Source organism: Pseudomonas brassicacearum subsp. brassicacearum, assembly GCF_008801605.1.
Lineage (GTDB): Bacteria > Pseudomonadota > Gammaproteobacteria > Pseudomonadales > Pseudomonadaceae > Aquipseudomonas > Aquipseudomonas brassicacearum.
Map to the genome: position 1 here is coordinate 54,957 of NZ_VZPJ01000002.1, position 56,497 is coordinate 111,453.

Sequence of the window (56,497 nt, forward strand, 5' to 3'; positions counted from 1 at the left end):
TCTTATCCGGTGATAGGCGCTGCTAGCTGCGGTGAACGTCGATTGTAATTAAGATGGGCCCATGTTTCTTCCAGCCAAGGTGTCGACCGTGAGCGTGAACAACCCTCTTTTGCAGCCCTATGACCTGCCGCCATTCTCGGCGATCCGTGCCGAGCACGTGCAACCGGCCATCGAGCAGATCCTGGCTGACAACCGTGCCGCCATCGCCGAGCTCCTCAAGACCCAAGTCCAGCAGCCTACCTGGGCCGGCCTGGTATTGGCGATGGACGAGCTCAATGATCGCCTGGGCGCCGCCTGGAGCCCGGTCAGTCATTTGAACGCCGTGCGCAACAGCCCTGAACTGCGCGAAGCCTACGAGGCCTGCCTGCCGGCACTGAGTGCCTACTCCACCGAGCTGGGCCAGAACCGCGAGTTGTTCCAGGCCTTCGAAGCCCTGGCGAGCAGCCCTGAAGCCGCCGGTTTCGACGTGGCGCAGAAAACCATCCTGGAACACTCCCTGCGTGACTTCCGCCTGTCGGGTATCGACCTGCCACCGGAGCAGCAGAAGCGTTACGCCGAAGTGCAGAGCAAACTGTCCGAACTGGGCAGCCGCTTCTCCAATCAACTGCTGGACGCGACCCAGGCCTGGACCAAGCACGTCACCGACGAGGCCGCCCTCGCCGGCCTGACCGACTCGGCCAAGGCGCAAATGGCCGCGGCCGCCCAGGCCAAGGAGCTGGACGGCTGGCTGATCAACCTGGAATTCCCCAGCTATTACGCGGTGATGACCTACGCCGAAGACCGCGCCCTGCGTGAAGAAGTCTACGCCGCCTACTGTACCCGCGCCTCCGACCAGGGCCCGAATGCCGGCCAGAACGACAACGGCCCGGTGATGGAACAGATCCTCGACCTGCGTCAGGAACTGGCCCAATTGCTCGGTTTCGCCAACTTCGCCGAGTTGAGCCTGGCGACCAAGATGGCCGAATCCAGCGATCAGGTGCTCAGTTTCCTGCGGGACCTGGCCAAGCGCAGCAAACCGTTCGCTGCCCTGGACCTGGAACAGCTCAAAGCCTTCGCCGCCGAACAGGGCTGCCCCGACCTGCAAAGCTGGGACAGCGGTTTCTACGGTGAAAAACTGCGCCAGCAGCGTTACAGCGTGGCCCAGGAAGCCCTGCGTGCGTACTTCCCGATCGACAAGGTACTGGGCGGCCTGTTCGCCATCGTGCAACGCCTCTACGGCATCGAGATCGCCGAACTGAAAGGCTTCGACACCTGGCACCCGGACGTGCGCCTGTTCGAAATCAAGGAAAACGGCCAGCACGTCGGCCGCTTCTTCTTCGACCTCTACGCCCGCGCCAACAAGCGTGGCGGGGCCTGGATGGATGGCGCCCGCGACCGTCGTCGCACCTTCGAAGGCGTCCTGCAAAGCCCGGTCGCCAACCTGGTGTGCAACTTCACCCCGGCCGACAGCGGCAAGCCGGCGCTGCTGACCCACGATGAAGTCACCACCCTGTTCCACGAATTCGGCCATGGCCTGCACCACCTGCTGACCCGCGTCGAACATGCCGGCGTGTCCGGCATCAACGGCGTGGCCTGGGATGCCGTGGAGCTGCCGAGCCAGTTCATGGAAAACTGGTGCTGGGAGCCTGAAGGCCTGGCGCTGATTTCCGGCCACTACGAAACCGGCGAGCCACTGCCCCAGGACCTGCTGGAGAAAATGCTCGCGGCGAAAAACTTCCAGTCCGGCCTGATGATGGTCCGCCAGTTGGAGTTCTCGCTGTTCGACTTCGAGCTGCACGCCACCCACGGCGATGGCCGCAGCGTGCTGCAAGTGCTCGAAGGCGTGCGCGACGAAGTGTCGGTCATGCGTCCCCCAGCCTACAACCGCTTCCCCAACAGCTTCGCCCACATCTTCGCCGGCGGGTATGCGGCGGGCTACTACAGCTACAAATGGGCGGAAGTGTTGTCGGCCGACGCGTTCTCCAAGTTCGAAGAGGACGGCGTGCTCAACGCCGACACCGGGCGTGCTTTCCGTGAGGCGATCCTGGCCCGTGGCGGCTCGCAGGAGCCGATGGTGCTGTTCGTCGACTTCCGTGGCCGTGAGCCGTCGATTGACGCACTCTTGCGCCACAGCGGCCTGACCGAGGACGCGGCAGCATGAGCGAGGGACCTGTGATTACCAAGCGACGCTTTATCGCCGGGGCGGTCTGCCCGGCCTGCAGCGAGCCGGACAAATTGATGATGTGGAACGAAGACGGCGTACCGCACCGTGAATGTGTGGCCTGCGGTTATTCCGACACACTCAACGAGCAAGGCCTGTCGGTGCCCAAGGAATTGGGCACCCGGGTCAATACCTCGGCGCTCAAGGCGCCGGACGCCAAGGTTCAGGCGGTGCAGTTTTTCCCCAACCCCAAGTTGAAGAAAAAACCGACGGAATGATCCGATATCACCTTCCGGGCCCCACGGCCCGGAAGCGATACATATATACCGCCCGCACCCACACCTTCCTTTGCAGACTGTTCATCACGTCCAGACTGAGAGGAAGGCTGCCATGCCCGACGATGCCAATCCGCTGTTGCAGGCCCATGACCTGCCCCCTTTTTCGCTGATCCAAGCCGAACATTTTTCACCGGCCCTTGACCGGATTCTTGCCGAGAGCCGCGCTCAAGTCGCCGAAATCATCAAGACCCAGACACCCTTCCCCACCTGGGACGACCTCGTGCTGGCGATGGACGAGATCCACGCCCGTTTGAAGAGCTTCGGCTATGTGCTGGAGCGACTGAGCTGGAACAGGTTAGGTGACGCCTGGATCCAGGCTTGGTCGCACTGCAGCGAACGGCTACAGGATTTCCAGCGGTCACTCAAACACCATCCCGACCTGTTCCAGCTTTATCAACGCTTGGCAAACAGCCCGATAGCCCGACATTTCACGCCAGCGAGAAAAAGAACCCTGGCAAAGGTCCTCCGGCAGTTTCGCCAGAACGGCTTGGCGCACACCGCACAGGCCGACTTGAAAGACCTGCAACTGCGTATCCAAGGCGCCCGTGACTTGTTCCTGGAACACTTGCACGAGGCCAATAAAGCCTGGAGCCAAACGTTTGACGACGAGGCCCGGTTGAGCGGCCTGCCATCGTCCTTCAAACAACGCATGGCTGACCAGGCGCGTATGGCTGGACGCAAGGGCTGGTTGCTGATGCTCGACGAGGAGTCGTTTCGTCTGGTCACCCGTTACGCTGACGATCACGCTTTGCGCAAGCAAATCTACGTCGCCTTCAGCACGCGCGCATCGGATCAGGGGCCCCATGCCGGCGTGTTCGACAACGGCGAAGTCCTCGCGCAGTTACTCAGGGATCGCCATGAACACGCCACGTTACTGGGCTATTCGAATTACGCTCAAATGGCGCTCGAACCGGAGCAGGCCGAGTCGCCGGAACAGGTCCTGTCGTTCTTGCAGGAACGACTCGCCCAACAGCGCAGCGTATTTGCCCGGGACACCGAGCAACTGGAAAAATTTGCCGCAACGCAAGGCTTCAGCGGTCTCCAGCCTTGGGATCATCAATACCTGGCCGAAAAGCTTCGGCGGCAAACGACTGGGGTTTCGGGGCAGGCCACCAGTGCCTGGTTTGAACTGGAGTCGACTTTTGCACAGCTGTTGCTGATCGCCAGGGACCTGTTCGGCGTGAACATCGTTGAACGCCAGGACGTCGCAACCTGGCATCCGAACGTGCGTCTTTTTGAAGTCCGCGAGGGGGACGAGACCGTGGGCTACCTCTATTTCGACCCGTTTGCAGAGGCGAACCAGGACGGTTTTCCCAATACCACCACCCTGCGCAATCGCCGCATCACCGCCGAAGGCCGGCCTCGGCTCCCCATCGCGGTCTTGCATGGCTGGTTGCCGCATGGCTCAGGCGCAAACCCGGTGTTGCTGGATCATCGGCAGCTGCGCATCCTCTTTCATGAGTTCGGCCATTGCTTGCATCACGTCTTGACCCGGGCTGAATACCGCGAAATTTCGGGCATCTCGGAACTGTCCCGGGACACGGCCGAATTCGCCGGGGTGTTGTTCGAGCAATGGTGCTTCGCCAAACCCTGCCTGATGCGTATCTCGAAACATCACCAAACCGGGGCGCCCTTGCCGGACACCCTCGCCGATCAATTGCTGGTCTACCTCCATACCCAGACCAGTTGGGACAGCGCCTCGTTCTTGCGCGATGCGCTGTTCGACATGGAATTGCACCGCAGCCACGGCGATGGACGCACCGCCCAACACGTATTCGACCAAGTCAGCGCGCAGGTCGGGCATTTGCCGGTGTCTGCAACCGAACGCTGGCCCAATGGCCTGGACTACATGGTGACCGGCTATGGTGCCGGGCTCTATGCCTATGCCTGGTCGAGGGAATTGGCGAAAACCGTGTTCCAGAGATTCAAGCGCGACGGGCTGTTCAACCGGGAAACCGGGCAGGCGTTGCGCGAGACGATTTTCGGGCCGGGCGATTCGCGACCGCTGTCTGAGTCGATCACGGCGTTTCTGGGCACGTAGCGATCATCGCTCCGGAAGCACAACCTGAGGGTCGAGGTGACGCGTCGTCGTGGTTGAGTTGACCCAGCTTTCCAGGGAGCAAAGGGCAAAGACGCTGGTGCTGCAATCGCCATTCGCCAGCGCCACACGGAGTTTGTCGACATCGGCCTGCATCATGTAGCGCACCCCGTCCTTGAAGTGATGACTGTCACCGAAGCCCCCTTCGGTCATTTCGTTCAAGGCGTCCTCTTTGCTCCAACCCTGCACCACCACCCGGTACATGGCGGCGACCAGCCCGGTGCGGTCCGAGCCGTGCTTGCAGTGCATCAGCACCGGCCCCTTGGCTTCGGCCGCCTGGACGGCGCGCAAAGCCCTGAGGATGTCGCTGTCATCGACATGATTGGTGCGATAGGGCAACTGCACTTGCTCGATGCCGGGGGTGGACAGCCAACGCTTGTCCGACTCCGGCAGGAAGGTGATGACCGTGCCAATCCTGAGTTTGGTCAGCAAGGGCAGCGCTGCGCCATCCGGCAGGGAGCTGCGGTAGAGCGTCGGCGACATCTGGTAGAGGTTGTAGTCCTTTTCCACCGGCTGCGCCCATTCAGCGGGCCTCGCATCAGGGGAATCGGCCGCTTGGGCGGGGATCTCGGCCAGCCCGATGAGCAAGGCCAGGCAGAGCAGTGAACGGGAACAGAGCTTGAGCATGCACGGACGACCGAAAACGAAGGAATGCGAGATCGACAGTTTCGGCTCGCTGCGGTTAAAAGCCTGTGAGGAGAACGTCAAAGCGTTGTGAACGATGATCGGGTATTCGGGCTGCTGAATGGCGCTGGTCTTAATCGAATGCAACGAATACTGTATGCACATACAGCCTTTCGGAGTGCTCCCATGTCAGCTTCACTTCCGCCTCGCGGCCGCGGCACCGCGACCAACCCGCACAACCGCTTCGCCCCGAGTCGCTCGGTGGCCGAAGATGACGGCTGGTATCAGGAAGTCCCGCCGACCCAGGGCACTGAAGTGCGCATCGAAATGGCCAAGACCATCATTACCCGCAACACCTCGTCCGATATTCCCTTCGACCGCTCGATCAACCCGTACCGAGGCTGCGAACACGGCTGCATCTACTGCTATGCGCGGCCCAGCCATGCCTATTGGGACATGTCGCCGGGGCTGGATTTCGAAACGAAGCTGATCGCCAAGACCAATGCCGCCGATGTGCTGGAAGAGCAATTGTCCCGGCGCGGCTACCAATGTGCGCCAATCGCGCTGGGGTCCAACACCGATCCCTATCAGCCTATCGAGCGTGAACAACGGATCACCCGCCGGATTCTCGAGGTGCTGCTGCGCTATCGGCATCCAGTGACCATCGTCACCAAGGGTTCGCTGATCCTGCGCGACCTGGACCTGCTGACCGAGCTGGCGCAACAACGCCTGGTGCATGTGATGATCAGCCTCACCACCCTGGACGATGAGCTCAAGCGTATTCTCGAACCCCGCGCGGCGGCGCCCAAGGCGCGGTTGCGGGCGATCAAGGTCATGCGCGAGGCGGGCATTGCCGTGGGAGTGCTGTGTGCACCGATGATCCCGATGATCAACGACAGCGAGATCGAGAGCCTGCTGACCGAAGCCCACGCCGCCGGCGCGCAGAATGCCGCCTACGTCATGCTGCGCCTGCCGCTGGAAGTCGCGCCGCTGTTCGAGGAGTGGTTGCAAGCGCACTACCCGCAACGCGCCGCCCATGTGTTGAGCCTGGTCCGCCAGAGCCGCGGCGGCGAACTGTATGACAGCCGCTTCGGTGCGCGGATGCGCGGCGAAGGCCCGTTCGCCGACCTGCTGGCCCAACGTTTCGCCAAGGCCCTCAAGCGCTTGGGGCTTGAGCGCCGCGACGGATACAATCTTGATTGCGATGCCTTCTGTCCGCCGGGCCGACAGATGTCTTTGATTTGATTAAAGTTGACCTTGGAACGGCTACTGGACATGAGCTGCGCCAGTGTTTTGCCACCCCTGGAATCGTTGTCCTAGAGCCTTCGATTTCAGTTTGAGTTAAGTTTCGGCCGCTACCTTGTTCAGCGAGTGACTGACGGGTCGAACACCTCGACCTGGATGTTTTTTAACCAGCCACTGGCGTCAACGTCAAAGAGGATGAATCATGAGTGACAAGGATAAACAGCCGTTGGCTGCGTCGGCTTCAGCCCAACCCGAGGCGGAAACCGCCGATGCAGCGCTGCAGCATATTGTTGACGGCTTTTTGCATTTCCATCACGAGATCTTTCCGCAACAGGAAGAGCTCTTCAAGAAACTCGCCACCGCCCAGAAACCCCGGGCGATGTTCATCACCTGCGCCGATTCGCGCATCGTGCCCGAGTTGATCACCCATAGCTCCCCCGGCGACCTGTTCGTGACCCGTAACGTCGGCAACGTCGTTCCACCTTATGGGCAAATGAACGGCGGCGTCTCCACCGCCATCGAATACGCCGTGCTGGCCCTCGGCGTGCAGCACATCATCGTTTGCGGCCATTCCGATTGTGGCGCCATGCGCGCGGTGCTCAACCCCGATACCCTGGAAAAAATGCCCACGGTCAAGGCCTGGCTGCGCCACGCCGAAGTGGCCAAGACCATGGTCCACGACAACTGTCCGTGCGGCGACGAAAAACAGACCATGTCGATCCTCACCGAAGAGAACGTGATCGCGCAGTTGCAGCATTTGCGAACGCACCCCTCGGTCGCATCGCGCATGGCCAATGGTCAGTTGTTCATCCATGGCTGGGTGTACAACATCGAGACCAGCGAGATCAAAGCCTATGACGCGGACCAGGGACGTTTCCTGCCGCTCGATGGCAGCCATCCGATACCGGTGGCGACGCCCAAAGCGCGCTTCTAACCACTCCTAAACATCCTTGTGTGGTTCAGCCTTACCGCTATTTGCGCGGTAGGGCCTCGCCATGCCTGAAGAAAACTTCGGGAGAGTCGCCATGCGTGCTCAATTAAAAGCTGTTCTGCCACGGGAGCTATTGGCTTCGGTGGTGGTGTTCCTGGTGGCGCTGCCCTTGTGCATGGGCATTGCCATCGCCTCCGGCCTGCCACCGGCCAAAGGCCTGATCACCGGCATCATCGGTGGCCTGGTAGTGGGTTTCCTGGCAGGTTCCAAGCTGCAAGTCAGTGGCCCGGCCGCCGGGTTGGCGGTGTTGGTCTTCGAATTGGTGCGCCAACATGGCGTCGCCATGCTCGGGCCGATCCTGCTGCTGGCCGGTCTGCTGCAATTGTTGGCCGGGCGCTTTCGTCTCGGCTGCTGGTTCCGGGTCACCGCACCTGCGGTGGTGTACGGGATGCTCGCGGGTATCGGCGTGCTGATCGTGTTGTCCCAGGTCCATGTGATGCTCGACGCGGCGCCCAAGCCGTCAGGGCTGGATAACCTGGCGGCGTTCCCGGCGGCGGTGGCCCAGGCCTTGCCGTCCTTCGGCTGGCAGGCCGGCCTGCTTGGTTTGTCGACGATTGCGGTGATGTGGCTGTGGGAGAAGTTTCGTCCCCACAGCCTGCGCTTCATTCCCGGCGCCTTGCTCGGTGTCGGCCTGGCGACCATCGCCAGCCTGATGCTGGCCTTGCAGGTCAAACGCGTGGAAGTCCCGGAGAACCTCGCCGAAGCCATTGATTGGCTGCGCCCGGCGGACCTGCTGAACCTGGCCGACCCGACGCTGCTGATCGCCGCCTTCGCCGTGGCCTTCATCGCCAGCGCCGAAACCCTGCTGTCGGCGGCCGCCGTGGACCGCATGCACAGCGGTGATCGTGCGGACTTCGACCGCGAACTGTCGGCGCAAGGTATCGGCAACATGCTCTGCGGCCTGCTCGGCGCCCTGCCGATGACTGGGGTGATCGTGCGCAGCTCGGCCAACGTCCAGGCCGGGGCCACCACGCGGATGTCGACGATTTTCCACGGCCTGTGGTTGTTGCTCTTCGTGCTGTTGCTGTCCAGCGTACTGCAAAGCATTCCGGTGGCGAGCCTGGCGGGGGTGTTGGTGTACACCGGTTTCAAACTGGTGGACCTCAAGGCGTTTCGCAGCCTGGGTCGCTATGGCCGGATGCCGATGTTCACCTATGCCGCAACGGCGCTGGCGATCATCTTCACCGACCTGCTGACCGGTGTGCTGATCGGCTTCGGCCTGACCCTGGCGAAACTGGCCTGGAAAGCCTCGCGACTGAAAATCAGCCTGATCGACCTGCCCCAGGAAGGCGAGATGGAACTGCGACTGGTCGGGGCAGCCACCTTCCTCAAGGTGCCGGCGCTGACCCAGGTACTGGGTAGCATACCGACAGGCGCGACCGTGCATGTGCCGCTCAATAACCTGAGCTACATCGATCACTCGTGCCTGGAGCTACTGGAAGAATGGGGCCGGGCGAATGCCAGCAAGGGTTCGAAGCTGCTGATCGAATCCCGCGGGCTCAAGCGCCGGTTGGAAGGGCGGTTGCGTACCACCGTAGGGGTTGGCGCAGCCTCTGCCTGACACCTCGCTCCCAAAGGGGCTGGGTGTAAGGCACAGGATTCATGAACACCACAGACCCAATGTGGGAGCGAGCTTGCTCGCGATAGCGGAGTATCAGTCAACTGTGATGTGGCTGATGTAATGTCATCGCGAGCAAGCTCGCTCCCACAGGGATTGGGTGTAGGACACACGATTCATGAGCGGCACAGATCCAATGTGGGGCTTGCTCGCGAAAGCGGTGGATCAGTTAGCTAAATGCTGCCTGACACTGCGCCTTCGCGAGCAAGCCCGCTCCCACAAGGGCTTCATGTTTTGCTGCTGGATCAAGCCGCCGGCTGATCCAGTTCCAGCCCAACACCCAGCTGGCGCGACAGGCACGGCCAGCGCTTCCAGGCAGCGCCCGTGTCCGGGCTGCCGAGTTTCTCCCGGTAAGACTCCACCGACTCCAGCGCAAAGCTGTCTTCGTCGAGCATTTCGTCAACGGCGTGATGCACGGCTTCGTCCAGCTGGTTGGCGAACGGTTCGCCGATCAAATGGTGAGCGATCAGGTTGGCGACCGTCATGTCCAGCGGGATCAGCGGTTGGCTGAAATGCTTGATGTACAGGTCGTTGACCTCCTCCACCAGCCGGTGGGCCAGGTAGGCTTCGTCCAGCAAACTGTCCAGGCCAACGTGGCCTTCCATCACCTTCGGTGGCTGGAGGAAAAACTGTTCGGCGATAGTCAGCACCGGCTTTATCTGCGATTCGATACCGGCTTCGCGAGCCACCTCGTTGGCGGCGTCCAGCAGGTCCGGCACTTGCTCGATATAAGCGCTGACAAAACGGGTCATCACGCCCTTCGCGTCGATGTCCGGCAGTTGAATGGCGGCGTGCAGGTGCGGTAGCTGAGCCTCCAGCTGACGGGTCAACTGGCCGGTCTCGGCCTCGTGTTGTTGGGCTTTTTGGATCTGCTCGCGCAATGCGGCGGTGTTCATGACAACTCCAGGAAACAAAGGCAATGAAATAGGGAAGACATAACTTAGCTGGCGCAAAAACACTCCTAAGACCTATTTTTCATAACCGTCTCTTCCTTGCTACGTCGCAGTTATATCGATTTGCCATCACTCAGGTTCGCATCCTTCTCCATTCGCGGGCTCTAGCGCAAGCCCTGTCTGTTTCAAACGATTTACGCCATCGCGTTGCGAGGTTGCAGGTGCTGTCTATACTCGGGTTGGAATGGAGTTAGCTGATGACACCCGATTGCATGTGCAGCAAGGCGCGGCGAGTCAATTAAGCAGTCTGAATAGCCGATCCCTTGCCGCAGGCTTTACGCCTACGGGATAACAAGAACGATAAGGGGAACCCGCAATGACGCGACATCCACACGTATGGATGGGCCTCCTGTTGTGGTCGATTTTCAGCCAGGCACAAGCGGCCTGGACTGTGAATATGGCGCCTGGAGCGACACAGATCAGCAACGCAGTGTTCGACCTGCACATGACCATTTTCTGGATCTGTGTGGTCATCGGCATCATCGTCTTCGGCGCCATGTTCTGGTCGATGATCATGCACCGCCGTTCAACCGGCCAGAATGCCGCGCATTTCCACGAAAACACCCGCGTCGAAATCCTCTGGACCATCGTGCCCTTCGTGATCCTGGTGCTGATGGCGATTCCCGCCACCGCCACCCTGATCAAGATGTACGACTCCAGCGAGTCGGACATTGATATCCAGGTCACTGGCTATCAATGGAAGTGGCACTACAAGTACCTGGGCCAGGACGTCGAGTTCTTCAGCAACCTGGCGACCCCCGCCGAACAGATCCATAACCAGAGCGCCAAGGGCGAGCACTACCTGCTGGAGGTCGACAAGCCGCTGGTGCTGCCGGTCGATGCCAAGGTGCGCTTTCTGGTGACCTCCGCCGACGTGATCCACTCCTGGTGGGTGCCGGCCTTCGCGGTCAAGCGCGATGCGATCCCAGGCTTCGTCAACGAAGCGTGGACCCGTGTCGACAAGCCCGGCCTGTACCGTGGCCAGTGCGCCGAGCTGTGCGGCAAGGACCACGGTTTCATGCCGATCGTGGTGGAGGTCAAGAGCAAGCCCGACTATGAGAAATGGCTGGGCGAACGCAAGGCCGAAGCCGCGCAGCTTAAAGAGCTGACCAGCAAGGAATGGACCCTGGACGAGCTCAAGGAACGTGGCGACAAGATCTACCACACCACCTGCGTGGCCTGTCACCAGGCCGAAGGCCAGGGCTTGCCGCCGATGTTCCCGGCCCTCAAGGGCTCGAAAATCGCCACCGGACCCAAGGCTGATCACCTGAGCATTGTCTACCACGGCAAGCCCGGCACAGCCATGGCCGCGTTCGGCAAACAGTTGTCGGAAGTCGATATCGCCGCAGTCGTGACCTATGAACGCAACGCCTGGGGCAACAACAAGGGCGACATGGTTACGCCTAAAGAAGTGCTGGAACTCAAACAGGCGGAAAGCAAATGAGCCGGCCTGACGTTCGTTCCCGCAACCGGTCGGGGCTCACCGCCCCGGGCCGCCCAGCCCACTCGTTCGAAGGAGACAGGACATGAGTGCTGTGATCGATGACCACGGTCATGCCGGCGCCGACCACGCCCATGGCCCCGCCAAGGGCCTGATGCGCTGGGTACTGACCACCAACCACAAGGATATCGGCACGCTGTACCTGTGGTTCGCGTTCTCCATGTTCCTGTTGGGCGGCTCGTTCGCCATGGTGATCCGCGCCGAGCTGTTCCAGCCCGGCCTGCAGATCGTGGAGCCGGCGTTCTTCAACCAGATGACCACCATGCATGGCCTGGTGATGGTCTTCGGCGCGGTGATGCCGGCCTTCGTCGGCCTGGCCAACTGGATGATCCCGCTGATGATCGGCGCGCCGGACATGGCCCTGCCGCGCATGAACAACTTCAGCTTCTGGCTGTTGCCGGCCGCGTTCCTGCTGCTGGTGTCGACGTTGTTCACAGCCGGTGGCGGGCCTAACTTCGGTTGGACCTTCTACGCGCCGCTGTCCACCACTTATGCGCCGGAAAGCGTGACGTTCTTCATCTTCGCCATCCACCTGATGGGCATCAGCTCGATCATGGGCGCGATCAACGTGATCGCCACCATCCTCAACCTGCGCGCCCCTGGCATGACCCTGATGAAGATGCCGCTGTTCGTCTGGACCTGGCTGATCACCGCGTTCCTGCTGATCGCAGTGATGCCAGTGCTGGCCGGCTGCGTGACGATGATGCTGATGGACATCCACTTCGGCACCAGCTTCTTCAGTGCCGCCGGTGGCGGTGACCCGGTGCTGTTCCAGCACGTGTTCTGGTTCTTCGGCCACCCCGAGGTGTACATCATGATCCTGCCGGCCTTCGGTGCCGTCAGCTCGATCATCCCGGCCTTCTCGCGCAAGCCGTTGTTCGGCTACACCTCGATGGTCTATGCCACGGCCGCCATTGCGTTCCTGTCGTTCATCGTCTGGGCGCACCACATGTTCGTGGTCGGCATTCCGCTGGTGGGCGAGCTGTTCTTCATGTACGCCACCCTGCTGATCGCCGTGCCCACCGGGGTGAAGGTGTTCAACTGGGCCAGCACCATGTGGCAAGGCTCGCTGACCTTCGAAACGCCGATGCTGTTTGCCGTGGCGTTCGTGATCCTGTTTTCCATCGGTGGTTTCTCCGGGCTGATGCTGGCCATCGCCCCGGCGGACTTCCAGTACCAGGACACCTACTTCGTGGTCGCGCACTTCCACTATGTGCTGGTGCCCGGCGCGATCTTCGGGATCTTCGCCTCGGCCTACTACTGGCTGCCGAAATGGACCGGCCACATGTACGACGAAACCCTCGGCAAGTTGCACTTCTGGCTGTCGTTCGTCGGGATGAACATGGCGTTCTTCCCGATGCACTTCGTCGGCCTGGCGGGCATGCCCCGGCGGATTCCCGACTACAACCTGCAGTTCGCCGACTTCAACATGGTCTCGTCCATCGGCGCGTTCATGTTCGGCACCACGCAGATCTTCTTCCTGTTCATCGTGATCAAGACCATCCGAGGCGGCCCGCCCGCACCGGCCAAGCCTTGGGATGGTGCCGAAGGGTTGGAGTGGAGCGTGCCGTCGCCGGCGCCGTATCACACCTTCACTACGCCGCCGGAAGTGAAATAGATGACACATGGCGCCTGTGTGGGAGCGAGCTTGCTCGCGATAGCGGTGTATCTGACACACCGAGTCGTCGCTATCGCGAGCAAGCTCGCTCCCACAGGGTTCTGGGTAGGGACTGGAAATCATGGCTGATTCGATTTCGATGAAGAAACTGGTCACCCGCCTGCTGCTGGTGGTGGTGGCCATGTTCATCTTCGGGTTTGCCCTGGTGCCGATCTACGACGTGATGTGCAAGGCGTTCGGCATCAACGGCAAGACCGGCGGGCAGTACGAAGGCGAGCAGATCGTCGATGAATCGCGGCAGGTGCGGGTGCAATTCCTGTCGACCAACGCGGTGGACATGGTCTGGGATTTCTACCCCAAGGGCGACCAACTGGTGGTCAAGCCGGGGGCGGTGAACGAGATGGTGTTCGTCGCCCACAACCCCACCAACCGGCCGATGAGCGCCCAGGCGGTTCCGAGTATCTCGCCCAGCACCGCGGCGGCGTATTTCCACAAGACCGAATGTTTTTGTTTTACCCAGCAAGTGCTGCAACCCGGCGAACGCATCGAAATGCCCATGCGCTTCATCGTCGACCGGGACATGCCCAAGGAAGTGAAGCACCTGACGCTGTCCTACACGCTGTTCGATATCACCGCTCGTCATCCACCGGTGGCTCTAAACACTGACCGATAGCGTGCCCGATAAGGAGAACAATAAATGGCAACTCACGAACACTATTACGTTCCGGCCCAGAGCAAATGGCCGATCATCGCCACGGTCGGGATGTTCGTCACGGTGTATGGCCTGGCGACCTGGTTCAACGACCTGAAGGCGGCGCGCCCGGAATCCCATGGCCCGCTGATCTTTTTCGTTGGCGGCCTGCTGGTGGCCTACATGCTGTTCGGCTGGTTCGGCGCGGTGGTCAAGGAAAGCCGCGCCGGGCTGTACAGCGCACAACTCGATCGCTCGTTCCGCTGGGGCATGAGCTGGTTCATCTTTTCCGAAGTGATGTTCTTCATCGCGTTCTTCGGTGCGCTGTTCTATGTGCGCAACATCTCGGCGCCAGGCCTGGCGGGTGAAGGCACCAAGGGGCTGTCACACATGCTCTGGCCGAGCTTCGAGTTCGCCTGGCCGTTGCTGAACAACCCCGACCCGAAACTCTTCCCGGCGCCCAAGGAAGTCATCAGCCCCTGGGGCTTGCCGCTGCTCAATACCGTCCTGCTGGTCAGCTCCAGCGTCACCGTCACCATTGCCCACCACGCCTTGAAAAAAGGCCATCGCGGTGCGCTGAAGATCTGGCTGGCGATCACCGTGCTGCTGGGTTGCGCCTTCCTGGGCTTCCAGGCCGAAGAATACATGCACGCCTACAAGGAACTGGGCCTGACCCTGGGCTCCGGCGTCTACGGAGCGACGTTCTTCATGCTCACCGGTTTCCACGGCGCCCACGTCACCATCGGCACGATAATCCTGTTCGTCATGCTGATGCGCATCATGCGCGGGCACTTCGATAACGAGCACCAGTTCGGCTTCGAGGCGGCGAGCTGGTACTGGCACTTCGTCGATGTGGTGTGGATCGGTTTGTTCGTCTTCGTCTACGTGCTCTGAGGCACGACTACCAGGGCGCGTGGGATACCAACTGGCCGCTGAAAAAACCCCAGGCGATCAAGCCGACGGTGACGGCGGCCAGACTGACCCGAATCGCCAGGGCGATGACCAGGCGATTGGAGTTGCTGTCGTCCTTGACCAGAAAAAACAGGCCGCTGAACAGGCTGACAACCGTGGCAATCAGCATCAGGACGATGGCTGCTTTTAGCATTAGGGACACTCCGGGGGGACGCGATGCACGTGAGTATAGCTATCCCGTTCGACGGCTTTCGGACGGCGCCATGAAACACTTCCGGCCGGGTATCGTGCCGTCGCTGGTGGTGGCCGTGCTGGTGCCGGTGATGGTGTGCCTGGGGTTCTGGCAATTGAGCCGCGGCGAACAGAAGCGTGTGCTCATGGAAAATTACGCCGAGCGCCGCGTGGCGCCGCCGATGGACAGCACCGAGCTTGCGCACACCAGCGATCCGGCCTTTCGACTCGTAACTCTGCAGGGCCAGTTCGACGCCGAGCACAGCACCCTGCTGGATAACCGCCAGCACGACGGCAAGGTCGGCATCGAGGTGCTGCAACCGTTCCTCGACCACCGCACCGGACTGTGGCTGCTGGTCAATCGCGGCTGGTTGCCCTGGCCTGACCGGCGCACCCCGCCGGTCTTCAACACGCCGGAACAACCGGTGAGCCTCCAGGCCTGGGTCTACGTGGCACCGGGCGCGACCTTCCAGCTTCACGCCGACCCGGCGGGCGCCCCGTGGCCGCGACTTGTCACCACCATCGAACCGGACAAGCTCTGGGCCGAACTGGGTCGCAGCGGCTTCACCTATGAATTACGCCAACAAAGCGGCCCCGGCGCCTACCGGACCGATTGGCCGGTGGTCGCCATGGGCCCGGAAAAACACCTCGGCTATGCCGTGCAGTGGTTCGCCATGGCGACGGCACTGTTCGGCCTGTTCCTTTATCTCGGATGGCACAACGCAGGGAGACACCATGGGAAACACCATGAATCCAACCAACACGTCTGAGGCGCCCGTGGTGCCCAACCGTCGCAAGGGACGCCTGCAATTGCTGCTGATCGTGCTCGGGGTGATCGGCCCAATGATCCTGGCCACCGGCATGTACAAATTCCAGTTCTGGGTGCCCGACAGCCGCAGCTACCACGGTGAACTGATCGGCAACGGCCAGACCCGCGCCGAGATTGGCGTACAGGCCGATGAACAGCGCTGGCAGATCCTGGTCACCGCACCGCAGGAATGCTCGGTGGATTGCCGGCAACTGGTGTACCTCGCCCGGCAGGTACAGATCGGCCTCGGCCGCGACGCCTCCCGCGCCAGCCACGCCTTGGCTATCGCGCAACCGCTGGACGCTGAATATGACGGGCAACTGCAGCGTGAATACCCGCAGTTGCAACGCTACCCACTGGACCTACCGGCCTACCAGAAAGGCGCCCAAGGCTCCGGCGGTGCGCAACTGTGGATCATCGATCCCCACAGCAACCTGGTGCTGCGCTACGACGCCCGGGTCAAGGGCAAGGACCTGCTCAACGACCTGCGCCACCTGCTGAAACTGTCGAACATCGGATGAGGGCATCGACATGGCCAAACCTGGATTTCGCCTCGCGCTGTTTGCCACGCTGCTGGCACTGATCGTCGTCCTGCTGGGCGCCTACACCCGGCTCACCCACGCCGGCCTCGGCTGCCCGGACTGGCCCGGTTGCTACGGTTTCATCAGCGTGCCCAAGAGCGAAGCCCAACTGGCCCATGCCGAGCTGCATTTCCCCGACACCCCGGTGGAGGCCCATAAAGGCTGGAACGAGATGGTCCATCGCTACTTTGCCGGAACCCTGGGGCTGTTGATTACCCTGTTGGCCGCCCGGGCCTGGATGAACCGCCGTCACCCCGGCCTGCCATTGAAACTGCCGCTGTTCCTGCTGGCCGTGGTGTTCGCCCAGGCGGCGTTCGGCATGTGGACCGTGACCCTGAAGCTGTGGCCGCAGGTGGTGACCGGGCATTTGCTCGGCGGCTTCGCGACGTTGAGCCTGCTGTTCCTGCTCACCTTGCGCTTGTCCGGCGTATTGCCGGCGCTGACTGTGCCCAAGCGCCTGCAACATTGGGCCACGGCCGGGCTGCTGCTGGTGATCGGCCAGATCGCCCTCGGCGGTTGGGTCAGCTCCAATTACGCCGCCGTGGCCTGCATCGATTTCCCCACCTGCCACGGCCAATGGCTGCCACCGGCCGATTTTGCCAACGGCTTTCACCTGACCCAGCACATCGGCCCGAACTACCTGGGCGGGCAACTGGACAGCGACGCCCGCACGGCCATCCACCTGACCCACCGCATTGGTGCGCTGCTGGTGACGGTGGTGTTACTGGGCCTGGCCTGGCAATTGAAGACTGTCGGCATGACCCGGCTGGCCGGGCTGGTGCTGGCCGCACTGGCGGCGCAGATCACCCTGGGCATCAGCAACGTGCTGTTCCATCTGCCGTTGCCGGTGGCCGTCGCCCACAACGCCGGGGGCGCCGCACTGCTGCTGACCCTGGTGCTGGTCAACTATCACGCCCGTACCAGCCTGGTCCGGGTCAAGCATCAAGTCCCGCTGCGCTGGCGGTTCAACCCGCCTAAACACGGCGCCAGCCCCATAACAATAAAAGGAGAGATGCCATGGCAACCTTGACCGGTGAACGCCACAGCCAAGCGATCTGGCGCGATTACCTGGAGCTGACCAAGCCCAAAGTGGTGGTGCTGATGCTGATCACCTCGCTGGTCGGCATGTTCCTCGCCACCCGTGCCGGCGTGCCGTGGACGGTCCTGGTGTTCGGCAACCTGGGCATCGCCCTGTGTGCCGGCGGCGCGGCGGCGGTCAACCATGTGGTGGACCGGCGCATCGACGCGGTGATGGCCCGCACCCACAAACGGCCATTGGCCGAGGGACGAGTCTCCCCCGCCGCCGCCCTGACCTTCGCACTGGCACTGGCGGTGGCCGGCCAAGCGTTGCTGCTGGCGTTCACCAACCCACTGACGGCCTGGCTGACGCTGGCCTCCTTGCTTGGTTATGCGGTGGTCTACACCGGTTTCCTGAAACGGGCGACGCCGCAGAACATCGTCATCGGCGGCCTGGCTGGCGCGGCGCCACCGCTGCTGGGCTGGGTGGCGGCCACCGGGCATGTCAGCGCCGAACCGCTGCTGCTGGTGCTGATCATCTTCGCCTGGACCCCGCCACACTTCTGGGCCCTGGCGATTCACCGCAAGGAGGAATACGCCAAGGCCGACATCCCGATGCTGCCGGTGACCCACGGCGAGCACTACACCAAGATCCATATCCTGCTGTACACCCTGGTGCTGCTGGCGGTGAGCCTGATGCCGTTCGTGATCCACATGAGCGGGATGCTGTACCTGGTTTGCGCGCTGGTGCTGGGTGCCAGGTTTCTGCAATGGGCCGTGGTGTTGTACCGTGGCAGTCGGCCGCACGCGGCGATCAACACCTTCAAGTACTCTATCTGGTACTTGTTCCTGCTGTTTATCGCGCTGCTTGTAGATCATTACTTACTGTTGAGCCTATGACTCGAACCCAGAAAACCGTCTTCATTCTCGTGGCCGTGATCGCGCTGATCCTCGGCCTGACCATCAACAAGGTGCTGTCCGGCAAAGGCCAGGGCGACCCGACGGCGCTGATCGATGCCGGTATCATCCTGCTGCCCCAGAGCCGCAACCTGCCGGACGTGAAAATGACCGACCAGGACGGCCAGCCTGTGGCGATGGACGGGTTGAAAGACAAATGGAGCCTGCTGTTCTTCGGCTACACCTTCTGCCCGGACATCTGCCCGACCACCCTCGCCCAACTGCGCCAGATCAAAAGCGAACTGCCGCCCGAGGCTGTGGCCAAGTTGCAAATCGTGCTGGTCAGCGTCGACCCGAACCGCGACACGCCCAAGCAACTCAAGCAGTACCTGGGCTACTTCGATCCGCAGTTCATAGGGCTGACCGCCGCCTCAGTGGAAGACCTGCAGAAACTCGCCAATGCGGTGAGCATTCCGTTCATCCCGGCGGACACTAGCAAACCCAACTACACGGTTGATCACAGCGGCAACCTCGCCGTGATTGGCCCGGACGGAACCCAGCGTGGGTTTATTCGTGCGCCGTTGAATAATCAAAAGCTGGTGGCGCAGCTGCCGGAGATGCTCAAGCGTAAATAACGGCGCAACCTTTATAGCGCGGGGACTCGCCCCACCTGTAGGAGCTGTGTAGGAGCTGTCGAGTGAAACGAGGCTGCGATCTTTTGATTTTGATCTTTCACTCATGACTCAATTGTCTGGGGCAAGATCGCAGCCTCGTTTCACTCGACAGCTCCTACCAGCCCCTACCAACTCCTACCAATCCAGTTTTTTCAGGAACACCGTCATTTCCGCTCTAGATAGCTATCGCGAGCAAGCCCCCTCCCACCCCGGACGGTGGTGAACACAATATCTACAACACCCCCAATCCCCTGTGGGAGCGAGCCTGCTCGCGATGACACCCGCCCAGACAACCCCGTGGCGAGGGAGCTTGCTCCCGCTCGGCTGCGCAGCAGCCGCAAAACCGGACAATGCAGCTTGCCTGGAAACATGCAGGGGCCTGCTACTCAGACCAGCGGGAGCAAGCTCCCTCGCCACAGGGGTTAGTGTCGAGCCGAATATCCAGCCCAACGCCACCCACTGTGGGAGCAGGCTTGAACTCGCGAAAGCGGCGGGTCAGCTCGCATCAATATTGAATGTGCCACCCTCTTCGCGAGCAAGCCCGCTCCCACACCGGGTGGTGGCCGAACACAGCCTCTGCAACAGCCCGATCCCCTGTGGGAGCAAAGCTTGCTCGCGAAAGCGGCGGGTCAGCTTGCATCAATGTTGAACATGCCACCCTCTTCGCAAGCAAGCCCGCTCCCACACCGGGTGGTGGCCGAACACAGTCTCTGCAACAGCCCCGATCCCCTGTGGGAGCAAAGCTTGCTCGCGATGAAATCGACACGGTTCCAGACCAAAACAAGTCACCCAAATCGCCGGCAAACCCCACTCCTACAGAACCTGCCTACACACCTTCATCAAGCTACGCATCCTTGCGCCTTTGCCTACAACTACGCCAGAATCCGCCCGCTTGTGCGCCTTGTCCCTGGGTTCTATTGTCTTTCCTGCCACTGCCCATCAGTGGTCGGGTTTAGTAGCCCGAGGTAATCGAAGTTGTACAAGCGCTTCTCAAACAGGGCCCTACCCTGTTCTTGATGGTGGCTGTACGCAGGGCGCTCAGGCGCGCCGGCTTCTTCGGTTCCCCGGTCTACTAACCTGCGTACAGCTGCCACCCCATTGTTTAGTAGCTTCGGGGTGTCGGCATCACATCTGGAACCGAAGCATATGTACAAAATAACTCCGAATCCGCCAGTGGCAGATTCCACCTCTACATCCGCAAAATCCAAAGCCAAGCAGCAAGACGAAACCACCAAACGCGTGCTCGATCACTACTTGCTACCAAAACCGGATAAATCCCAAGACGACCCCAAACCGGGCCAGCTATACACCGTCGTGAAAGGCCTCGATAACGAATGCCTGCTCGCCAACCTCAGCGAAACCCTGGCTTCGGCTGATGCCATGGTGAGTGACCTGGCGTTTGATCTGGATGGATCGAGGCGTCATGTGGCGCAGGGTATCCAGCAGTTGATTGAGCTGAGTTCGTTGCTGGCGAATCGGGTGTTGGATAACGTGGAGCCGCGGCAGTAGTACCTTTTCTCCAGTGAAAAAACCCGACGTTATGCGTCGGGTTTTGGTTCTTCTATCCGTGGATAGCGAACGGATGAGCTGTAAATATTCTCAAATTTCTTTTCCCGCATATCCCACCACGGTCCTTCCTAGCGATGGGCTGCAAACGGCCAAAAGCGGTCACTCCGTTTCTCTACGCTCCGAGTGGACCGCTGCAAGCAGCCTTACCCCCAACATCCTACGCTGGGCCGTGCCATTTGTTTTTTGAAAGAGATTCGCTCTCTCTATTTCATACTGCGCCAATGAACTGGCGGAAACGGGGACAGACCACGATTATGAGACGGGCCGATACAGGTGAACCCAAATCGTGATCTGTCCCCAGTTCCCCCTCAGCTCCCCCCAAGAACTGTGTAAAAACGCATCCATCGCGCTTATATCTGCAACGTTAAATCTGCCATTTTGAATCAGTCACGGGGGCCATGAGTTTCTGAGTTACCCCAATCATCTTGTGGGGAAAGCAATGGAGGCTCTTCAACGTGCTCCCATTCCAGATACCACTCGTATGTTTCGTTGTCAGCCTTGAATTCATGTTTAACAGTCCAGCCCAGTTCCACGAGCTTTTGAGCCCGGAGAGAGCCGTGTGTCTTAGTCATTCTCGGAGCTTTCATAATTGTCATCGCGCGTATGATTGCTGGGGATTTTAACGCAGGAGCTGCCGATTGAGATCGTTCCCACGCTCTGCGTGGGAATGCCTCCACGGACGCTCTGCGTTCGGCTCTTTGGGGGACGCAGAGCGTCCCTAGCTTCATTCCCACGCGGAGCGTGGGAACGATCAAATGGCTAAGAGCAAGGAATCACCAGGTCTGCGTTTTACACCCAGACGTCGTTAACCACTCCAATCAATTGAATAGCCTCCTCTTCCGCAGGCTCGGCGAAGGTGATGTTCAAATTACCGTAACCGGAATGGTCCCCCACCAAGCTCAACTCGAATCGAGCCCCCGAGGCGTCGGTTTCGTAGTTCTTCAAGTAAGTCAGGTCCTTGGCTTCATTGAAAATCACGTCCAACGTGCCGTCGTAACCATTTCCCAGCCGGGTAAAGCCCAAGGCGGATAAATCGATCGTGTCTTCACCCGCGGTATAGTCAATCAGGCGATCAGTGTGGTTTTCGGTGGCGGTGCGGTAGCTGTCGCTCAGTCCGTCGAAGCGGAACACATCGTTGTTACCGCCCCCCACCAATTGGTCCCGGCCCTCTGCGCCAACCAATACATCATCCCCTAGCGCTCCATAAAGGCGATCGTCGCCCGCGCCCCCTTCGATGATTTCGCCGCGAGCGTTGCCTTGTAAACGATCGGCCCCCTCGGTGCCCGTCAACCTGGCTTGCTGAAACAGGAGGTTGGTTTCATTCAGCGCTTGGCCCAAGTTACCGTTGAAGACCACTTCGAAGCGTTCCCCATCGGCGTTGGCCTCGAAGCTTTTGAGGTAGGTCCGCGTCCCACTTTCGTTGACGCGTATCGCCAGCGTTCCGTCATGTCCATTGCCCAGCCCGAGGAAGCCCAGGGAGGCGAGGTCGAGCGTATCGGTGCTGGGGTCGAAGTCAGTGATTCGGTCGCTCTGGGCCGCGGTGGCGGTTCGATAGCTGTCTGTGACTGACTGGTAACGGAAGGTATCGGCCCCGGCACCGCCCGTCAGCAGGTCACGACCTTGCTGGCCATCGAGCAGATCGTCACCGGCCCCGCCAAGGATCGCATCGTCGAACGAGGCGGTACCGAGCAAGAAGTCAGCATCGCCGCCACCGTCCAGGTGGTAATAGCCGTCGTCGGGATTGCCAAAGCTGTGGTCCAGGCGACCGTCGGGGTTCAACTGGACCAAGGCGGCCAGATAGCCGTCCGCGCTCGTGCCTTGGCTTCCACCAATCAATAGCTTGCCGTCGGCCCGCACGATCATGTCGGCGACTGCGAAAGGCGCGCTTTCCGAGCCCCAACTGACCCGACCCTGATCGCCGAAAGCGGTGTCGAGTGAGCCGTCAGCGTTGAGTCGGATGACGCTCGCCATGCCGCCCGAGGCGCCTGCCAGCAGGATTTTGCCGTCATCCTGGATGACGAGGGCGTCTGCGTGAACATCCAGGGCCAGGCTGCCGCCGTTCGCAAAGCTGCTATCCAGCGTACCGTCCGGGTTGAGGCGGGTCAGGGTATCTTGCCCGGTGACCAATACCTTCCCGTCTCCCTGCAGCGAAACGTCGAACGTGCTACTGGGGTGAATGCCAACGGTCGCTGGTAGGTGCAGGACCCCAGCCTCTCCAAAAGACGAGACCAAGGTCCCCGTTGCGTCGAAGCGGGCGATATAGATCTCCCCGGACGGATACCCAGCGCTTGCGAAGAAGCTGCCGTCGCGTTGCACGGAGAACGACGCTTGCTGGCCTAGATCTTCATTCCAATAGAAAGGCACTGTCACGGTGCCGCCGTTCCCGAAACTCGTATCGAGGCTGCCGTCGGCCAAGTTACGACTGATGCCCGACACCCAGACGTTGTCTACGTTCACGTAGCGCGCCACCAGGTAGCCCCCTTCCGGCTGCACGGCGGCATTGCCGCCGTCCTCGATATCGAGCGCCACAGGGAGCAGGGATCTACCGTCGCCACTGAAGGTGCGGTCCAGGCTACCGTTGGCATTGAACCGGACCAGGCTGCCGGTGAAGCCTGAATCCTCTTCGCCTCCCAGCCCCAGGCGACTATAAGCGCCAAGCCAGATAGCACCGTCCGGATCGACCGCGATACCTGCGATTTTGTCCGAGCCCCATAAGGTCGTGGCGGCCATACCTGTTTTTTGCGCGGTTGAAGCGGCGGGCGAAATGCTCTGGCTCATGTCCAAGCCTCCGATAGATTTGGCGCCAAAAACTATAGACACGGCTCAGTCAGGTTGCCATTTACGAGACGAAGGGAGGTTCTTGGACGACCTTCTGCTCTGCTATCGATGCAACCCGTTCCCTTTTCTGTCCCTCAATAGCTTGCCCGCGACGTCTCAAATCTGCCTTGAGTAAGGTGACTGCCATCCCGGCAGTCAAACCGCGCATTGAGTGTTAGCTCAGTGCCAGGGGCTCAAGAGTGGGAAGAACAACTTCATATGCGAGTTACCGATAGGTCTGCGAACATGAAAAAACTAACCCGGCTCCCAACGTTAGCCCTCATTGCACTCGTGTTCTGCGCGGGGCTGTGGGCCGTTTCACAGTGGTGGGAAAAGGCTCTGGCGAAGCCCGTTGGCGCCGCCAGGATCAGCCCCAACGGCTGCTACCGAGTTCAGGAGTTCAAACCTTTTTGGGTACTGCCCGGCCTCTTTCACCCCCAGTCGCCCCCGGATGAACCAGAGCAGCAGCAGTGGTTTGTTCGCTGGGAGATTCCGGCCTTTTTTCGCTTGTACGATAATCGCAACGGCCAGCTGATTGGCGAAAGCGCGATCTACGATCTGGTGAATTATGGGGGACCTGTTTCTTGGGGCTTCGGCAGCCACCCCACCGTTTCCGTCGAAATGATCACGATTGGCACCGACCTACCTGATTGCATAGGTAATCAGCCCGGCTAGCGGGGGCGGAGTGAGTCCCCTTTTCAGTCGATGTTGCTCGGTACGCTTTGGAATAAGGGGACAGATTTATTTTCCTTAGATTTGCCCCTTCAATAGCGCTCGCAATGGATGCTTGCTCCTGCTTCTCCACCTGCTGAGGGCCAAGCCAGGACCTAACCACCGCACCTCCAAGCTACGTATCCTCGCGCCTTTGCCTACAACTGCACCAGAATCCGCCGGCTTTGCAGCCTTGCCCTCGGGCTCTATCGTTTCCTTATCACTGGCCGAGCCGGTATCGATGACGCTCAGGTACGCTAGGAGCCATCGGGAAAGTCATTGGCTCGTGGAGTGGGAGGATGCCTACCCTATTATCCGTGACGCTAATGTGGCCTAGCTCGGGCAGAGAAGCGCTGCTATCCACTCTCGTACACTGCCAATCTGCGGCCTTAATACCTGTAGTAAAAAGGAGGTTTACATCGCCATGGAAATCCAGGAAATCAAGCAACGCCTGGCCCGCCCCGCCGTGAAGCTCATTGCCGGCGGCTTTCGTCCTGTCGGCACCGATGAAGAAAGCTGGCTGGGCAATGTCTTCCTGTTCCGACCGGATGAAGAGGTGCCCACTAATCAGGCGGGGCAACAGTTGCTCCCCTATGCGCAGTTTTACCTGCCCGCCCTGCTCATCAATAGCCCTCTGCTAGCAGGGGTTCGTGTGCTGACGGTGTTCATTTCAAACCCGTTCCCCGAGCACTTTGAGCCGATGGGGGATAATTGGGTTATCCGCGAGTACGGGCCGGATGATGTGTTGGTGCGCAAGTCTCTGTCGGTGGCAGGCACATTCCTCAAACCCTTCCCACTGACGGCGCAAGCGGTGCCGGAGGACTTTCCACTGTGGGATGGCGGTGGTGTCCCGGAAGACCTTGAGCAAGCAATCCTCACGCTGGAACGCGCGGGCAAGATCCAGAGCTATTACGACTTGGTCACCCATACCTACGAACACAAGATCGGCGGTTACCCCTCGTTCTGCCAGTCGGGTGTTGATCCGGGTGAAGGCTTCGAGTTTGTGTTCCAGATCTCATCGGACTCGAAGATCAATCTGAACGTGGTCGACAGTGGGAGCCTGATGTTCTGGAAGCACAATGAAACTGGGGAGTGGGCGCTTTATTACGATTTTTACTAGCAGTCGGGGGACAGATTTATTTTCAGGAGATAAATCCCTTTTTTGTCATCGCTGATCCTGAAAGGAAATATATGACAACCGAACTGCATACCGGGGCGCACGCGGGCTACCGCACTCTCGACTGGCACGATGGATACGACGTTAACCTGGGTGACCTCATACACCAGCTTCCTCAGCTCGTACGTGGGCGTTATGTTGCGATTGCTGCGTCGGATAGCGGACCCTATAGCCTTAGCGCCATTGAGATCGCTAGCGGGTGGCAACGTGTAGGTGACTTGGCGATCAGTCCTATCATTATGGATATCGATCAGTTGCCCACGCCGGGCTTTGATGAGTGGTATGTTTTTGAGCGCTTGCCTGATCGGGCGAGGCTCTCCAAATTCAGCAGCGCTATCGCATTTCAACCGTTCGGAGAGAGCCATAAGGTCGACAAGTTCTGGGCACAAATTGAAGATTTACAACCCGTGCATGCTCTGCTTGGCGCCTGTCGCCTCTTACTGATAACTCAAGACACAGCAATATATGAGAGCGTGCTTACGTTCTATTCAACCTAAGGGTTGAGGTGTTGTCTTGGGGAAACGGGAACAGACCACGACTATGAAACAGTCCGATTACAGGTGAGCCCAAATCGTGGTCTGTCCCCCGGTTTCTCCGCGGAAAGTGGCGGGTACGAAATTGCATTTCTTCAACCCTAATAAAGATCGACCTATGCAAAACACTTTGAAAACTTTGGCTTGCTTACCGATGCTTTGGGCCACATTAGCCGGTGCTACTTCAGCATGTACCGGTGATGGGTGCATTGACGAAGCATCGGCTTCCTTTATTGCACCCTATGATTTTTTCGAGGCCAAGTGCTCTTCGGTGAATCCTGGTATGCGGGAGCGATACTCTGCGGTGGCCGCCCACTTCCTACAGGATGCAGATGCAGATGCAGATTTCCTCAAAAAGTTACGGGCTTCGGAAGCCTACGCTCGCGTGTTCGCCAAGATAGAATCGAAGGCAAATTCCTTAAGCGCAGACGAACTTGGCAACGTTTGTGAGGAGTTTTCGAAAGATAACTATGGCCCAACCAATAGGACTGAATGAGGAGACGAATTTATTTTCAGTCCTTTACGCAGCATCATTTTTGAACACTGCCCTCACCGGACGCTTGCACTCAGTAGGCTTACAAGGATGGAGTGTTCTTGCTCCCCAGAATGCGCATCAAGAAAAACCATATCCTCACTAATACCCTGAGCGCTAGAAACACCTAGGACGAACTCCCGTCCCGTAGATACAGCGAGCCTCTGCGCAAAAGGAATCAAGCGGTTGACCTGCTCGATACCATAGTTCTCAATGGGAAGGTTCAACCCAATAAACCAATCGGGTAAGTCATTCTCAGATAGGCTCTCATCGCGTTCGTGTTTCTGGTTCACGAGGAACGCACCCAGCTCAGACCATTCGCAAACGAGACCATCGAACGCAGCCACAAGCTCTGCCTCGATTGCATCGTTGTCGCTGCCATCTACATATAAATAAAGCATCTGTCCTGAGCGTCCGAGGGCTTCAATGCACCTATGATAGCGCTGGTGCACGCCAATTGTGAGCAGATGTCCATCATCGTGCTATAGCTGGGATCGGGTAGATGACTTCGCCGGACGCTTACAGCCCTCTCCCCTTTTCAGTCCGATTGCTACATATCACGAAGGGCTGCAATCGACCCGAGGCGGCTGGTGGGATGATCAAGGCCAGCCGCAAAAGCGGACATCTCAATTAGCGATCAGGTTGGCATCTACAAATCGGTAAGTGAACTCTATTGGGTCGGCAGCCAATCCCTTCTGCTGCATGTGTTTGGAATAGGAATCCCACGCGGCGTCGATTTGGCTGGGAAGCTCATCTGGAAGGTCCATCTGTTCAGCCACTATTTCAAACCACGTTCCTTGGGAGGCATAGGTCTCGCGTAGCTTGGGCTCCAGTTGAGCCAAGGCGTTCAATTGCTCTGGCTCAATCCTGCCGATGGATTTTAAAACGTAGAAATCCAATAGTTTTAGAAATGGTTTGCCTTCGTAGCGACTCATGACTGCATCGTTGCGTAAGGTGTGATTGATGTCTGTAGCTTCGTCTGACAGGCGTACACCTTCAGCGTCACTGGCAAAGATGTGAGGCGTGAATAGTACCCATAATACGGCTAACAACCGGAGAAGCCGCTTCATCGCTTTTTCACCCTGCGTCAAGATCAGCACGTGTCCTGAGAAAAGCCAAGTAGCGGGCGTCTTCCGCGGCGAAAATCTGTGGGCCAGCTCCCATGTATGCGCGCATCAGCTCATCTGCTGCACGGTCATCTTGACCATCATCGAGCAAAACCTGTCCAAGACGCAGGTGCAAAAAAGGATTTCCAATCCCGCCAGGGCAAGTCATTGCGTACTGCAAAGCTTCGCGAGCGGAGGTCGTAAATCCGGATAGGAAGCAAGCGTCAGCGATAGCCGCCAGGATCCAGGTTGCAGCCTCCCAATCATTTTTTGGGGAAGGGATTAATGCCCACGCCTTGTTATATTGGGCTACTGCTTCCTCAAAGCGGCCTGACTCAGCCAGCAGATCTCCGTCACTACTGAATTTCTTAATTTGCGAGTGAAGATCCGGACTCAATTCTCTATTTTCGCTCGTCATTATCCACTCCATAGATTTGGTAAAAATCGGTGGCCTCTATTAAGAAGAAAATCTCTGTTAGTTTCCTGTCTATCAGACAAACCGCATTGGCAGTTTGGGGCTGCTGCGCAGCCCAGCGGGGATAAATCCCCTCGCCACAGGGGTTTTGTGCGTTGGCTGCTTGGCGGGCTGGTATTGAGAACGGGGTGGGCTTTTTTGTGAGTGCTGCGCACTCAAGCGGGAGCAAGCTCCCTCACCACAGGTGCGTGGCGTTCAGGGATGGCGATCCAGTTTTTTGAGGAACACGGTCATTTCTTTTTCGGCTTGTTTGTCGCCGTGGGCTCGGGCGGCTTCAAGGCCTTGTTCCCAGGCTTGGCGGGCTGCCGGTAGGTTGCCTTGGCCTTGGTGGGCCTTGCCTAGGAGTTTCCAGGCGGCTGAGTATTTGGGGTCGAATTCGACGCAGCGTTGGAGGTGTTCGGCTGCTCGGGGGAATTCGCCTAGGTCGAGGTAGCCCTTGCCCAGGCCGAAGCGTAGCAGGGCGTTGTCCACACCCTTGGCGAGCATTTTTTCCAGGGAATCGAGCATTTTAAAAACTCCTCATGACTAAGATCGTTCCCACGCTCTGCGTGGGAATGCAGCCCGGGACGCTCTGCGTCCCCTCAAGAGCCGAACGCAGAGCGTCCGTAGAGGCATTCCCACGCAGAGCGTGGGAACGATCCGTGGTGGTCAGAAGAAACTCAACCCCACATGGAACAGCTTCTCGACATCGCGAATGTGTTTCTTGTCCACCAGGAACAGGATCACATGGTCGCCGGTCTGGATAACGGTGTCGTCGTGGGCGATCAGCACTTCTTCGTCGCGGATGATCGCGCCGATGGTGGTGCCTGGCGGCAGGCCGATGTCGCGGATGGCTTTGCCGATCACTTTGCTGGATTTGGCGTCGCCGTGGGCAATGGCTTCGATGGCTTCGGCCGCGCCGCGGCGCAGGGAGTGGACGCTGACGATGTCACCGCGGCGCACGTGGGCCAGCAAGGTGCCGATGGTTGCCAGTTGCGGGCTGATGGCGATGTCGATGTCGCCGCCCTGGATCAGGTCGACGTAGGCCGGGTTGTTGATGATGGTCATGACCTTCTTCGCCCCCAGGCGCTTGGCCAATAGCGACGACATGATGTTGGCTTCGTCGTCGTTGGTCAGGGCCAGGAAGATGTCGGCGTCGGCGATGTTTTCTTCCAACAGCAGGTCGCGGTCCGAAGCACTGCCCTGCAATACCACGGTGCTGTCGAGGGTGTCGGAGAGGTAGCGGCAGCGCGCCGGGTTCATCTCGATGATCTTGACCTGGTAGCGGCTTTCGATGGCTTCGGCCAGGCGCTCGCCGATCTGCCCGCCGCCAGCGATGACGATGCGCTTGTAGTTCTCGTCCAGGCGGCGCATTTCGCTCATGACCGCGCGAATGTTCGCCTTGGCGGCGATGAAAAACACCTCGTCGTCGGCTTCGATCACCGTGTCGCCCTGGGGCAGGATCGGCCGGTCACGGCGGAAAATCGCGGCAACGCGGGTTTCCACATTCGGCATGTGCTCGCGCAGCTGGCGCAGTTGCTGGCCCACCAGCGGCCCGCCGTAGTAGGCCTTGACCGCCACCAGTTGCGCCTTGCCTTCGGCAAAGTCGATCACCTGCAAGGCGCCGGGGTGCTCGATCAGGCGCTTGATGTAGTTGGTCACCACCTGCTCGGGGCTGATCAGCACATCCACCGGGATCGCTTCGTTGTCGAACAGGTCGGCGCGGGTCAGGTAGGACGCTTCGCGCACCCGGGCGATCTTGGTCGGGGTGTGGAACAACGTGTGGGCGACCTGGCAGGCGACCATGTTGGTTTCATCGCTGTTGGTCACGGCCACGAGCATGTCGGCATCGTCGGCGCCGGCCTGGCGCAGCACCGTCGGCAACGACCCGCGACCTTGCACGGTGCGGATGTCGAGACGGTCGCCGAGGTTGCGCAGGCGTTCGCCGTCGGTGTCGACCACGGTGATGTCGTTGGCCTCGCTGGCCAGATGTTCCGCCAGCGAACCGCCGACTTGTCCTGCGCCGAGGATGATGATTTTCATCCAGTCACTCCTATCGAATCGGTCTTAACCGCGTGCGGCGGCGATCTTGATCAGCTTGGCGTAGTAGAACCCGTCGTGACCGCCTTCCTGGGCCAGCAACTGCCGGCCGTGAGGCTGCTTCAGGCCGGCCTGGCTGGCAATGTCCAGCTCCCGGGCGCCTGGGGTGCGGGCGAGGAAGGCTTCGATCACTTCGGTGTTCTCGGTCGGCAAGGTCGAGCAGGTGGCGTAGAGCAGCATGCCACCCACTTCCAGGGTCGGCCACAGGGCATCGAGCAGTTCGCCCTGCAACACGGCCAGCGCCGCAATGTCGTCCGGCTGGCGGGTAAGCTTGATGTCCGGATGGCGGCGGATGACGCCGGTGGCCGAGCATGGCGCGTCGAGGAGGATGCGCTGGAACGGCTTGCCGTCCCACCAGGTCGCGGTGTCGCGGCCATCGGCGGCGATCAGCTCGGCCTCCAGGCCGAGGCGTTCGAGGTTTTCCTTCACGCGCACTAGGCGCTTGGCTTCCAGATCCACCGCCACCACGCCGGCCAGCTTCGGCTCGGCCTCGAGGATGTGACAGGTCTTGCCACCCGGCGCGCAGCAAGCGTCCAGCACCCTTTGGCCGGGCGCCAGCTCCAGCAGGTCAGCGGCCAGTTGCGCGGCTTCGTCCTGGACGCTGATCCAGCCCTCGGCAAAGCCCGGCAGTGCGCGCACATCGCCCGGGGTTTCCAGGACGATGCCGTCGCGGCTGTACTGGCACGGGATGGCCGGGATGCCCGCCTCACCCAGCAACGCCAGGTAGGCGTCGCGGGTATGGTGGCGACGGTTGACCCGCAGGATCATCGGTGGATGGGCATTGTTGGCCGCACAGATGGCTTCCCATTGCTCGGGCCAGAACGCCTTCAGGGATTTCTGCAGCCAGCGCGGGTGAGCGGTGCGGACCACCGGGTCGTGCTCCAGCTCGGCCAACAGGGTTTCGCTTTCCCGCTGGGCGCGGCGCAACACGGCATTGATCAGGGCCTTGGCCCAGGGCTTTTTCAGCTTGTCGGCGCAGCCCACGGTTTCGCCGATGGCGGCGTGGGCCGGGACGCGGGTGTAGAGCAGTTGATAGAGCCCCACCAGCAGCAGCGCCTCGACGTCGGCATCGGCGGCCTTGAACGGCTTCTGCAACAGCTTCGCCGCGAGGGCCGACAGCCGCGGCTGCCAACGGGCGGTGCCGAACGCCAGGTCCTGGGTGAAACCGCGATCACGGTCTTCGACCTTGTCCAGTTGGGTCGGCAGGGAACTGTTGAGGGAGGCTTTGCCACTGAGTACGGCGGCAAGTGCCTTGGCGGCGGCCAGACGCGGGTTCATGAGGCGTCCGTCGCTTGGCCGAGCACAGTGCCGACGGCAAATTTCTCACGGCGGCTGTTGAACAGGTCGCTGAAATTCAGTGCCTTGCCACCGGGCAGTTGCAAGCGCGTCAGGCACAACGCCTGCTCGCCGCAGGCCACGACCAGGCCATCCTTGCTGGCGCTGAGGATTTCACCCGGTGCGCCCTTCCCTTCGGCGTAACTGGCCGCCAGCACTTTCAGGGCTTCGCCGTTCAAGGTGCTGTGGCAGATCGGCCAAGGATTGAAGGCCCGCACCAGGCGCTCCAGCTCAACGGCTGGGCAGCTCCAGTCGATGCGGGCTTCGTCCTTGTTCAGTTTGTGCGCGTAGGTGGCGAGGCTGTCATCCTGCACTTCGCCTTCCAAGGTGCCAGCGGCCAGGCCGGCAATCGCCTCGACCACGGCCGGCGGGCCAATGAGCGCGAGACGGTCGTGCAGGCTGCCACCGGTGTCTTCGGCGCTGATGGGGGTGCTGACCTTGAGCAGCATTGGCCCGGTGTCCAGGCCGGCTTCCATGCGCATCACGGTCACGCCGCTCTCGGCATCGCCCGCTTCCACGGCGCGCTGGATCGGCGCGGCACCGCGCCAGCGCGGCAGCAGCGAGGCGTGGCTGTTGATGCAACCCAGGCGCGGGATATCCAGCACCACTTGGGGCAGGATCAGGCCGTAGGCGACCACCACCATCAAGTCTGGCTTGAGCGCCGCCAGTTCGGCCTGGGCCTGTGCATCGCGCAGGGTCGGCGGCTGCAACACCTCGATACCGTGCTCCAGGGCCAGTTGCTTGACCGGGCTGGGCATCAGTTTTTGCCCGCGACCGGCCGGCCGGTCCGGTTGGGTGTAGACCGCGACGATTTCGTGGGGGCTGGCCAGCAGGGCCTTGAGGTGTTCGGCGGCAAATTCGGGAGTGCCGGCAAAGACGATGCGCATTGGCTCAGTCATGGGTAGCTCTCAATTACAAAGCAGTCGCAAAAAGAAAAAGGCTTGCCGCGGCAAGCCTTTGAAGGGGGGCATCAAGCATTCTGGCGATGAAGTTTTTCCAGTTTTTTCTTGATGCGGTCACGCTTGAGGGTAGACAGGTAATCCACGAACAACTTGCCGTTGAGGTGGTCACACTCGTGCTGGATGCACACGGCCAGCAAGCCTTCGGCGATCAGTTCATATGGCTGGCCGTCACGGTCCAGGGCCTTGATCTTGACCTTCTGTGGGCGGTCGACGTTTTCGTAGAAGCCCGGCACCGAGAGGCAGCCTTCCTGGTACTGGTCCATCTCGTCGGTCAGGGTTTCGAACTCGGGGTTGATGAACACCCGCGGCTCGCTGCGGTCTTCGGAGAGGTCCATGACGACGATACGCTTGTGCACGTTGACCTGGGTCGCGGCGAGGCCGATGCCTGGCGCTTCATACATTGTTTCAAACATGTCATCGACCAACTGACGCACTTCGTCGTCCACTACGGCCACTGGTTTGGCGATAGTGCGCAGGCGCGGGTCCGGAAATTCGAGAATGTTCAAAATGGCCATAAGCTTGATAAATGCACGTGTGAGGTAAAGTCGGGTGGCTGGCCTGGCGTGTCTTGGGATGCAGGCTACCGTTGTAAAACGTTGCTCTTGTGGAGAATAGCTCCTTAAGCAGCGAGCCACGGGGGCTCTGGCGTTTTACGCGAACGCACATAATAAAGGGATTCACCGCATGAGGAAATCACTACTCGCCCTGCTGCTCCTGGCCTCGGCCGGGATCGCGCACGGGCAAGTGCAACTTCGGGAAGGTTTTCCCCAGCAATACACGGTGGTGACGGGGGACACGCTGTGGGACATTTCCGGCAAGTACCTGCGCGAGCCGTGGAAATGGCCCGAGCTGTGGCAGGCCAACCCGCAGATCGAAAACCCCAACCTGATTTATCCGGGCGACACCCTGTCGCTGGTCTACGTCAACGGCCAGCCGCGCCTGACCCTCAATCGCGGCGCCTCGCGCGGCACCATCAAGCTGTCGCCGCGCATTCGCAGCTCGCCAGTGGCCGACGCCATCCCGAGCATTCCACTGCAAGCCATCAACAGCTTCCTGCTGAGCAACCGCATCGTCGACACGCCTGAGGATTTCAACAAGGCCCCCTACGTCGTCGCCGGCAATGCCGAACGGGTGCTCAGTGGCATGGGGGATCGAGTCTTTGCCCGTGGCTCGTTCGATGCGAACCAGACGGCGTACGGCATCTTTCGCCAGGGCAAGGTCTACACCGACCCCGAGACCAAGGAATTCCTGGGCATCAACGCCGACGACATCGGCGGCGGCGAGGTGGTCGCCACCGAGGGCGATGTCACTACCCTGGCCCTGCAACGCACCACCCAGGAAGTGCGCCTGGGTGATCGTTTGTTCAGCGGCGAAGAGCGCTCGATCAACTCGACGTTCATGCCCAGCGCGCCGAAATCGGACATCCACGGGTTGATCCTGGACGTGCCGCGAGGCGTGACCCAGATCGGCGCGCTGGACGTGGTCACCCTGAACAAGGGCCGGCGCGACGGGCTGGCCGAAGGCAATGTGCTGGCGGTGATGAAGACCGGTGAAACCGTACGCGACCGCATTACGGGCGAGCGGGTGAAGATCCCCGATGAGCGCGCCGGCCTGCTGATGGTTTTCCGCACCTACGACAAGCTCAGCTATGGCCTGGTGCTGTACGCATCGCGCTCGTTGGCGGTGCTCGACAAGGTCCGTAATCCGTAACGGGTCTCACAAGTTACCAACAGAGTTATCCACAGCTTGTTCCCGTTTGTACGGGGCTTATAACGGTCAAGGATGATCGCATGTCATTACCTGAATCTACGCCGGTTTCCCCTGCGGAACTGGAGGCCCGGCTACGCCTTCACCGCTTGCCGGAGCTGGGACCCAAACGTTTCATGACGCTGATGGAGGCCTTCGGCTCGGCCTCCAAGGCCATCAGTGCACCGGCCAGCGCCTGGCGCGCGCTGGGCTTGCCGCTGGCCTGTGCCGAGGCGCGGCGCAACCCGGATGTGCGTGACGGCGCCGCCCATGCATTGGCCTGGCTGGAGCGTGCGGGCCAGCATTTACTGATGTGGGACCAACCCGACTACCCGGCGCTGCTGGCGCAGATCAGCGATGCGCCGCCGCTGCTGTTCGTCGCTGGCGACACCTCGATCCTGGAAAAACCCCAGCTGGCGATGGTCGGCAGTCGGCGGGCATCACGCCCCGGCATGGACACTGCGGCGGCGTTTTCCCGAAGCCTGGCCGGGGCCGGTTTTGTCATCACCAGCGGCCTGGCCCTGGGCATCGATGCGGCGGCCCATCAGGCGGCGCTGGATGTTGGCGGGCGCACCGTCGGCGTGTTGGGCACCGGTCTGGAAAATTTTTATCCACAGCGCAATCGTCGGCTGGCGGACGCGATGATTGCCCAGGGCAGCGCGGTGTTGTCGGAGTTCCCGTTGGACGCACCGCCCCACGCCAGCAACTTTCCGCGGCGCAACCGGATCATCAGCGGCTTGTCCCTGGGCGTGCTGGTGGTAGAGGCCAGTGTCGCCAGCGGCTCACTGATCACCGCGCGACTGGCGGCGGAACAGGGTCGCGAGGTGTACGCCATTCCTGGATCGATCCATCACCCCGGGGCCCGAGGCTGCCATCAACTGATCCGCGACGGTGCGGCGCTGGTGGAAACCGTCGAGCATATCCTCGAAGCGCTGCGCGGTTGGCAGCGGTTGCCGCCGGCCTCGGAGCCCGTGCCCGTGACCCATCCGCTGCTGCGCCTGCTGCATGCCGCGCCGCTGAGCAGTGAGGCGCTGGCCGACGCCAGTGGCTGGGGCTTGCCCAAAGTGCTGGCGGCGTTGACCGAACTGGAGATGGAAGGACGCGCCACCTGCGACAACGGACGCTGGTTTGCACGCTAGGTTTTATGGGGAAGATCGGTAAACTGCCCACAGCCTTATTTGCGTTGCGGGAGAATCTTTCATGGTCAACAGTTGGCGTGTGCAACAAGCCGCGCGAGAAATTCGTGCCGGGGCGGTGATTGCCTATCCAACCGAAGCGGTCTGGGGCCTGGGTTGTGACCCATGGAACGAGGAGGCGGTGGAACGCCTGCTGGCGATCAAGTCGCGGCTGCCCGACAAAGGCCTGATCCTGGTGGCTGACAACATCCACCAGTTCGACTTCCTGTTCGAAGACTTCCCCGATACCTGGATGGACCGCATGGCCAGCACCTGGCCGGGGCCCAATACCTGGCTGGTGCCGCACCAGAACCTGCTGCCGGAATGGATCACCGGGGTGCACGACACCGTCGCCCTGCGGGTCAGCGATCATCCCACCGTGCGCGACTTGTGCTCGCTGGTCGGGCCGCTGGTGTCCACCTCGGCCAACCCCCAAGGACGCCCGGCGGCGCGCACGCGGATTCGCGTCGAGCAGTATTTCCGCGGGCAGATCGACCTGGTGCTGGGCGGCAACCTGGGCGGGCGCAAGAACCCCAGCGTGATTCGCGACCTGGCTACTGGCAAGGTCGTGCGCCCGGACTGATACCGCGTCATCGTTCATCGCGGGCAAGCCTTGCTCCCACAGAGTAAAACCTGTGGGAGATCTACCTCCACAGAGCATGGCCTGTGGGAGCATGGCCTACTTCCACAGAACATACTCTGTGGGAACATGGCCTACTTCCACAGAACATACCCTGTGGGAGCATGGCTTGCCCGCGATGAGGCCATCACAAACACCCTGTAATTCAAGGCAGGAGAACGGTCGACCCCGTCGTGCGCCGCGCCGATAACTCGGTATGAGCCTTGGCCGCTTCCGCCAATGGATAACGCTGGTTGATATCCACTTTGATCTTGCCGCTGCTGATCATCCCGAACAGCTCGTCGGCCATGCGCTGCAGGTTTTCGGCGTTGTTGGCGTAAGTCGCCAGGGTCGGGCGGGTGACGTAGAGCGAGCCCTTGGCCGCGAGGATCCCCAGGTTCACACCGTCCACCGCACCTGAAGCATTGCCGAAGCTCACCACCAGGCCACGGGGGGCGACGCTGTCCAGGGAGGTCAACCAAGTGTCCTTGCCAACCCCGTCGTACACCACGGGCACCTTCTTGCCGTCAGTCAATTCCAGCACCCGCTGTGCGACGTTTTCCTTGCTGTAGTCGATGGTTGCCCACGCGCCGTGGGCTTTGGCGATGACGGCCTTTTCCGGCGAGCTGACGGTGCCGATCAGCTTCACGCCCAAGGCCTTGGCCCACTGGCAGGCCAGGGAGCCCACACCACCAGCAGCGGCGTGGAACAGGATGGTTTCGCCGCCCTTGAGTTCATAGGTCTGGCGCAGCAGATATTGCACGGTCAGGCCCTTGAGCATCACGCCGGCCGCCTGTTCGAAACTGATGGATTCGGGCAGATGAACCAGGTTGGCCTCGGGCAACACATGCACATCGCTGTAGGCCCCCAGCGGACCGCTGCCGTACGCCACTCGGTCGCCGACCTTGAACCGCTTGACGTCCGAGCCGATCGCCTCGACCACGCCCGCGCCCTCGGCACCCAGGCCCGATGGCAATGCCGGTGGCGGATAAAGACCGCTGCGGTAGTAGGTGTCGATGAAATTCAGGCCGATCGCCTTATTGCTGACGCGCACCTGCTGCGGGCCGGGCTCGGCAGGCGAGTAATCGACGTACTCGAGCACTTCGGGACCGCCGTGGGAACTGAACTGGATACGTTTGGCCATCTTCACTTTCTCCTTGTCGCAGGACTTTTACCAAGCCTGCTATCGGACTCCTAAGCTTGACCGTCGTCAACTGTGGTGTGGGCAAGTGCGGTGGTATCCTGTGCGCCCATTTGCCACCGGCCCGCCATACGCCGCGTAGCGTAGCCCTGATCAAGGTGATGTCATGTCCACTCGCACCGAGGCCGTGAAAGCCTACCTGCTCGACCTGCAAGACCGTATCTGCACCGCCCTGGAAACCGAAGACGGCGGCACTCGCTTCGTCGAAGATGCCTGGACCCGGCCGGCCGGTGGTGGCGGTCGCACGCGGGTGATCGAGAACGGCACGGTGATCGAAAAGGGCGGCGTCAACTTTTCCCACGTCTTCGGCAGCGGCCTGCCACCCTCAGCCAGCGCCCATCGGCCAGAACTGGCCGGGCGCGGCTTCGAAGCCTTGGGTGTGTCGCTGGTGATCCACCCGCACAACCCGCACGTGCCAACCTCCCACGCCAACGTGCGCTTCTTCATCGCCGAAAAGGAAGGCGAAGAACCCGTCTGGTGGTTTGGTGGCGGCTTCGACCTGACGCCTTACTACGGCGTCGAGGAAGACTGCGTCCATTGGCACCGTGTCGCCGAGCAGGCCTGCGCGCCATTCGGCCCCGAGGTGTACCCGCGCTACAAAGCCTGGTGCGACAGCTATTTCCACCTCAAGCATCGCAACGAGCCCCGAGGCATCGGTGGCCTGTTTTTCGACGACCTGAACGCGTGGGATTTCGACACCTGCTTCGCCTTCATCCGCGCCATCGGCGACGCCTACATCGATGCCTACCTGCCGATCGTGCGCCGCCGCAAGCACGACGCGTTCACCGCCAAACAGCGGGAATTCCAGGAATACCGTCGTGGGCGCTACGTGGAATTCAACCTGGTCTACGACCGCGGCACCCTGTTCGGGCTGCAATCGGGTGGACGTACCGAATCGATCCTGATGTCCCTGCCACCGCAAGTGCGCTGGGGCTACGACTGGAAAGCCGAACCCGGCAGCGAAGAAGCGCGGCTGACCGAGTACTTCCTGCAGGATCGCGATTGGCTGGCGACGGCCTGAACGAGGATTATCCATGGACCGCTACGTTGTAATGGGTAACCCGATCGGCCACAGCAAGTCGCCGTTGATCCATCGCCTGTTTGCCGAGCAGACCGGGCAAACCCTGGACTACAGCACGCTGCTGGCGCCCTTGGAGGATTTCGCCGGTTGCGCCCGAGAATTTTTCCGCGAGGGACGTGGGGCAAACGTCACGGTGCCGTTCAAGGAAGACGCCTTCCGCCTGGCCGACAGCCTGACCGAGCGGGCCCAGCGGGCCGGGGCGGTCAATACGTTGAGCAAACTGGCCGACGGTCGCCTGCTGGGTGACAACACCGACGGCGCCGGGCTGGTCCGGGACCTGACCGTCAACGCCGGCTTCAGCCTCAAGGGCAAGCGCATCCTGTTGCTCGGGGCCGGCGGCGCAGTGCGCGGTGCCTTGGAGCCGCTGCTGGCCGAAGCGCCGGCCTCGGTGATCATCGCCAATCGCACGGTGGAAAAGGCCGAATTGCTGGCCGAGTTGTTCGCCGACCTGGGCCCGGTTTCCGCCAGCGGGTTCGACTGGCTGCAAGAGCCGGTGGACCTGATCATCAACGCCACCTCCGCGAGCCTGTCGGGGGATGTACCGCCGATTGCCGCCAGCCTGATCGAGCCCGGCAAGACGGTTTGCTACGACATGATGTATGGCAAGGAACCGACCTCGTTCTGCCGTTGGGCCAAGGAACACGGCGCGGCGGTGGCAATGGATGGCCTGGGCATGCTCGCCGAACAGGCGGGCGAAGCGTTCTACCTGTGGCGCGGGGTACGCCCGGACACCGCGCCAGTACTTGCCGAACTGCGCCGCCAACTGGCGCTTTAAGCTCCTGTGGGAGCAAAGCTTGCTCGCGAAGCAGGCGCCTCGGTTTCCAAAAAGACCGCGTGGTATTCATCGCGAGCAAGCTTTGCTCCCACAAGTCCTCTTGCGCCATGTTTTGTGTGCCTGAGCCTTTTCAGTCTTCGAAGTGAATCGGGCACTTCTGCGCCCCCTCCAGCTTCAACAACTCCTCCACCACCTGGGGCCGGGCCATGCGCAAGGTCAGGCTACGGCCCTGGCTGCGCAGGCGCCGGGCTTCCTGGTGGAGCATTTCCACCCCGGAATAATCGATGAAGTTGATCTGCTGGGCATCGATTACCACCCGCTGCGCCTGCAACCGTTGCAGGCGCGCTTGCAGGTAATGGCTGGCGCCGAAAAAGATCGAGCCGCCGACCCGCAGGATCTCCGCCTCCCCTTCGCGAAAATGCTGCACCCGCGGCTGTGAAGTGCGCTTGAGGTAAAAGAACAGCGAGGCCAGTACGCCGGCGTAGATGGCGGTTTGCAGCTCCAGCAGCAACGTGGCCAGGCAGGTCAGGCTCATCACCACGAATTCGGCGCGGCTCACGCGGTACAACGCCCGGATACCGCGGTGGTCCACCAGTCCCCAGGCGATCAACAAAATGCTGCCGGCCATGGCCGGAATCGGAATGTGCGCAATCAGGTTCGCCCCGGCGACCGCAAACAACGCCACCCACAAGGCCGAGAACACCCCGGCCAGGGGCGAGCAGGCCCCGGCGTCATAGCTGAGGCCGGAACGGGTAAAGGAACCGGCCGACAATGATCCGGAGAAAAATCCGCCAACGATGTTGGAAAGCCCCTGCGCCCTCACCTCCTGGTTCGCATCGAGCAATTGCCCGGAACGTACCGCCAGCGAGCGGGCGATGGACAGGCTGGTGACCAGCCCGAGCATGCCCACCGCAACCGCCCCGGGCAGCAGGCGCAGGATCAGCTCCAGGTCCAACGGCAACAGCGTGAGCGGGGGCAGGCGCCCGGCAAAGGCACTGACCAACGCCACATGCGCGAACATCGCCGGCCACAACCAGACCACCAGGCTGCTGATGACTAAAGTTATCAACAGGCTCGGCCAACGCGGCAGCAGGCGCTTGAGCACCACGCCCAGGACCAGGGTCCCCAAGCCCAGCAGCAGCGATGGCTTATCCACAGCCCCGATGTGGTCGACCAGCATCAGCAGCCCCCTCAACGCCGTGGCTTCGTTCGGCAGGTCGAGGCCCAGCAGGTTCGGCAACTGCCCCAGGGCAATCACCACCGCCGCGCCCAGGGTGAAACCCAGCACCACCGAATGCGAGACGAAATTCACCAGCGCACCGAAACGCAGCAGTCCCAGCAACCATTGAAAAATGCCCGCCAACACCGTCAGTAGCAGGATCAAGGTGATGTAGTCCTGGCTGGCGGGGACGGCCAGCGGACTGACGGTGGCGTACAAGACGATGGAAATCGCCGCCGTGGGGCCGCAGATCAGGTGCCACGACGAACCCCACAGGCAGGCGATGAGCACCGGCACGATCGCCGCATACAAGCCGTACTCCGGTGGCAAACCGGCAATCAGGGCGTAGGCAATGGACTGCGGCAACGCGAGAATCGCGCCGCTCAGGCCGACGATCAGGTCACGGCCGACACTGGCGCGGGTCTGCCGGGGCAGCCAGCTCAGGAAGGGAAAGAGTGAACGGCGCGTGGGGATTGCCATGGGGCCTCAAGGATGGGGTTTGCAAGCAAGGGTATCAGGACAAGGCACTGTTCTCCCTGTGGCGAGGGGATTTATGTGGGAGCAAAGCTTGCTCGCGAAATAGGCACCTCGGTCTCTGAAAGACCGAGTTGTCTTCATCGCGGGCAAGCCTTGCTCCCACAATAATCCCCTTGCGACAGTGCTCCGCCGTCAGAGCTTGGCCTTCACCGCCGCCAGCGCATCCTTGCCATCCATCGTCTTCACACCGTCCAGCCATTTATCCAGGACCGCCGGGTTGGCCTTGATCCAGGCCTTGGCCGCATCGGCGTTGCTGACCTTGTTGTTCACCACCTCGGCCATGATGCTGTTTTCCATGTCCTGGGTGAAGCTCAGGTTGGTCAGCAGCTTGCCCACGTTCGGGCAGGCCTGTGCATAACCTTTGCGGGTCAGGGTGTAGACACTGCCCGTGTCGCCGAAGTATTTCTCGCCGCCCTTGAGGTAGTGCATTTTCAGTTGCACGTTCATCGGGTGCGGGGTCCAGCCGAGGAAGGTCACGAATTTCTGTTTCTTCACCGCCCGGGAGACTTCCGCCAGCATCGCCTGCTCGCTGGACTCCACCAGTTTCCACTCGCCCATGCCGAAGTCATTGGTCTTGATGATTTCTTTCAGGGAGAGGTTGGCCGGGGCGCCGGAGCCGATGCCGTAGATCTTCTTGTCGAACTTGTCGGCGAATTTGTTCAGGTCGGCAAAGTTATGCACACCGGCATCCCAGACGTAGTCCGGGACCGCCAGGGTGAATTCGGTGCCGTCCAGGTTCTTGGCCAGTTGCGTGACGTCGCCATTGGCCACGAACTTGTCATAAAAGCCCTGCTGTGCCGGCATCCAGTTACCCAAAAACACATCCACCTGGCCATCCTTGAGGCCACCGAAGGTAATCGGCACCGCGAGGGTATCGACCTTGGCCTTGTAGCCCATCCCGTCCAGCAGGAAGCCGGTGATGGCATTGGTGGCGGCGATATCGCTCCAGCCCGGGTCGGCCATCTTCACCGTTTCGCAGCTTTGCTCGGCCCAGGCCGAAACACTGCTCAACGCCAACAGCCCAGCGGTCAGTACTGTGGATAACTTTTGCATGGCTTGCCCCTTACGTTATTGGTTTTGGCAGGGTTGTGGATAACGGGCCTTGCGCTCCAGATCGTCGAGGTCGATGTGGTTACGCATGTACTGCTGGCTGGCGTCCACCAGCGGCTGGTGATCCCAGCTCTTGAGTTTGCCCAGGGTCAGCGCCTGGGCGACGAAACGGCGGCGACGCTGGCTGGCGAGCACCTGTTGATGAATAGCCGGGATGTCCCACTTGACACGCGCCTCGGCGAGAAAATCGGCGAACAGGACTTGATGCTCAGGGGATTGGCTGAGATTTTCCAGTTCCTTGGGATCGTTGCGTAGGTCGAACAGCAGGCACGGGTCATCTTCGCTGTAGATGAATTTCCACGGGCCACGACGGATCATCATCAACGGGCTGATGGTGCCTTCGGCCATGTATTCACCGAAGACTTCGTCATGCCCGCCCTGCCCTTGCAGATGCGGCACCAGCGAACGGCCATCCAGCGGCAAGCCCGGTTCCAGCGTGCCGCCGGCCAGCTCCACCAAGGTTGGCAGCAAATCGGCGGTGGACACGGCCGCGCTCACCCGGCCGCTGGCGAACTGCCCCGGCGCACTGATCAGCAACGGTACGCGGGCAGCCATTTCGAACCAGTGCATTTTGTACCAGAGGCCCTTTTCGCCGAGCATGTCCCCGTGATCGCCGGAGAACACGATGATCGTGTCGTCCAGTAGACCAGTGTCTTCCAGGGTCTGCAGCAGCTTGCCGACATTGCAGTCAATGTAGCTGCACGCGCCGAAATAGGCGCGGCGGGCATCCCGAATCTTATCCACAGGCAGTGGCTTGTCCCACAGGTCATAGACCTTCAGCAGCCGCTGGGAATGTGGGTCGAGCGCCTTTTGCGCCGGGGTCTGCGGCAAAGGAATGTCGTTGTCGTCATACAAATCCCAGAACGCCTTGGGAATCGTGTACGGATCGTGTGGGTGCGTCATCGATACGGTGAGGCAAAACGGCTGGTCGCCGTCCTCGCGGATATGGTCGAACAGGTACTGCTGTGCCTTGAACACCACTTCTTCATCGAAATCCAGCTGGTTGGTGCGCACGCACGGCCCGGCCTGCAACACCGACGACATGTTGTGGTACCAGCTCGGCCGCACGTCCGGCTCGTCCCAGTTCACCGACCAGCCGTAGTCGGCCGGGTAAATGTCGCTGGTCAGGCGTTCTTCGTAGCCGTGCAGTTGGTCCGGCCCACAAAAATGCATCTTGCCGGACAGCGCCGTGCGGTAGCCGAGGCGGCGCAAGTAGTGGGCGTAAGTCGGCACGTCCGCAGGGAAATCCGCCGCGTTGTCGTAGGCGCCGATCTTGCTCGGCAACTGGCCGCTCACCAGGGTAAAACGCGACGGTGCGCACAGCGGGCTGTTGCAATAGGCGGCATCGAACACCACGCCCTCGGCGGCCAGGCGCGACAGGTTCGGCAACTTGATCGGCGAAGGACCGTAGATCGGCAACATTGGCGCGGCCATTTGATCGGCCATGATGAAAAGAATGTTCTTGCGCTTCATGTATTCGCGGCATTCCATAGTAGGCAGTTATGCGACATTGCTGCGATTGAGCATGTAGCCCCCGGGTTTTGGGGTAAAGCCCATGCAGGATAATGACTAGGATAAGCACAGCTTATGTATGACGCCCTGGGTAACCTGTCCCTGGAACTGTTCCGCGCCTTTGAAGCCGCGGCGCGCCAACAAAGCTTTACCGCGGCGGCGATTGAACTGGGCACCACGCAACCGGCCATCAGCCAGCAGATCAAGCGCCTGGAAGAGCAACTGGGTACGCGGTTGTTCGACCGCATCTACCGCGGCATCGAACTGACCGAGGCCGGGACGATCCTGTTTGAACAAGTACAGGCCGGCTTGCAAAGCATCGATGCAGGGCTGAGCGCGATCACCGCCCAACACCAGCATGAGGTGTTGCAGGTGGCCACGGACTTCGCCTTTGCCGCCTACTGGCTGATGCCGCGCCTGCATCGCTTTCACGCCGCCAACCCGCAGGTGGACGTCAGCCTGGTGACCAGCGAACGCAACCACAACATGCTGCGCACCGATATCGACGTTGCCGTATTGTTCGGCGACGGTCGCTTCAAACAAGGCGAAAGTCGCTGGCTGTTCAGCGAAGAAGTTTTTCCGGTGTGCAGCCCGCTGCTGCTCAAGGATCGTCCCCTGCCCTTGTCCGCCCAGGCCTTGGCAGAGTTTCCCTTGCTGCACCTGCGTGCGGGCAACAGCAACAGCTGGTTCGAATGGAGCGGCGTATTCCGCGAGCTGGGCATCACGTCACCACCGGCCCCAGGGCAGTTGCGCTTCGACAACTACACGCTACTCATCCAGGCCGCGATTGGCGGCCAGGGCGTCGCCATCGGCTGGCGGCACCTTGTGGATAACTTATTGGCTCAGGGGCTGCTGTGTCGTCCGATCGCTGAAACTGTGCTCTCGCGGCTGGGGTATTACGTGGTCTTGCCCCAGCGTAAACGCCGCGGTGTGTTGATCAGGCAATTCGTCGATTGGCTGATGGAAGAACAGGTCAACAGTGCCGAATCGCTCACGGGGCTACCGTTGCCTTCCATTGCTGTTTGAAAAGATCGTCCGAACGCGGCCCGAGCCTTCGGCAGCTCCTACATGGCGGCGACAAAACTGACGTGCTCGCCCACGTGCAGGTTCAGGCGCAGCTCATCGGCGATGCCGACCGCGACCCGGTTGAGTCGCTCCAGGGATTCGGCCATGCCGGGTTCGAGGCTGGTGCTGACCTGGCTGAAATGTTCGATGCCCAGGCCAGGTGCGGCATAGGGTGCGTTGATCAAGGTCCACTGCAAGGTGCTGTTCTTCAGGGCATCGAGCACTTCTTCGGCGGCATGGCGCTGCAAATCGTCGTCCGTCGGCTCCTCGTCGAGCATCGCAAAGTCGCCCACCAGGAACAGCCGGGGAATATTCACCGCCTGCATGCCGGCGATCAGTGCATCCACGGCCAATACTTGCTCCACCGGGCCGGGAATCAATGTGCGCTCCACTTGTTCGCTGTTCATCGGCAGCCCCGGCGCGTTCAGCAGACACACCACGGCGCTGGCACCGGCAACACTTTGCTTGACCCGCTCGGGATCGAACAGATCACCGGTCTTGGTCCGCAGGCCCGGGCGGGGAGCCAGGGCAGTAAGATCGTCGAGAATAGCGATGACTTCGTGCTGGCGCCGCAGCATTTCAGCCATCAACGCACTGCCGAGGCTGCTCATGGCACCATAGAGCACCACTTTGATGACCGGGGTTTCGGCGTTTTTCATGGCTGTGTTCCTCTTTATCCCGCGTGTAAAGGCTCTGACCCGCGGCAAACGGCGAGGGTTCGGCCTCTTTTCAAGGAGTGACAGATGCAGCGGATCAAGGGCTACCACGCCCACGTGTATTTCGACGCCCAAACCCTCGACCAGGCGCGGGCCCTGTGCAAGGAAGCGGCGCAATTGTTTCCACTGAAAATGGGCTGCGTCCACCAACGCCCGGTCGGCCCGCATCCGGACTGGAGCTGTCAGCTGGCGTTCGACCCGCAGTACATCGGCGTGGTCTTGCCATGGCTGGCGCTCAATCGCAAAGGCCTGGTGATTTTCCTGCACCCCGAGACCGGCGATGACCTGATCGACCATACCGAACATGCGATCTGGATGGGGGCGGTGCGGCCGTTGGATCTTTCGGCGTTTTGATTGACCGGTGGCGCACCGATTTTCTGTGGGAGCAAAGCTTGCTCGCGATGTAGTTGACACACTCCCACTTGAGAGCCGCGACGTCTTTATCGCGAGCAAGCTTTGCTCCCACAGGTGAGCTTTGCCCCACAGATAAATTTTGCTCCCACAGATAAGCTTTGCCCCACAGAAAAACTCCATTGTCTGCAACGAAAGCTTGCTGAAAGCTAGCGCGATTAGGATCACCCCCACTACCGGCAAAAGACCGGTCGGCCAAAGCGAGTTTTCATGGCTCGTTCGGCCCTTTTAACAACAACAATGGTGATTCTGATGTCCGCTGCTACCCGTCCCGCTGCACCCACTCCATTCGTCCGTCCCGAGCCTTGCATCCTGCGCTGACCTGTCCGGTTCGCCTTTGCCCGCCGCGCCACGCCTGGAGTATTTCCTATGCTGACTTTCCTTGGCTTTGCCATGGTCATCACGTTCATGTTCCTGATCATGACCAAGCGCCTGTCCGCGCTGATCGCCTTGATCATCATCCCGATCCTGTTCGCCCTGTTCGGTGGCTTTGCGCCGAAAATCGGCCCGATGATGCTCGAAGGCATCACCAAGCTCGCCCCGACCGGGGTGATGCTGATGTTCGCGATTCTGTATTTTGCCCTGATGATCGACTCCGGCCTGTTCGACCCGGCCGTGCGCAAGATCCTCAAGCTGGTCAAGGGCGACCCGTTGAAAGTTTCGGTCGGTACCGCCGTTCTGGCGCTCGTCGTTTCCCTTGATGGTGACGGCGCGACCACTTACATGATCTGCGTGGCCGCGATGCTGCCGCTCTACAGCCGCATCGGCATGAGCCCACGCATCATGGCTGGCCTGATCATCCTCGCTGGCGGCGTGATGAACATGACCCCGTGGGGCGGCCCGACGGCCCGTGCCGCCAGTGCCCTGCACGTGGACCCGTCCGACATCTTCGTGCCGATGATTCCGGCGATGGCCGCCGGTGTGGTGGCGATCCTGCTGATTGCCTACATGTACGGCAAGCGTGAGCGCGCACGCCTGGGTGAATTGCATCTGGTCGGCGATGAAATCGACCACAGCGAAATCAGCGTTTCCCAGTTCCCGGACGCCCGTCGTCCGAAGCTGATCTGGTTCAACGGCGCGTTGACCCTGGGCCTGATGGGCACCCTGATCGCCGGCCTGTTGCCACTGCCGGTGCTGTTCATGGTGGCCTTCAGTATCGCGATGATCGTCAACTACCCTTGCCTGCAACAGCAAAAAGACCGCGTTGCGGCCCACGCTGGCAGCGTGTTGGCGGTGGTCGGGCTGATTTTCGCGGCCGGTATCTTTACCGGTATCCTGTCCGGCACCGGCATGGTCGACGCCATGTCCAAGAGCTTGCTGGCAGTGATCCCGGACTTCCTCGGCCCGTACCTGGCAGTGATTACCGCGCTGGTGAGCATGCCGTTCACGTTCTTCATGTCGAACGATGCATTTTATTACGGGGTGTTACCGGTTCTCGCCGAGGCAGCCAGCCATTACGGCATCACCGCCGTTGAAATGGCCCGTGCCTCCATCGTCGGCCAGCCCGTCCACCTGTTAAGTCCGCTGGTTCCGTCGACCTACCTGCTGGTAGCCTTGGCCGGAATCGAGTTCGGCGACCACCAGCGCTTCACCCTGAAGTGGGCAGTACTGGTTTGCCTGTGCATAATGTTCGCCGCCTTGCTGATGGGGATTTTTCCGCTGTTCAGCACTCTATAAAAGCAATGCCCGCTGCGCCGCCATCAGCGGCGCGGCCTAACACTCGCTCAAAGGAACTCACATGGAATGGCTGACCAACCCGGAAATCTGGGTTGCCTTCTTTACCCTGACCGCCCTGGAAATTGTCCTGGGCATCGATAACATCATCATGATTTCGATCCTGGTCAGCCGCATGCCCAAGCACATGCAGGCGCGCACCCGGATCTTCGGCCTGGCGCTGGCCATGGTCACGCGGATCCTGTTGCTGCTGTCCATCACCTGGGTCATGCGCCTGACCGCCGATTTGTTCGAAGTGTTCGGCCAGGGCATCTCCGGTCGTGACCTGATCCTGTTCTTCGGTGGCCTGTTCCTGCTGTGGAAAAGCTCCCAGGAGATGTACCACGCACTGGAAGGCGAAGATGAAAGCAGCGACGAACCTTCGGGCAAGGGCGGCAACTTCATCTACACCATCATCCAGATCGCGATCATCGACATCGTGTTCTCCCTGGACTCGGTCATTACCGCCGTCGGCATGGTCTCCCATGTACCGGTCATGGTCGCGGCAATCATCGTCGCCGTGCTGGTGATGATGCTGGCTTCGGCCACCATCAGCGAGTTCATCGACAAGCACCCGTCGCTGAAGATGCTGGCGCTGTCGTTCCTGCTGGTGGTCGGTACCGTGCTGATCGCCGAGTCGTTCGACGTGCACGTGCCAAAAGGCTACGTCTACTTCGCCATGGCGTTCTCCCTGGCGGTGGAAGCCATCAACATCAAGATGCGCACTGCGATTGCACGCAAGCGCAAGCAGCAGGACCCGGTGAAACTGCGCAAGGATATGCCGGGTCAGTAACGGTATAGGGCAATGAATGAAGGGGCTCTTGGAGCCCCTTTTTCATGCCCGCAAAAAAGTGGCCGGATGCAAAACCTGTGGGAGCGAGCTCGCGATGAGGCCATGACATCCAACATCTTCTTTGGCTGTCAGGCCGCTATCGCGAGCAAGCTCGCTCCCACAAGGGTTTTGGGTGTTTTCGAGGAATGTATTTTTATGACGGTTTTGTTTCAAACGATTCTTTAGCTGTGCAATGCTGGCGCCCGAACCGTTCGCCAACTACAGCTTAAGTACAAGAAAGAAGAATGTGGCATCGTCAATTTGTCCTTTTGGGACGCTAACAGGGGGCTCCTCATGCTGACCCTGCTGAATTTGCTCTCCGCCGTCGCCCTGCTGATCTGGGGCACGCACATCGTGCGTACCGGCATCTTGCGGGTCTATGGCTCGAACCTGCGCCATGTCATCGGCCAGAACATGTCCCGACGCTGGCTGGCGTTTGTCGCCGGCATCATGGTCACGGCCATGGTCCAGAGCAGCAACGCCACGGCCATGCTCGTCACCTCGTTCGTCGGCCAGGGCCTGATGGCGCTGACCCCGGCCCTGGCGACCATGCTCGGCGCCGATGTCGGCACCGCGCTGATGGCACGGGTGCTGACCCTCGATCTGTCGTGGCTGTCGCCGCTGCTGATTTTCCTCGGGGTGATTTTTTTCCTGTCGCGCAAACAGACCCGCGCCGGGCAAATGGGTCGGGTCGGCATCGGCCTGGGGCTGATCATCCTGGCCCTGCAATTGATCGTCGAAGCCGCGGCGCCCATCACCCATGCCCAGGGCGTGAAAGTGATCTTCGCCTCGCTGACCGGCGACATCCTGCTCGATGCCTTGGTCGGCGCGCTGTTCGCGATGATCTCCTATTCCAGCCTGGCCGCCGTGCTGTTGACCGCAACACTGGCCGGCGCGGCGGTGATCAGCCTGCCGGTGGCCATCGGCCTGGTGATCGGCGCCAACATTGGCAGCGGCGTACTGGCGTTCCTCAGCACCAGCATGCAGAACACCGCCGGACGCCAGGTGGCGCTGGGCAGCCTGCTGTACAAGCTGATCGGGCTGTTGTTGATCATTCCAGTGCTCGACCCGCTGGTGGGCTGGCTGGACAGCCTGGATTTCAGCCCGCAGGAAACGGTGATTGGTTTCCATCTGCTCTACAACACCGTGCGTTGCCTGGTGCTGCTGCCCAGCGTCGGCCCCATGGCGCGGCTCTGTGCCTGGTTGCTACCGGAACGTCCGGACACCAACGGCACGGCCAAGCCGCGACATCTGGACCCTACCGCCCTCGTCACCCCGAGCCTGGCGCTGGCGAACGCGGCCCGGGAAACCTTGCGCATCGGCGATCTGATCGAAAGCATGCTCGAAGCCATGCTGGACGTGCTGCGGGGTACGCAGACGGCGGTGACCCAGGAAGTGCGTCGCATGAATGACGACGTCGAAGCGTTGTGCAGCGCAATCAAGTTGTACATGGCACAAATGCCCCGCGAGGACCTCAGTGAGCAGGACAGCCGCCGCTGGGCGGAAATCATCGAGCTGGCGATCAACCTCAAGCTGGCCAGCGACCTCATCGAACGCATGTTGCGCAAGGTCCAGCAGCAGAAGACCTCGCAACGTCGGTCGTTTTCCGAGGTAGGCCTGGAGGAGTTGGCGGGCCTGCACAGCCACTTGATCGCCAACCTGCGACTGGGGCTGTCGGTATTCCTCAGTGCCGACCGGGAAAGCGCCCGGCAGTTGCTGCGTGAGAAACGTCGCTTTCGGGCGCAGGAACGGCGCATGGCCCATGCCCATGTCAGCCGCCTGCAGCGCAAGGTCGTGCAAAGCCTGGAGACCAGTTCCCTGCACTTGGAGCTGATCGCCGACATGAGGCGCCTCAATTCGCTGTTTTGCGGCAGTGCCTATGTGGTCCTGGAGACCGCCGAGATCGGTGCGCTGGCGGCAGATGAAATTTCCGACATTACCCATTCGCCGTGAACGACTGGCGCGTTGGTCAGTCAGTAACAATGTCTGCCAGTACAAAGGCTCGGGCCTGAAACCGTTCGCTGGCCCGCCTGCTCCCGTTGTCATGAACACCGCATAGATTCGATAGGGGGAGCGAGCCGACTCCGGGCGACGATCCGCCGATGACGGCCTGCCCGGCACCATGGACCTCCACTCAGCCGCCAGGAAGCCCTTATGCGTTGTCTGTTGCTCGCCTTTCTTTTGCTCGGTTCACTGCCCGTGGTCGCCCTGGACCGGTTCCAGGTCGAAGGCTATATGTTGCCCAACGGCATGCAGTTGATACTCAAGCCGGGCAGCGAGCGCGGGCATGTGGCGATCCGCTTGGTGGTCGGCGTGGGCCTGGACGACTTCAGTTGCGCCGACAAGGAACTGCCGCATCTGCTCGAACACCTGCTGTTCAGTGGCGTCGATGAGGGCGGTGAAGGTGGCCTGGAAGAGCGCATGCAGGCCTTGGGTGGCGAGTGGAATGCCTTCACGAGCAACGCCGACACCACGTTCGTCATCGAGGCGCCGGCGCGCAATCAACGCAAGGTCCTGGACCTGTTGCTGGCGCTGTTGACCCGCACCCGTATCGATGAAAAAGCCCTGGAGGCGGCCAAGCGGGTGGTGGAACGCGAGGATGGTGGCCACTACACCCACCTGCAACGCTGGCTCGATCATCAGGACCTGGGCCACAAGGCCAGCAACCAGCTGGCGGTTGAGTTGGGCCTGCGCTGCGCGGAACGGGCCGAGGTAGAACGCCATACCCTCGCCCGCCTCGAACAAGTGCGCAAGGACTGGTATGCACCGAACAACATGACCCTGATCGTGGTTGGCGACCTCGACCGACTGTTGCCGGCCTACCTGGAACGCGCCTTTGGCGAACTCGAGCCGGTGGAGCCCAGCCCACACGAGGCGCTGCCACAGATCCGCTACAAGGCAGTCACCAAGCGCAACCTGATCCATGGCCTGGTCGGCAACAGCGCCAAGCTTCATTGGCTGTTCCCGGAGCCGGTGCTGGATGAGCAGCATGACGAAACCTTCGACCTGCTCAAGGATTACCTGGACTGGGCGCTCTATCGCCAATTGCGCCTGGCCAGTGGCTTGTCCTACGGACCGTGGACCGAGCGCGAGGTGTTCGGCGGCGTTGGCTTCTTCAGCCTGAACGCAGACCTGTCCCGCGAAGACTTGCCCGAAGCCGAACAGGCGCTGGAAGAACTGCGCAAGAGATTGCTCAAGGATGGCCTGGACCCCGCCGATTTCGTGCGCATCAAGCGCGCGGCCATTGCCCATCAGTCCTGGGCGGTTCAAGGCAACAGCGCACTGGCCGATTACTACTGGGGTGCCCTGGGCGATTATGAAGACGGCCGCTTCGCCAACCCGGCCCTGCACCTGCAGGAAGTGAGCCTGGAACAGGCCAACGTGGCCCTGCGCGAACTGCTCAAGGACCCGGGTTACCTGCGCATCGAGAAGCCGTTGCTCAGTGACGATGAGCTCGTCTGGGGGCTGGGCGGTCTGCTGGGGTTGCTGTTGCTTGGGTTGGTGGTGTGGCAGGTGCGCCGGCGGGCCCGGCCGAACGAAGAGTGATTTCGTGGCGGCACACATTTGTGGCGAAGGCATCTGTCTGCTGTGTGGGAGCAAGGCTTGCCCGCGATGGACGCGACGCGGTCTTTCAGAAACCGAGGCGCCTGTTTCGCGAGCAAGCTTTGCTCCCACAGCAAATCCCACTTGCCACAAGAGCACTCGTCACATCGATGTCCTGACGATACTCTGTCAGGGATATTTCCTACGACTTACTGTGAAACCACCGAATGCAAAACCTGACTCTCTACATCCAGCGCATCCTTGAACTGATGAAGCGCTATCCAGGGGTCATCGCGCTCGGTGGTTTCATCTCCGGAGTCGGCAGTTTCATGCTGGTCGACCGCCAGCAGGGCCTGGCGACCTGGATCGCCATCATGATGCTGGTGAGCTGGCTCTGGCTGATGGTCGAGAACAGCATGACCCGGCTGTTCGCGCGGATTTTCAAACGGGAAATCCCCCAGCCGCTGTTGCGCTACGCCACGCAGATGATTCACCAGGAAAGCCTGTTTTTCGTCCTGCCGTTTTTCTTCATCACCACCACCTGGAACAGCAGCCAGCTGATTTTCACCGGCCTGCTGACGATCGCGGCGCTGATTTCGATCACCGACCCGCTGTACTACAAATGGCTGGCGCCCCGGCGCTGGGCGTTCCTGGCGTTGCACACGCTGACGCTGTTCGCCGCCCTGCTCACCGCGCTGCCGGTGATCCTGCACCTGACCACCGACCAGAGCTTCAAGCTGGCGCTGGGCATTGCCATGCTGCTGTCGTTTCCCAGCCTGGCCTCGATCTTCCCGATCCGCACCGTGCGCAACGCCCTGGCGATCCTGTGCATCACCCTGGGGATTGGTGCCGCCGGCTGGGTGCTGCGCTCCTGGGTGCCACCGGCCACGCTGTGGATGACCGAAGTGGCGATCAGCACCCAACTGGAAGACCGCACGCCGGGCGCCAGCCTCAAGGAAGTCAGTGCGGCCCAGATCCGTGGCAACGGCCTGTACGCCTATACGGCCATCAACGCGCCGCGAGGGCTTGATGAGCGGATTTATCACGTCTGGCAGTTCAACGGTAAAGAAGTCGATCGCATCGCCCTGGACATCCACGGCGGGCGCAAGGAAGGCTATCGCGCCTGGACCCACAAGCAGAACTTCCCGCAAGACCCGACGGGTAAATGGCAAGTGCGGGTGCTGACGGAAAATGGCCAGATGATCGGCGTGCTGCGTTTCAACGTGAGCGCTGACGCACCCGAGGCAAAATAACGGCGGTCGTGCTATTAGGTAGCGCTGTTCAAGTCGAACGAGCATGGAGCTTATGACCCCCGGATCCCACACTGGCACTGCCCGGCTGGACACGTCTCGCTCTCCGGCGCAGCTCTGGGTCGGCGGCGACTGGACGCTGGCCCATTACGCACAGCTCAAGCGCTTGAGCGAATCCTTGCGCGGCCAATACGACGAGAACACCCTGATCGACCTCAACGGCCTCGGCGCCCTCGACACCGCCGGGGCTTCGTTGCTGGTGGAGCTGCTGGGCTCCGAACGGCTGGGCAAGACCACCGAGCACCCCGATTGCAGCTTGCCGGCCGCCGAGCGGGCGCTGTTGCAGACGGTCTATTGCTCGCTGACGGACTTCTGTGTGCCGGTGAAGGAGCCGCAGGTCGGCGTGCTGACACAGCTGCTGACGCGTATCGGCCGCGCGGTGGAAAAAGTCTGGCAAGACACTCTGCAACTGCTGGGTTTTGTCGGCCTGATCCTGGAAACCCTGGCCCGCAACCTGCTTCGCCCCAGGCGCTGGCGCATGACACCGATGGTCGTTCACATCGAACAGACCGGCCTGGACGCCGCCCCCATCGTCGCCCTGCTGACGTTTTTGGTGGGCGCAGTGGTGGCGTTTCTCGGCGCGACGGTATTGGCCGATTTCGGCGCCAGCATCTTTACCGTGGACCTGGTGGCGTTCTCGTTCCTGCGCGAATTCGGCGTATTGCTGACGGCGATTCTCATGGCGGGCCGCACCGCCAGCGCGTTCACCGCGCAGATCGGCTCGATGAAGGCCAACGAAGAAATCGACGCGATCCGCACCCTGGGCCTCGATCCGGTCGAGTTGCTGGTGATTCCACGGGTGCTGGCGCTGTTGGTGGCGCTGCCGATGCTGACCTTCCTGGCCATGCTCTCGGGCATTATCGGGGGCGGCGTGGTCTGCGCTTTGTCGCTGGGCATTTCCCCGGCCATGTTCCTGACGCTGTTGCAGTCGGACATTGGCGTGCAGCATTTCCTGGTGGGGATGGTCAAGGCGCCGATCTTTGCCTTCCTGATCGCTGCCGTGGGCTGCCTGGAAGGTTTCAAGGTCAGTGGCAGTGCCGAATCGGTCGGGGCTCACACCACGTCCAGCGTGGTGCAGTCGATTTTCGTAGTGATTGTTCTCGATGCCGTGGCCGCGCTGTTTTTCATGGAGATGAACTGGTGAGCCAACCCTTGCGACCGCCCTCCGAGGCAGTGATTCAAGTGCGCGGCCTGTGCAATCGCTTTGGCCGCCAGAGCGTGCATGAAAACCTCGACCTGGACGTGTACAAGGGCGAGATCCTTGCCGTGGTCGGCGGCTCCGGCAGCGGCAAATCGGTGCTGCTGCGCAGCATCATCGGCCTGAACCGGCCCAGCGAGGGTTCTGTGCGGGTGTTCGGCGAAGACTTGCCGAGCCTGCCCCCGGAACAACGTTCGCGGGTGGAACGGCGCTTTGGCGTGTTGTTCCAGAAAGGCGCGCTGTTCTCGTCATTGACCGTGACAGAAAACGTCGCCCTGCCGCTGATCGAACACGCCGGGCTCAGCCGGGCCGACGCCGAGCACTTGGCGGCGGTGAAGCTGGCCTTGGCCGGCCTGCCGTTAACGGCCGCCGACAAATACCCCGCCTCGCTGTCCGGCGGCATGATCAAGCGCGCCGCCCTGGCCCGTGCGCTGGCCCTGGACCCGGACATCCTGTTTCTCGACGAACCCACCGCCGGCCTCGATCCCATCGGTGCGGCGGCGTTCGACCAGTTGATCCTGACACTGCGCGATGCCCTGGGCCTGAGCGTGTTCCTGGTCACTCACGACCTGGACACCCTCTACACCATCACCGACCGGGTGGCGGTGCTGGCGCAGAAAAAAGTACTGGTGGCCGATGTCATCGACAAGGTGTCGGAAACCGACGACGCCTGGATTCACGAATACTTCCATGGCCCTCGCGGCCGCGCGGCATTATCGGCCGCTACACAATCCAACGAGGTTTGACATGGAAACCCGAGCCCATCATGTGCTGATCGGCCTGTTCACCGTCATTGTGGTGGCTGGCGCCCTGTTGTTTGGTCTGTGGCTGGCCAAGTCCAACGTGGACAGCGAATTCAAGTATTACGAAGTGGTGTTCAACGAGGCGGTCAGCGGGTTGTCCCGGGGCAGCTCGGTGGAGTACAGCGGGATCAAGGTCGGCGACGTCGTCAACCTGCGCCTGGACCCGAACGACCCGCGTCGAGTGTTGGCGCGGGTGCGCTTGAGCGGGGAAACACCGGTCAAGCAAGACACCCAGGCCAAGCTGGCACTGACCGGCATCACAGGCACCTCGATTATCCAGCTCAGCGGCGGCACGCCCCAGAGCCCGGTGCTGACGGGGCACGATGGGGAACCGCCGGTGATCATCGCCGCACCCTCGCCTATCGCCCGCCTGCTCAACAACAGCGATGACTTGATGACCAGCATCAACCTGCTGCTGCACAACGCCAATGAGGTGTTTTCCTCGGACAACGTCCAAAGCCTGGGCAAGACGCTGGAACACTTGGAACAAACCACGGGGGTCATTGCCGAGCAGCGCGGCGATATTCGCCAGGCCATGCAGCAACTGGCGTCCATCGGCAAACAGGCCAGCGCCACGCTGGAACAGACCACGGCGTTGATGCGCAACGCCAATGGTTTGCTCAACGACCAGGGCAAACAGGCGTTCGGCAACGCCGGCCAGGCCATGCAGTCCCTGGCGCGCAGCACCGCGACCCTCGACAAACTGCTGAACGACAACCGCGACTCGTTGAATAACGGCATGCAGGGCCTCAATGCCCTGGCGCCAGCCGTGCGTGAACTGCGCGAAACCCTGAGCGCCCTGCGGGGGATCTCCCGGCGCCTGGATGCCAACCCCAGCGGCTATTTGCTGGGCAATGACAAGGACAAGGAGTTCACGCCATGAAGCCGTCCAACCGGTTTATCCGCCCTCTTCTCTTGCTGGCAGGATTCGTCCTGGTGGGCGGTTGTTCGATTTTGCCCAAGGCCGAACCTTCGGATGTGTATCGCTTGCCCGTCACCCAGGCCCCGGCATCTGCGGGCGCGGCGGTGAGCTGGTCGCTGCGCCTGGCCAACCCCCAGGCCAGCGAGGTGCTCAACAGCCCGAAAATCGCGGTGATCCCCCAGGGCAATCTGTTCAGCAGTTACGCCGCCTCGCGTTGGAGCGACCCGGCCCCGGTGTTGTTGCGCAACCGCCTGCTCGATGGCTTCGCCCAGGATGGACGCGTCAGGCTGTTGAGCGTCGCCGACAGCAACCTGCAAGCGGACCTGGAGCTGGGCGGGCAATTGCAGGCGTTCCAGACCGAATACCAGGGCACTGCGGCCAGCGTGGTGATTCGCCTGGACGCGCTGCTGGTGCGCGGCTTCGACCAGCGCATCCTGGCCAGTCGCCGTTTTGAAGTGCGCCAGCCATTGAGCGATGTGAAAGTGCCAGCGGTGGTGGACGGCTTTGGTCGGGCCGGCGACCGGCTGACGGCCGAAGTGGTGGCCTGGGCAGTGGAGCAAGGCCAGCGTTTCGCAACGCCGACACCTTACTGAAGACTCGATTGGGGTTCAGCCGAAGAACCAGTAGCAAACGCCAATCGCCGCCACGACCCCGGCCAACTCCGCCAGCAGCGCGCACCCCACGGCATGGCGCGCCCGCTGGATGCCGACGGCGCCGAAATACACCGCCAGCACGTAGAACGTGGTCTCGGTGCTGCCCTGGATGGTCGCCGCCAC

At 61.1% G+C, this 56,497-nt stretch carries 54 protein-coding genes (1 of these 54 running past the window's edge); 36 read left to right on the forward strand and 18 right to left on the reverse strand.

What is annotated here, in order from left to right:
* Positions 1-61 precede the first annotated feature (61 nt).
* The 3 genes from prlC to F7R20_RS06030 all read left to right on the forward strand — a co-directional run bounded on the left by prlC (position 62) and on the right by F7R20_RS06030 (position 4,519).
* On the forward strand, positions 62-2,140 hold the full coding sequence (gene prlC / locus F7R20_RS06020) for an oligopeptidase A (protein ID WP_013691985.1): 2,079 nt from the start codon (positions 62-64) through the stop codon (positions 2,138-2,140).
* Entirely contained in the window at positions 2,137-2,418 is a 282-nt protein-coding gene (locus tag F7R20_RS06025) for a YheV family putative zinc ribbon protein (protein WP_003196348.1), read from the forward strand. Before prlC ends, F7R20_RS06025 begins: the two co-directional genes overlap by 4 nt.
* Positions 2,419-2,530: 112 nt before the next feature.
* Entirely contained in the window at positions 2,531-4,519 is a 1,989-nt protein-coding gene (locus F7R20_RS06030) for a M3 family metallopeptidase (RefSeq protein WP_003196346.1), read from the forward strand.
* Positions 4,520-4,522: 3 nt separating this feature from the next.
* On the opposite strand, the gene F7R20_RS06035 is transcribed toward F7R20_RS06030, so the two are convergent.
* Entirely contained in the window at positions 4,523-5,203 is a 681-nt protein-coding gene (locus F7R20_RS06035) for a phosphatase domain-containing protein (protein WP_003196344.1), read from the reverse strand.
* A gap of 183 nt (positions 5,204-5,386) precedes the next feature.
* Between F7R20_RS06035 and F7R20_RS06040 the strand changes: the two genes are divergently transcribed.
* From F7R20_RS06040 to F7R20_RS06050, 3 genes are all read left to right on the forward strand, one after another.
* Positions 5,387-6,445 carry a PA0069 family radical SAM protein gene (locus tag F7R20_RS06040; protein ID WP_003196342.1) on the forward strand — a complete coding sequence of 353 codons (1,059 nt, stop codon included), beginning with the start codon at positions 5,387-5,389 and terminating at the stop codon, positions 6,443-6,445.
* A gap of 202 nt (positions 6,446-6,647) precedes the next feature.
* Entirely contained in the window at positions 6,648-7,379 is a 732-nt protein-coding gene (locus F7R20_RS06045) for a carbonic anhydrase (protein ID WP_003196341.1), read from the forward strand.
* A 91-nt stretch (positions 7,380-7,470) separates the two neighbouring features.
* Positions 7,471-8,997: a SulP family inorganic anion transporter gene (locus tag F7R20_RS06050; RefSeq protein ID WP_003196339.1), complete on the forward strand. Its 1,527-nt coding sequence runs from the start codon at positions 7,471-7,473 to the stop codon at positions 8,995-8,997.
* Between the two features lie 302 nt (positions 8,998-9,299).
* Here the strand turns inward: F7R20_RS06050 and F7R20_RS06055 are convergent, their stop codons facing one another.
* Positions 9,300-9,950: a hypothetical protein gene (locus tag F7R20_RS06055; protein ID WP_003196336.1), complete on the reverse strand. Its 651-nt coding sequence runs from the start codon at positions 9,948-9,950 to the stop codon at positions 9,300-9,302.
* A 373-nt stretch (positions 9,951-10,323) separates the two neighbouring features.
* Between F7R20_RS06055 and coxB the strand changes: the two genes are divergently transcribed.
* The 4 genes from coxB to F7R20_RS06075 all read left to right on the forward strand — a co-directional run bounded on the left by coxB (position 10,324) and on the right by F7R20_RS06075 (position 14,711).
* Positions 10,324-11,451 (forward strand): cytochrome c oxidase subunit II, encoded by a 1,128-nt coding sequence (coxB, locus tag F7R20_RS06060; protein ID WP_003196334.1) that lies wholly within the window; start codon positions 10,324-10,326, stop codon positions 11,449-11,451.
* An 82-nt stretch (positions 11,452-11,533) separates the two neighbouring features.
* Entirely contained in the window at positions 11,534-13,126 is a 1,593-nt protein-coding gene (gene ctaD / locus F7R20_RS06065; protein WP_003196332.1) for a cytochrome c oxidase subunit I, read from the forward strand.
* Positions 13,127-13,247: 121 nt separating this feature from the next.
* Positions 13,248-13,799 (forward strand): cytochrome c oxidase assembly protein, encoded by a 552-nt coding sequence (locus F7R20_RS06070; RefSeq protein WP_003196330.1) that lies wholly within the window; start codon positions 13,248-13,250, stop codon positions 13,797-13,799.
* 24 nt (positions 13,800-13,823) lie between these two features.
* Complete coding sequence (locus tag F7R20_RS06075) at positions 13,824-14,711, forward strand: cytochrome c oxidase subunit 3 (protein ID WP_003196328.1); 888 nt, start codon at positions 13,824-13,826, stop codon at positions 14,709-14,711.
* Positions 14,712-14,718: 7 nt separating this feature from the next.
* On the opposite strand, the gene F7R20_RS06080 is transcribed toward F7R20_RS06075, so the two are convergent.
* Complete coding sequence (locus tag F7R20_RS06080; protein ID WP_003196325.1) at positions 14,719-14,922, reverse strand: twin transmembrane helix small protein; 204 nt, start codon at positions 14,920-14,922, stop codon at positions 14,719-14,721.
* Between the two features lie 70 nt (positions 14,923-14,992).
* Between F7R20_RS06080 and F7R20_RS06085 the strand changes: the two genes are divergently transcribed.
* The 6 genes from F7R20_RS06085 (at position 14,993) to F7R20_RS06120 (ending at position 20,446) form a co-directional block, all read left to right on the forward strand.
* Complete coding sequence (locus F7R20_RS06085; protein ID WP_003196323.1) at positions 14,993-15,730, forward strand: SURF1 family protein; 738 nt, start codon at positions 14,993-14,995, stop codon at positions 15,728-15,730.
* A complete protein-coding gene (locus tag F7R20_RS06090) occupies positions 15,696-16,289 on the forward strand; it encodes a hypothetical protein (protein WP_003196322.1) in 594 nt (197 codons plus the stop codon). The genes F7R20_RS06085 and F7R20_RS06090 overlap by 35 nt, the downstream gene beginning before the upstream one ends.
* Before the next feature lie 10 nt (positions 16,290-16,299).
* Positions 16,300-17,379, forward strand: a complete 1,080-nt coding sequence (locus tag F7R20_RS06095; RefSeq protein ID WP_003196320.1) for a COX15/CtaA family protein — start codon at positions 16,300-16,302, stop codon at positions 17,377-17,379.
* The gene (cyoE, locus tag F7R20_RS06100) at positions 17,367-18,266 is read left to right on the forward strand and encodes a heme o synthase (protein WP_003196318.1); all 900 of its coding nucleotides are present in this window, start codon (positions 17,367-17,369) and stop codon (positions 18,264-18,266) included. The genes F7R20_RS06095 and cyoE overlap by 13 nt, the downstream gene beginning before the upstream one ends.
* Positions 18,263-18,898, forward strand: a complete 636-nt coding sequence (locus tag F7R20_RS06105; RefSeq protein WP_003196316.1) for an SCO family protein — start codon at positions 18,263-18,265, stop codon at positions 18,896-18,898. The genes cyoE and F7R20_RS06105 overlap by 4 nt, the downstream gene beginning before the upstream one ends.
* 1,185 nt (positions 18,899-20,083) lie before the next feature.
* Positions 20,084-20,446, forward strand: a complete 363-nt coding sequence (locus F7R20_RS06120) for a DUF6124 family protein (RefSeq protein WP_003196314.1) — start codon at positions 20,084-20,086, stop codon at positions 20,444-20,446.
* Positions 20,447-21,295: 849 nt separating this feature from the next.
* Here F7R20_RS06120 and F7R20_RS06130 read toward each other — a convergent pair.
* Positions 21,296-23,284, reverse strand: a complete 1,989-nt coding sequence (locus F7R20_RS06130; protein WP_003196312.1) for a M10 family metallopeptidase C-terminal domain-containing protein — start codon at positions 23,282-23,284, stop codon at positions 21,296-21,298.
* 285 nt (positions 23,285-23,569) lie between these two features.
* Between F7R20_RS06130 and F7R20_RS06135 the strand changes: the two genes are divergently transcribed.
* From F7R20_RS06135 to F7R20_RS06150, 4 genes are all read left to right on the forward strand, one after another.
* Positions 23,570-23,998 carry a hypothetical protein gene (locus F7R20_RS06135; protein WP_027912892.1) on the forward strand — a complete coding sequence of 143 codons (429 nt, stop codon included), beginning with the start codon at positions 23,570-23,572 and terminating at the stop codon, positions 23,996-23,998.
* A 460-nt stretch (positions 23,999-24,458) separates the two neighbouring features.
* A complete protein-coding gene (locus tag F7R20_RS06140) occupies positions 24,459-25,154 on the forward strand; it encodes a DUF1963 domain-containing protein (RefSeq protein ID WP_003196310.1) in 696 nt (231 codons plus the stop codon).
* A complete protein-coding gene (locus F7R20_RS06145; protein ID WP_170291491.1) occupies positions 25,127-25,708 on the forward strand; it encodes a hypothetical protein in 582 nt (193 codons plus the stop codon). The genes F7R20_RS06140 and F7R20_RS06145 overlap by 28 nt, the downstream gene beginning before the upstream one ends.
* Positions 25,709-25,862: 154 nt before the next feature.
* On the forward strand, positions 25,863-26,240 hold the full coding sequence (locus F7R20_RS06150) for a hypothetical protein (protein WP_033028038.1): 378 nt from the start codon (positions 25,863-25,865) through the stop codon (positions 26,238-26,240).
* A gap of 53 nt (positions 26,241-26,293) precedes the next feature.
* On the opposite strand, the gene F7R20_RS06155 is transcribed toward F7R20_RS06150, so the two are convergent.
* From F7R20_RS06155 to def, 8 genes are all read right to left on the reverse strand, one after another.
* Positions 26,294-26,677, reverse strand: coding sequence for a hypothetical protein (locus F7R20_RS06155; RefSeq protein WP_100263654.1), 384 nt, complete (start codon positions 26,675-26,677; stop codon positions 26,294-26,296).
* Positions 26,678-26,902: 225 nt separating this feature from the next.
* Positions 26,903-27,346, reverse strand: a complete 444-nt coding sequence (locus F7R20_RS06160) for a hypothetical protein (protein WP_223524064.1) — start codon at positions 27,344-27,346, stop codon at positions 26,903-26,905.
* A gap of 7 nt (positions 27,347-27,353) precedes the next feature.
* Positions 27,354-27,800 (reverse strand): hypothetical protein, encoded by a 447-nt coding sequence (locus F7R20_RS06165; protein ID WP_027912890.1) that lies wholly within the window; start codon positions 27,798-27,800, stop codon positions 27,354-27,356.
* A 252-nt stretch (positions 27,801-28,052) separates the two neighbouring features.
* On the reverse strand, positions 28,053-28,364 hold the full coding sequence (locus F7R20_RS06170) for a tetratricopeptide repeat protein (RefSeq protein ID WP_003196306.1): 312 nt from the start codon (positions 28,362-28,364) through the stop codon (positions 28,053-28,055).
* A 141-nt stretch (positions 28,365-28,505) separates the two neighbouring features.
* Positions 28,506-29,879: a Trk system potassium transporter TrkA gene (gene trkA / locus F7R20_RS06175; RefSeq protein WP_003196305.1), complete on the reverse strand. Its 1,374-nt coding sequence runs from the start codon at positions 29,877-29,879 to the stop codon at positions 28,506-28,508.
* 24 nt (positions 29,880-29,903) lie between these two features.
* Positions 29,904-31,214 (reverse strand): 16S rRNA (cytosine(967)-C(5))-methyltransferase RsmB, encoded by a 1,311-nt coding sequence (rsmB, locus tag F7R20_RS06180; protein ID WP_003196303.1) that lies wholly within the window; start codon positions 31,212-31,214, stop codon positions 29,904-29,906.
* A complete protein-coding gene (gene fmt, locus F7R20_RS06185) occupies positions 31,211-32,170 on the reverse strand; it encodes a methionyl-tRNA formyltransferase (RefSeq protein ID WP_003196302.1) in 960 nt (319 codons plus the stop codon). Before fmt ends, rsmB begins: the two co-directional genes overlap by 4 nt.
* Before the next feature lie 71 nt (positions 32,171-32,241).
* The gene (def, locus tag F7R20_RS06190; protein ID WP_003196300.1) at positions 32,242-32,748 is read right to left on the reverse strand and encodes a peptide deformylase; all 507 of its coding nucleotides are present in this window, start codon (positions 32,746-32,748) and stop codon (positions 32,242-32,244) included.
* Positions 32,749-32,917: 169 nt separating this feature from the next.
* Here def and F7R20_RS06195 point away from each other — a divergent pair, with 169 nt between their 5' ends.
* From F7R20_RS06195 to F7R20_RS06205, 3 genes are all read left to right on the forward strand, one after another.
* A complete protein-coding gene (locus tag F7R20_RS06195; protein WP_003196298.1) occupies positions 32,918-33,943 on the forward strand; it encodes a LysM peptidoglycan-binding domain-containing protein in 1,026 nt (341 codons plus the stop codon).
* A gap of 80 nt (positions 33,944-34,023) precedes the next feature.
* Positions 34,024-35,118 (forward strand): DNA-processing protein DprA, encoded by a 1,095-nt coding sequence (dprA, locus tag F7R20_RS06200; protein ID WP_003196296.1) that lies wholly within the window; start codon positions 34,024-34,026, stop codon positions 35,116-35,118.
* A gap of 61 nt (positions 35,119-35,179) precedes the next feature.
* A complete protein-coding gene (locus tag F7R20_RS06205; protein WP_003196294.1) occupies positions 35,180-35,737 on the forward strand; it encodes an L-threonylcarbamoyladenylate synthase in 558 nt (185 codons plus the stop codon).
* A 202-nt stretch (positions 35,738-35,939) separates the two neighbouring features.
* On the opposite strand, the gene F7R20_RS06210 is transcribed toward F7R20_RS06205, so the two are convergent.
* Positions 35,940-36,917 carry an NADPH:quinone reductase gene (locus F7R20_RS06210; RefSeq protein ID WP_003196292.1) on the reverse strand — a complete coding sequence of 326 codons (978 nt, stop codon included), beginning with the start codon at positions 36,915-36,917 and terminating at the stop codon, positions 35,940-35,942.
* Between the two features lie 163 nt (positions 36,918-37,080).
* Here F7R20_RS06210 and hemF point away from each other — a divergent pair, with 163 nt between their 5' ends.
* On the forward strand, positions 37,081-37,995 hold the full coding sequence (hemF, locus tag F7R20_RS06215; protein ID WP_003196290.1) for an oxygen-dependent coproporphyrinogen oxidase: 915 nt from the start codon (positions 37,081-37,083) through the stop codon (positions 37,993-37,995).
* Between the two features lie 13 nt (positions 37,996-38,008).
* Positions 38,009-38,830, forward strand: a complete 822-nt coding sequence (aroE, locus tag F7R20_RS06220; RefSeq protein ID WP_003196288.1) for a shikimate dehydrogenase — start codon at positions 38,009-38,011, stop codon at positions 38,828-38,830.
* A 130-nt stretch (positions 38,831-38,960) separates the two neighbouring features.
* Here aroE and F7R20_RS06225 read toward each other — a convergent pair whose 3' ends face one another.
* The 3 genes from F7R20_RS06225 to betC form a co-directional block, all read right to left on the reverse strand.
* Complete coding sequence (locus F7R20_RS06225) at positions 38,961-40,529, reverse strand: SulP family inorganic anion transporter (RefSeq protein WP_003196286.1); 1,569 nt, start codon at positions 40,527-40,529, stop codon at positions 38,961-38,963.
* A 189-nt stretch (positions 40,530-40,718) separates the two neighbouring features.
* A complete protein-coding gene (gene choX, locus F7R20_RS06230) occupies positions 40,719-41,639 on the reverse strand; it encodes a choline ABC transporter substrate-binding protein (protein WP_003196284.1) in 921 nt (306 codons plus the stop codon).
* 15 nt (positions 41,640-41,654) lie between these two features.
* A complete protein-coding gene (gene betC / locus F7R20_RS06235) occupies positions 41,655-43,169 on the reverse strand; it encodes a choline-sulfatase (protein ID WP_003196282.1) in 1,515 nt (504 codons plus the stop codon).
* Positions 43,170-43,283: 114 nt separating this feature from the next.
* Between betC and F7R20_RS06240 the strand changes: the two genes are divergently transcribed.
* Positions 43,284-44,234 (forward strand): choline sulfate utilization transcriptional regulator, encoded by a 951-nt coding sequence (locus F7R20_RS06240; protein WP_003196280.1) that lies wholly within the window; start codon positions 43,284-43,286, stop codon positions 44,232-44,234.
* Between the two features lie 38 nt (positions 44,235-44,272).
* On the opposite strand, the gene F7R20_RS06245 is transcribed toward F7R20_RS06240, so the two are convergent.
* Entirely contained in the window at positions 44,273-44,932 is a 660-nt protein-coding gene (locus F7R20_RS06245) for an NAD(P)-dependent oxidoreductase (RefSeq protein WP_003196278.1), read from the reverse strand.
* 84 nt (positions 44,933-45,016) lie between these two features.
* On the opposite strand from F7R20_RS06245, the gene F7R20_RS06250 reads away from it, so the two are divergent.
* From F7R20_RS06250 to F7R20_RS06300, 10 genes are all read left to right on the forward strand, one after another.
* Complete coding sequence (locus F7R20_RS06250) at positions 45,017-45,343, forward strand: DOPA 4,5-dioxygenase family protein (protein WP_003196276.1); 327 nt, start codon at positions 45,017-45,019, stop codon at positions 45,341-45,343.
* A 426-nt stretch (positions 45,344-45,769) separates the two neighbouring features.
* Positions 45,770-47,077 (forward strand): CitMHS family transporter, encoded by a 1,308-nt coding sequence (locus F7R20_RS06255; RefSeq protein WP_003196275.1) that lies wholly within the window; start codon positions 45,770-45,772, stop codon positions 47,075-47,077.
* 61 nt (positions 47,078-47,138) lie between these two features.
* On the forward strand, positions 47,139-47,906 hold the full coding sequence (locus F7R20_RS06260) for a TerC family protein (RefSeq protein ID WP_003196274.1): 768 nt from the start codon (positions 47,139-47,141) through the stop codon (positions 47,904-47,906).
* A gap of 333 nt (positions 47,907-48,239) precedes the next feature.
* The gene (locus F7R20_RS06265) at positions 48,240-49,898 is read left to right on the forward strand and encodes a Na/Pi cotransporter family protein (RefSeq protein WP_003196273.1); all 1,659 of its coding nucleotides are present in this window, start codon (positions 48,240-48,242) and stop codon (positions 49,896-49,898) included.
* 201 nt (positions 49,899-50,099) lie between these two features.
* On the forward strand, positions 50,100-51,491 hold the full coding sequence (locus tag F7R20_RS06270) for a M16 family metallopeptidase (protein WP_003196271.1): 1,392 nt from the start codon (positions 50,100-50,102) through the stop codon (positions 51,489-51,491).
* Positions 51,492-51,715: 224 nt separating this feature from the next.
* Positions 51,716-52,741 (forward strand): DUF5924 family protein, encoded by a 1,026-nt coding sequence (locus F7R20_RS06280; protein WP_003196268.1) that lies wholly within the window; start codon positions 51,716-51,718, stop codon positions 52,739-52,741.
* Positions 52,742-52,793: 52 nt separating this feature from the next.
* On the forward strand, positions 52,794-53,942 hold the full coding sequence (locus F7R20_RS06285) for an ABC transporter permease (RefSeq protein WP_003196266.1): 1,149 nt from the start codon (positions 52,794-52,796) through the stop codon (positions 53,940-53,942).
* Positions 53,939-54,742 (forward strand): ABC transporter ATP-binding protein, encoded by an 804-nt coding sequence (locus F7R20_RS06290; protein ID WP_003196263.1) that lies wholly within the window; start codon positions 53,939-53,941, stop codon positions 54,740-54,742. The genes F7R20_RS06285 and F7R20_RS06290 overlap by 4 nt, the downstream gene beginning before the upstream one ends.
* Position 54,743: 1 nt before the next feature.
* A complete protein-coding gene (locus F7R20_RS06295; RefSeq protein WP_003196260.1) occupies positions 54,744-55,682 on the forward strand; it encodes an MlaD family protein in 939 nt (312 codons plus the stop codon).
* A complete protein-coding gene (locus tag F7R20_RS06300) occupies positions 55,679-56,314 on the forward strand; it encodes an ABC-type transport auxiliary lipoprotein family protein (RefSeq protein ID WP_003196259.1) in 636 nt (211 codons plus the stop codon). The genes F7R20_RS06295 and F7R20_RS06300 overlap by 4 nt, the downstream gene beginning before the upstream one ends.
* Before the next feature lie 15 nt (positions 56,315-56,329).
* On the opposite strand, the gene F7R20_RS06305 is transcribed toward F7R20_RS06300, so the two are convergent.
* Positions 56,330-56,497, reverse strand: partial view of a nucleoside recognition domain-containing protein gene (locus F7R20_RS06305; RefSeq protein ID WP_003196256.1) — the 3' end only. Its footprint extends 1,062 nt past the window's final position; the window shows 168 of its 1,230 coding nt (coding positions 1,063-1,230); its start codon lies beyond the right edge, outside the window; it ends in the stop codon at positions 56,330-56,332.

Coding starts and splice junctions, on each gene's coding strand:
- prlC (WP_013691985.1), top strand. CDS start 62: ATGTTTCTTCCAGCCAAGGTGTCGACCGTGAGCGTGAACAACCCTCTT.
- F7R20_RS06025 (WP_003196348.1), top strand. CDS start 2,137: ATGAGCGAGGGACCTGTGATTACCAAGCGACGCTTTATCGCCGGGGCG.
- F7R20_RS06030 (WP_003196346.1), top strand. CDS start 2,531: ATGCCCGACGATGCCAATCCGCTGTTGCAGGCCCATGACCTGCCCCCT.
- F7R20_RS06035 (WP_003196344.1), bottom strand. CDS start 5,203: ATGCTCAAGCTCTGTTCCCGTTCACTGCTCTGCCTGGCCTTGCTCATC.
- F7R20_RS06040 (WP_003196342.1), top strand. CDS start 5,387: ATGTCAGCTTCACTTCCGCCTCGCGGCCGCGGCACCGCGACCAACCCG.
- F7R20_RS06045 (WP_003196341.1), top strand. CDS start 6,648: ATGAGTGACAAGGATAAACAGCCGTTGGCTGCGTCGGCTTCAGCCCAA.
- F7R20_RS06050 (WP_003196339.1), top strand. CDS start 7,471: ATGCGTGCTCAATTAAAAGCTGTTCTGCCACGGGAGCTATTGGCTTCG.
- F7R20_RS06055 (WP_003196336.1), bottom strand. CDS start 9,950: ATGAACACCGCCGCATTGCGCGAGCAGATCCAAAAAGCCCAACAACAC.
- coxB (WP_003196334.1), top strand. CDS start 10,324: ATGACGCGACATCCACACGTATGGATGGGCCTCCTGTTGTGGTCGATT.
- ctaD (WP_003196332.1), top strand. CDS start 11,534: ATGAGTGCTGTGATCGATGACCACGGTCATGCCGGCGCCGACCACGCC.
- F7R20_RS06070 (WP_003196330.1), top strand. CDS start 13,248: ATGGCTGATTCGATTTCGATGAAGAAACTGGTCACCCGCCTGCTGCTG.
- F7R20_RS06075 (WP_003196328.1), top strand. CDS start 13,824: ATGGCAACTCACGAACACTATTACGTTCCGGCCCAGAGCAAATGGCCG.
- F7R20_RS06080 (WP_003196325.1), bottom strand. CDS start 14,922: ATGCTAAAAGCAGCCATCGTCCTGATGCTGATTGCCACGGTTGTCAGC.
- F7R20_RS06085 (WP_003196323.1), top strand. CDS start 14,993: ATGAAACACTTCCGGCCGGGTATCGTGCCGTCGCTGGTGGTGGCCGTG.
- F7R20_RS06090 (WP_003196322.1), top strand. CDS start 15,696: ATGGGAAACACCATGAATCCAACCAACACGTCTGAGGCGCCCGTGGTG.
- F7R20_RS06095 (WP_003196320.1), top strand. CDS start 16,300: ATGGCCAAACCTGGATTTCGCCTCGCGCTGTTTGCCACGCTGCTGGCA.
- cyoE (WP_003196318.1), top strand. CDS start 17,367: ATGGCAACCTTGACCGGTGAACGCCACAGCCAAGCGATCTGGCGCGAT.
- F7R20_RS06105 (WP_003196316.1), top strand. CDS start 18,263: ATGACTCGAACCCAGAAAACCGTCTTCATTCTCGTGGCCGTGATCGCG.
- F7R20_RS06120 (WP_003196314.1), top strand. CDS start 20,084: ATGTACAAAATAACTCCGAATCCGCCAGTGGCAGATTCCACCTCTACA.
- F7R20_RS06130 (WP_003196312.1), bottom strand. CDS start 23,284: ATGAGCCAGAGCATTTCGCCCGCCGCTTCAACCGCGCAAAAAACAGGT.
- F7R20_RS06135 (WP_027912892.1), top strand. CDS start 23,570: ATGAAAAAACTAACCCGGCTCCCAACGTTAGCCCTCATTGCACTCGTG.
- F7R20_RS06140 (WP_003196310.1), top strand. CDS start 24,459: ATGGAAATCCAGGAAATCAAGCAACGCCTGGCCCGCCCCGCCGTGAAG.
- F7R20_RS06150 (WP_033028038.1), top strand. CDS start 25,863: ATGCAAAACACTTTGAAAACTTTGGCTTGCTTACCGATGCTTTGGGCC.
- F7R20_RS06155 (WP_100263654.1), bottom strand. CDS start 26,677: ATGCTTTATTTATATGTAGATGGCAGCGACAACGATGCAATCGAGGCA.
- F7R20_RS06160 (WP_223524064.1), bottom strand. CDS start 27,346: ATGAAGCGGCTTCTCCGGTTGTTAGCCGTATTATGGGTACTATTCACG.
- F7R20_RS06165 (WP_027912890.1), bottom strand. CDS start 27,800: ATGACGAGCGAAAATAGAGAATTGAGTCCGGATCTTCACTCGCAAATT.
- F7R20_RS06170 (WP_003196306.1), bottom strand. CDS start 28,364: ATGCTCGATTCCCTGGAAAAAATGCTCGCCAAGGGTGTGGACAACGCC.
- trkA (WP_003196305.1), bottom strand. CDS start 29,879: ATGAAAATCATCATCCTCGGCGCAGGACAAGTCGGCGGTTCGCTGGCG.
- rsmB (WP_003196303.1), bottom strand. CDS start 31,214: ATGAACCCGCGTCTGGCCGCCGCCAAGGCACTTGCCGCCGTACTCAGT.
- fmt (WP_003196302.1), bottom strand. CDS start 32,170: ATGACTGAGCCAATGCGCATCGTCTTTGCCGGCACTCCCGAATTTGCC.
- def (WP_003196300.1), bottom strand. CDS start 32,748: ATGGCCATTTTGAACATTCTCGAATTTCCGGACCCGCGCCTGCGCACT.
- F7R20_RS06195 (WP_003196298.1), top strand. CDS start 32,918: ATGAGGAAATCACTACTCGCCCTGCTGCTCCTGGCCTCGGCCGGGATC.
- dprA (WP_003196296.1), top strand. CDS start 34,024: ATGTCATTACCTGAATCTACGCCGGTTTCCCCTGCGGAACTGGAGGCC.
- F7R20_RS06205 (WP_003196294.1), top strand. CDS start 35,180: ATGGTCAACAGTTGGCGTGTGCAACAAGCCGCGCGAGAAATTCGTGCC.
- F7R20_RS06210 (WP_003196292.1), bottom strand. CDS start 36,917: ATGGCCAAACGTATCCAGTTCAGTTCCCACGGCGGTCCCGAAGTGCTC.
- hemF (WP_003196290.1), top strand. CDS start 37,081: ATGTCCACTCGCACCGAGGCCGTGAAAGCCTACCTGCTCGACCTGCAA.
- aroE (WP_003196288.1), top strand. CDS start 38,009: ATGGACCGCTACGTTGTAATGGGTAACCCGATCGGCCACAGCAAGTCG.
- F7R20_RS06225 (WP_003196286.1), bottom strand. CDS start 40,529: ATGGCAATCCCCACGCGCCGTTCACTCTTTCCCTTCCTGAGCTGGCTG.
- choX (WP_003196284.1), bottom strand. CDS start 41,639: ATGCAAAAGTTATCCACAGTACTGACCGCTGGGCTGTTGGCGTTGAGC.
- betC (WP_003196282.1), bottom strand. CDS start 43,169: ATGAAGCGCAAGAACATTCTTTTCATCATGGCCGATCAAATGGCCGCG.
- F7R20_RS06240 (WP_003196280.1), top strand. CDS start 43,284: ATGTATGACGCCCTGGGTAACCTGTCCCTGGAACTGTTCCGCGCCTTT.
- F7R20_RS06245 (WP_003196278.1), bottom strand. CDS start 44,932: ATGAAAAACGCCGAAACCCCGGTCATCAAAGTGGTGCTCTATGGTGCC.
- F7R20_RS06250 (WP_003196276.1), top strand. CDS start 45,017: ATGCAGCGGATCAAGGGCTACCACGCCCACGTGTATTTCGACGCCCAA.
- F7R20_RS06255 (WP_003196275.1), top strand. CDS start 45,770: ATGCTGACTTTCCTTGGCTTTGCCATGGTCATCACGTTCATGTTCCTG.
- F7R20_RS06260 (WP_003196274.1), top strand. CDS start 47,139: ATGGAATGGCTGACCAACCCGGAAATCTGGGTTGCCTTCTTTACCCTG.
- F7R20_RS06265 (WP_003196273.1), top strand. CDS start 48,240: ATGCTGACCCTGCTGAATTTGCTCTCCGCCGTCGCCCTGCTGATCTGG.
- F7R20_RS06270 (WP_003196271.1), top strand. CDS start 50,100: ATGCGTTGTCTGTTGCTCGCCTTTCTTTTGCTCGGTTCACTGCCCGTG.
- F7R20_RS06280 (WP_003196268.1), top strand. CDS start 51,716: ATGCAAAACCTGACTCTCTACATCCAGCGCATCCTTGAACTGATGAAG.
- F7R20_RS06285 (WP_003196266.1), top strand. CDS start 52,794: ATGACCCCCGGATCCCACACTGGCACTGCCCGGCTGGACACGTCTCGC.
- F7R20_RS06295 (WP_003196260.1), top strand. CDS start 54,744: ATGGAAACCCGAGCCCATCATGTGCTGATCGGCCTGTTCACCGTCATT.
- F7R20_RS06300 (WP_003196259.1), top strand. CDS start 55,679: ATGAAGCCGTCCAACCGGTTTATCCGCCCTCTTCTCTTGCTGGCAGGA.